Annotated in this window: 53 protein-coding genes, 1 pseudogene and 1 riboswitch; of the genes and pseudogenes, 23 read left to right on the plus strand and 31 right to left on the minus strand. The window is 31.7% G+C overall.

The window, feature by feature from the left end; genetic code table 11:
• Nucleotides 1–59: 59 nt before the first annotated feature.
• The 8 genes from Q0975_RS21815 (at nt 60) to Q0975_RS21850 (ending at nt 7224) form a co-directional block, all read left to right on the plus strand.
• Nucleotides 60–599: a GNAT family protein gene (locus Q0975_RS21815; RefSeq protein WP_299440596.1), complete on the plus strand. Its 540-nt coding sequence runs from the start codon at nt 60–62 to the stop codon at nt 597–599.
• A 380-nt stretch (nt 600–979) separates the two neighbouring features.
• Complete coding sequence (locus Q0975_RS21820) at nt 980–1378, plus strand: hypothetical protein (protein WP_299440599.1); 399 nt, start codon at nt 980–982, stop codon at nt 1376–1378.
• A gap of 106 nt (nt 1379–1484) precedes the next feature.
• Nucleotides 1485–1916, plus strand: coding sequence for a VOC family protein (locus tag Q0975_RS21825; protein WP_299440602.1), 432 nt, complete (start codon nt 1485–1487; stop codon nt 1914–1916).
• Between the two features lie 88 nt (nt 1917–2004).
• A complete protein-coding gene (locus Q0975_RS21830) occupies nt 2005–2733 on the plus strand; it encodes a DUF2071 domain-containing protein (RefSeq protein WP_299440605.1) in 729 nt (242 codons plus the stop codon).
• An 88-nt stretch (nt 2734–2821) separates the two neighbouring features.
• The gene (locus tag Q0975_RS21835; protein WP_299440608.1) at nt 2822–2992 is read left to right on the plus strand and encodes a hypothetical protein; all 171 of its coding nucleotides are present in this window, start codon (nt 2822–2824) and stop codon (nt 2990–2992) included.
• A gap of 166 nt (nt 2993–3158) precedes the next feature.
• Nucleotides 3159–4712, plus strand: a complete 1554-nt coding sequence (locus tag Q0975_RS21840; RefSeq protein ID WP_299440611.1) for an alkaline phosphatase family protein — start codon at nt 3159–3161, stop codon at nt 4710–4712.
• Between the two features lie 164 nt (nt 4713–4876).
• On the plus strand, nt 4877–6229 hold the full coding sequence (locus Q0975_RS21845; RefSeq protein ID WP_299440613.1) for a beta-1,3-glucanase family protein: 1353 nt from the start codon (nt 4877–4879) through the stop codon (nt 6227–6229).
• 59 nt (nt 6230–6288) lie between these two features.
• Nucleotides 6289–7224, plus strand: coding sequence for a hypothetical protein (locus tag Q0975_RS21850; protein WP_299440616.1), 936 nt, complete (start codon nt 6289–6291; stop codon nt 7222–7224).
• A gap of 127 nt (nt 7225–7351) precedes the next feature.
• On the opposite strand, the gene Q0975_RS21855 is transcribed toward Q0975_RS21850, so the two are convergent.
• The 5 genes from Q0975_RS21855 to Q0975_RS21875 are packed head-to-tail and all read right to left on the minus strand — an operon-like array spanning nt 7352 to nt 10785.
• Nucleotides 7352–7957 carry a peroxidase-related enzyme gene (locus Q0975_RS21855; protein ID WP_299440619.1) on the minus strand — a complete coding sequence of 202 codons (606 nt, stop codon included), beginning with the start codon at nt 7955–7957 and terminating at the stop codon, nt 7352–7354.
• A gap of 2 nt (nt 7958–7959) precedes the next feature.
• Nucleotides 7960–8478: a signal peptidase II gene (gene lspA / locus Q0975_RS21860; RefSeq protein WP_299440622.1), complete on the minus strand. Its 519-nt coding sequence runs from the start codon at nt 8476–8478 to the stop codon at nt 7960–7962.
• 50 nt (nt 8479–8528) lie between these two features.
• A complete protein-coding gene (locus Q0975_RS21865) occupies nt 8529–9068 on the minus strand; it encodes a hypothetical protein (RefSeq protein ID WP_299440625.1) in 540 nt (179 codons plus the stop codon).
• 13 nt (nt 9069–9081) lie between these two features.
• Nucleotides 9082–10239, minus strand: coding sequence for a serine hydrolase domain-containing protein (locus tag Q0975_RS21870; RefSeq protein WP_299440628.1), 1158 nt, complete (start codon nt 10237–10239; stop codon nt 9082–9084).
• 12 nt (nt 10240–10251) lie between these two features.
• Complete coding sequence (locus Q0975_RS21875) at nt 10252–10785, minus strand: GNAT family N-acetyltransferase (protein WP_299440631.1); 534 nt, start codon at nt 10783–10785, stop codon at nt 10252–10254.
• Nucleotides 10786–11158: 373 nt separating this feature from the next.
• Here Q0975_RS21875 and Q0975_RS21880 point away from each other — a divergent pair.
• From Q0975_RS21880 to Q0975_RS21890, 3 genes and pseudogenes are all read left to right on the plus strand, one after another.
• Nucleotides 11159–13198, plus strand: a pseudogene (locus Q0975_RS21880) (serine hydrolase).
• A 53-nt stretch (nt 13199–13251) separates the two neighbouring features.
• Nucleotides 13252–14133 (plus strand): type II CAAX endopeptidase family protein, encoded by an 882-nt coding sequence (locus Q0975_RS21885; RefSeq protein ID WP_299440634.1) that lies wholly within the window; start codon nt 13252–13254, stop codon nt 14131–14133.
• Between the two features lie 49 nt (nt 14134–14182).
• The gene (locus Q0975_RS21890; RefSeq protein WP_299440637.1) at nt 14183–15100 is read left to right on the plus strand and encodes a hypothetical protein; all 918 of its coding nucleotides are present in this window, start codon (nt 14183–14185) and stop codon (nt 15098–15100) included.
• A gap of 13 nt (nt 15101–15113) precedes the next feature.
• Here the strand turns inward: Q0975_RS21890 and Q0975_RS21895 are convergent, their stop codons facing one another.
• Together Q0975_RS21895 and Q0975_RS21900 are read right to left on the minus strand one after the other, a co-directional pair.
• Nucleotides 15114–15416 carry a hypothetical protein gene (locus Q0975_RS21895; RefSeq protein ID WP_299440640.1) on the minus strand — a complete coding sequence of 101 codons (303 nt, stop codon included), beginning with the start codon at nt 15414–15416 and terminating at the stop codon, nt 15114–15116.
• A gap of 28 nt (nt 15417–15444) precedes the next feature.
• Complete coding sequence (locus Q0975_RS21900) at nt 15445–17010, minus strand: hypothetical protein (RefSeq protein ID WP_299440643.1); 1566 nt, start codon at nt 17008–17010, stop codon at nt 15445–15447.
• Between the two features lie 248 nt (nt 17011–17258).
• On the opposite strand from Q0975_RS21900, the gene lpdA reads away from it, so the two are divergent.
• Nucleotides 17259–18665: a dihydrolipoyl dehydrogenase gene (gene lpdA / locus Q0975_RS21905; RefSeq protein ID WP_299440646.1), complete on the plus strand. Its 1407-nt coding sequence runs from the start codon at nt 17259–17261 to the stop codon at nt 18663–18665.
• A 58-nt stretch (nt 18666–18723) separates the two neighbouring features.
• Here lpdA and Q0975_RS21910 read toward each other — a convergent pair whose 3' ends face one another.
• The 3 genes from Q0975_RS21910 to Q0975_RS21920 form a co-directional block, all read right to left on the minus strand.
• Nucleotides 18724–19197, minus strand: a complete 474-nt coding sequence (locus Q0975_RS21910) for a hypothetical protein (RefSeq protein ID WP_299440649.1) — start codon at nt 19195–19197, stop codon at nt 18724–18726.
• 147 nt (nt 19198–19344) lie between these two features.
• Nucleotides 19345–20055 (minus strand): LytTR family DNA-binding domain-containing protein, encoded by a 711-nt coding sequence (locus Q0975_RS21915; protein ID WP_299440651.1) that lies wholly within the window; start codon nt 20053–20055, stop codon nt 19345–19347.
• The gene (locus Q0975_RS21920; RefSeq protein ID WP_299440653.1) at nt 20045–21133 is read right to left on the minus strand and encodes a histidine kinase; all 1089 of its coding nucleotides are present in this window, start codon (nt 21131–21133) and stop codon (nt 20045–20047) included. Before Q0975_RS21920 ends, Q0975_RS21915 begins: the two co-directional genes overlap by 11 nt.
• Before the next feature lie 202 nt (nt 21134–21335).
• On the opposite strand from Q0975_RS21920, the gene Q0975_RS21925 reads away from it, so the two are divergent.
• Both Q0975_RS21925 and Q0975_RS21930 read left to right on the plus strand, forming a co-directional pair.
• A complete protein-coding gene (locus Q0975_RS21925) occupies nt 21336–21755 on the plus strand; it encodes a MotA/TolQ/ExbB proton channel family protein (protein WP_299440656.1) in 420 nt (139 codons plus the stop codon).
• Between the two features lie 245 nt (nt 21756–22000).
• On the plus strand, nt 22001–23323 hold the full coding sequence (locus tag Q0975_RS21930; protein ID WP_299440658.1) for a serine hydrolase domain-containing protein: 1323 nt from the start codon (nt 22001–22003) through the stop codon (nt 23321–23323).
• A 173-nt stretch (nt 23324–23496) separates the two neighbouring features.
• Here Q0975_RS21930 and Q0975_RS21935 read toward each other — a convergent pair whose 3' ends face one another.
• Nucleotides 23497–23736 carry a CDGSH iron-sulfur domain-containing protein gene (locus Q0975_RS21935; protein ID WP_299440661.1) on the minus strand — a complete coding sequence of 80 codons (240 nt, stop codon included), beginning with the start codon at nt 23734–23736 and terminating at the stop codon, nt 23497–23499.
• A gap of 155 nt (nt 23737–23891) precedes the next feature.
• A riboswitch (cobalamin riboswitch) is annotated at nt 23892–24079 on the plus strand.
• A 177-nt stretch (nt 24080–24256) separates the two neighbouring features.
• On the opposite strand from Q0975_RS21935, the gene metE reads away from it, so the two are divergent.
• The gene (metE, locus tag Q0975_RS21940) at nt 24257–26575 is read left to right on the plus strand and encodes a 5-methyltetrahydropteroyltriglutamate--homocysteine S-methyltransferase (RefSeq protein ID WP_299440664.1); all 2319 of its coding nucleotides are present in this window, start codon (nt 24257–24259) and stop codon (nt 26573–26575) included.
• A gap of 73 nt (nt 26576–26648) precedes the next feature.
• Here the strand turns inward: metE and Q0975_RS21945 are convergent, their stop codons facing one another.
• The 6 genes from Q0975_RS21945 to Q0975_RS21970 all read right to left on the minus strand — a co-directional run bounded on the left by Q0975_RS21945 (nt 26649) and on the right by Q0975_RS21970 (nt 34257).
• The gene (locus Q0975_RS21945) at nt 26649–27998 is read right to left on the minus strand and encodes a DUF3179 domain-containing protein (RefSeq protein WP_299440666.1); all 1350 of its coding nucleotides are present in this window, start codon (nt 27996–27998) and stop codon (nt 26649–26651) included.
• A 416-nt stretch (nt 27999–28414) separates the two neighbouring features.
• On the minus strand, nt 28415–30190 hold the full coding sequence (locus Q0975_RS21950) for an ABC transporter ATP-binding protein (RefSeq protein WP_299440669.1): 1776 nt from the start codon (nt 30188–30190) through the stop codon (nt 28415–28417).
• A 3-nt stretch (nt 30191–30193) separates the two neighbouring features.
• On the minus strand, nt 30194–30979 hold the full coding sequence (gene bla / locus Q0975_RS21955) for a subclass B1 metallo-beta-lactamase (RefSeq protein ID WP_299440672.1): 786 nt from the start codon (nt 30977–30979) through the stop codon (nt 30194–30196).
• Nucleotides 30936–31493, minus strand: coding sequence for a metal-dependent hydrolase (locus tag Q0975_RS21960; RefSeq protein ID WP_299440675.1), 558 nt, complete (start codon nt 31491–31493; stop codon nt 30936–30938). The genes bla and Q0975_RS21960 overlap by 44 nt, the downstream gene beginning before the upstream one ends.
• Nucleotides 31493–32824: a hypothetical protein gene (locus Q0975_RS21965; protein WP_299440678.1), complete on the minus strand. Its 1332-nt coding sequence runs from the start codon at nt 32822–32824 to the stop codon at nt 31493–31495. Before Q0975_RS21965 ends, Q0975_RS21960 begins: the two co-directional genes overlap by 1 nt.
• A 74-nt stretch (nt 32825–32898) precedes the next feature.
• Entirely contained in the window at nt 32899–34257 is a 1359-nt protein-coding gene (locus tag Q0975_RS21970; protein WP_299440681.1) for a DEAD/DEAH box helicase, read from the minus strand.
• Between the two features lie 205 nt (nt 34258–34462).
• On the opposite strand from Q0975_RS21970, the gene Q0975_RS21975 reads away from it, so the two are divergent.
• Nucleotides 34463–35083: an L-threonylcarbamoyladenylate synthase gene (locus Q0975_RS21975; protein WP_299440684.1), complete on the plus strand. Its 621-nt coding sequence runs from the start codon at nt 34463–34465 to the stop codon at nt 35081–35083.
• Here Q0975_RS21975 and Q0975_RS21980 read toward each other — a convergent pair.
• The gene (locus tag Q0975_RS21980; RefSeq protein ID WP_299440687.1) at nt 35080–35955 is read right to left on the minus strand and encodes an AraC family transcriptional regulator; all 876 of its coding nucleotides are present in this window, start codon (nt 35953–35955) and stop codon (nt 35080–35082) included. The two genes, Q0975_RS21975 and Q0975_RS21980, sit on opposite strands and share 4 nt — an antisense overlap.
• A 227-nt stretch (nt 35956–36182) precedes the next feature.
• Here Q0975_RS21980 and Q0975_RS21985 point away from each other — a divergent pair, with 227 nt between their 5' ends.
• Complete coding sequence (locus Q0975_RS21985; protein WP_299440690.1) at nt 36183–36767, plus strand: hypothetical protein; 585 nt, start codon at nt 36183–36185, stop codon at nt 36765–36767.
• A gap of 176 nt (nt 36768–36943) precedes the next feature.
• Nucleotides 36944–37075, plus strand: a complete 132-nt coding sequence (locus tag Q0975_RS21990) for a hypothetical protein (protein WP_299440693.1) — start codon at nt 36944–36946, stop codon at nt 37073–37075.
• 22 nt (nt 37076–37097) lie between these two features.
• Here Q0975_RS21990 and Q0975_RS21995 read toward each other — a convergent pair whose 3' ends face one another.
• Entirely contained in the window at nt 37098–37829 is a 732-nt protein-coding gene (locus tag Q0975_RS21995) for a LytTR family DNA-binding domain-containing protein (RefSeq protein WP_299440696.1), read from the minus strand.
• A complete protein-coding gene (locus Q0975_RS22000; protein ID WP_299440700.1) occupies nt 37826–38815 on the minus strand; it encodes a histidine kinase in 990 nt (329 codons plus the stop codon). Before Q0975_RS22000 ends, Q0975_RS21995 begins: the two co-directional genes overlap by 4 nt.
• Nucleotides 38816–39135: 320 nt before the next feature.
• Between Q0975_RS22000 and Q0975_RS22005 the strand changes: the two genes are divergently transcribed.
• Entirely contained in the window at nt 39136–40986 is a 1851-nt protein-coding gene (locus tag Q0975_RS22005) for a glycoside hydrolase family 13 protein (protein WP_299440703.1), read from the plus strand.
• 347 nt (nt 40987–41333) lie between these two features.
• Here Q0975_RS22005 and Q0975_RS22010 read toward each other — a convergent pair whose 3' ends face one another.
• The 3 genes from Q0975_RS22010 to Q0975_RS22020 form a co-directional block, all read right to left on the minus strand.
• On the minus strand, nt 41334–42200 hold the full coding sequence (locus Q0975_RS22010) for a flagellar motor protein MotB (RefSeq protein WP_299440706.1): 867 nt from the start codon (nt 42198–42200) through the stop codon (nt 41334–41336).
• A gap of 100 nt (nt 42201–42300) precedes the next feature.
• Nucleotides 42301–43293 carry a glycosyltransferase family 2 protein gene (locus Q0975_RS22015; protein ID WP_299440709.1) on the minus strand — a complete coding sequence of 331 codons (993 nt, stop codon included), beginning with the start codon at nt 43291–43293 and terminating at the stop codon, nt 42301–42303.
• Between the two features lie 241 nt (nt 43294–43534).
• Nucleotides 43535–43978, minus strand: a complete 444-nt coding sequence (locus Q0975_RS22020) for a type I restriction enzyme HsdR N-terminal domain-containing protein (RefSeq protein WP_299440712.1) — start codon at nt 43976–43978, stop codon at nt 43535–43537.
• A 26-nt stretch (nt 43979–44004) separates the two neighbouring features.
• Here Q0975_RS22020 and holA point away from each other — a divergent pair, with 26 nt between their 5' ends.
• The gene (holA, locus tag Q0975_RS22025; RefSeq protein WP_299440715.1) at nt 44005–45009 is read left to right on the plus strand and encodes a DNA polymerase III subunit delta; all 1005 of its coding nucleotides are present in this window, start codon (nt 44005–44007) and stop codon (nt 45007–45009) included.
• Between the two features lie 60 nt (nt 45010–45069).
• On the plus strand, nt 45070–46416 hold the full coding sequence (locus tag Q0975_RS22030) for an MFS transporter (RefSeq protein ID WP_299440718.1): 1347 nt from the start codon (nt 45070–45072) through the stop codon (nt 46414–46416).
• A 42-nt stretch (nt 46417–46458) separates the two neighbouring features.
• On the opposite strand, the gene Q0975_RS22035 is transcribed toward Q0975_RS22030, so the two are convergent.
• Entirely contained in the window at nt 46459–46914 is a 456-nt protein-coding gene (locus Q0975_RS22035; RefSeq protein ID WP_299440721.1) for an Lrp/AsnC family transcriptional regulator, read from the minus strand.
• Nucleotides 46915–47091: 177 nt separating this feature from the next.
• Here Q0975_RS22035 and Q0975_RS22040 point away from each other — a divergent pair, with 177 nt between their 5' ends.
• Nucleotides 47092–48375, plus strand: a complete 1284-nt coding sequence (locus Q0975_RS22040; protein ID WP_299440724.1) for a cystathionine gamma-synthase family protein — start codon at nt 47092–47094, stop codon at nt 48373–48375.
• A 104-nt stretch (nt 48376–48479) separates the two neighbouring features.
• Here the strand turns inward: Q0975_RS22040 and Q0975_RS22045 are convergent, their stop codons facing one another.
• The 7 genes from Q0975_RS22045 to fumC form a co-directional block, all read right to left on the minus strand.
• Nucleotides 48480–49694, minus strand: coding sequence for a DUF418 domain-containing protein (locus Q0975_RS22045; protein WP_299440727.1), 1215 nt, complete (start codon nt 49692–49694; stop codon nt 48480–48482).
• Nucleotides 49695–49733: 39 nt separating this feature from the next.
• A complete protein-coding gene (locus Q0975_RS22050; RefSeq protein WP_299440730.1) occupies nt 49734–50963 on the minus strand; it encodes a glycosyl hydrolase family 18 protein in 1230 nt (409 codons plus the stop codon).
• 514 nt (nt 50964–51477) lie between these two features.
• A complete protein-coding gene (locus Q0975_RS22055) occupies nt 51478–52098 on the minus strand; it encodes a hypothetical protein (protein WP_299440733.1) in 621 nt (206 codons plus the stop codon).
• Between the two features lie 46 nt (nt 52099–52144).
• Entirely contained in the window at nt 52145–52777 is a 633-nt protein-coding gene (locus tag Q0975_RS22060; RefSeq protein WP_299440736.1) for a LysE family translocator, read from the minus strand.
• Between the two features lie 29 nt (nt 52778–52806).
• Nucleotides 52807–53370, minus strand: a complete 564-nt coding sequence (locus tag Q0975_RS22065; RefSeq protein WP_299440739.1) for a hypothetical protein — start codon at nt 53368–53370, stop codon at nt 52807–52809.
• Between the two features lie 779 nt (nt 53371–54149).
• Nucleotides 54150–55325 (minus strand): T9SS type A sorting domain-containing protein, encoded by a 1176-nt coding sequence (locus tag Q0975_RS22070; RefSeq protein ID WP_299440742.1) that lies wholly within the window; start codon nt 55323–55325, stop codon nt 54150–54152.
• Nucleotides 55326–55534: 209 nt separating this feature from the next.
• Nucleotides 55535–56932 carry a class II fumarate hydratase gene (gene fumC, locus Q0975_RS22075; RefSeq protein WP_299440744.1) on the minus strand — a complete coding sequence of 466 codons (1398 nt, stop codon included), beginning with the start codon at nt 56930–56932 and terminating at the stop codon, nt 55535–55537.
• A gap of 184 nt (nt 56933–57116) precedes the next feature.
• On the opposite strand from fumC, the gene Q0975_RS22080 reads away from it, so the two are divergent.
• The gene (locus Q0975_RS22080; protein WP_162897257.1) at nt 57117–57293 is read left to right on the plus strand and encodes a hypothetical protein; all 177 of its coding nucleotides are present in this window, start codon (nt 57117–57119) and stop codon (nt 57291–57293) included.
• Nucleotides 57294–57671: the final 378 nt, after the last annotated feature.

Consider the following 57671-nt stretch of genomic DNA (forward strand, 5'->3'; position numbering starts at 1 on the left):
CATATGCCGCCTACGGCAGGCAAACGCAATATATAAGAAACGTTAGCAATAATTGAAAAATGAAGTTTGAAGAAATATATACCGGAAGATTAATTTTAAGAAAACTTACTCAAGAATGTTTCGATTATATACATTCTGAAATGACCCAAGCTGAGCAATTGGAAATCCTTGGTCTAAAATCTAATGAAGAGTTATTGAAAGAAAAAGAAAAATATAAAAATGGTCTTTCTTCACATAACAAAAAATTTCTGTACTATCAATTAATTGACAAAAAAACAAAGGAGATTATTGGTTGGTGTGGTTTTCATACTTGGTATACTGATCATAATCGAGCCGAAATTGGATATGAATTGTTTGATGACAACTATAAAGGTCAAGGTATAATGTCTGAAGTGATAGCATTAACTGTTAATTATGGTTTTAGAAATATGGATTTAGAAAGAATAGAAGCGTTTGTTGGCCCAAATAACACACCTTCCATAAAATTATTAAAAAGGATGAACTTTAAAAAAGAAGGACTTTTAAAATACCACTATTTCCATAATAATAGAATGGAAGATTCAATAGTTTTTGCTTTATTGAAATCTGAATATAAATAATTATTGCTAACAAAGCCTCACAGAACTGAACGAAATAAGAGTAGAAAAAGAGAGAGGATTATCATTACTGTCGAAGTCTAAAGCTTCACCGTGTATACAAACCTTAATTCTCTCTTTTGTTCTTTCTGACTTAACACTTAAATCTATTGAAAATCAAACTTAAGACGTGAATAAAAAATAGTTAATATTGGTTAACCGAGAGGTTTGTGAATATTTGCTAAGACCGCCAAATTCTTAATTTGGCTTTTTAGATTGATAAGTTAAAACAAAACATAAAAATTCGACTCTGTGTTAACCCGAAAAGTTAGCGTCTTTTTATACGCTACATTTCATACACAGACCATAATACTTTATTAGATAAAACCACTAAAATTATTAACATGGCAGTATTAGAAACACTTAAAGGGCTAGACGTATTCTTAAATATTTTGAAAAAAATTATAGGAATAAATAAAGAGTTAGATCAACACCAAAAAGACCTAATAATAACCTTGGGTAAAGCCGCTCGAAATACGCAAGATGCGATTGACAAACTTAGAAAAGGTACAAATACAATTTCAGAATTGGAAACAACAATTGCTAATCAATGGGTTGAAGCCGCTGCATTACTAAAAAACGATGATAAAGAATTAGCCCTCAAATTGTATAAAAAAGGACAAGCATGGACAGGCGCAAAGGATTGGACTTCTGAAGACTTTAAAATAGCAAAAGCAAATATTGAACTTGTAGATGCGTATGTAGAGAAGATAATCTTGAAGAATGAAGATCTAATTGTATAAAAACAGCAAAAGCATACAATGTATAAAAATGCATTAAAATACATTTTATACAAGACCATTGTGCTTCATTAATAATAAGAATAATTAATTTTTGAAAAAATAAAATATGGCTACAATCAATACGTATTTAAGCTTTATGGGTAACACGGAAGAAGCATTTAATTTTTACAAATCAGTATTTGGTGTTGAATTCGTTGGTGGAATCAGACGCTTTGGAGATATGCCTGATAATGAATTAATGTCGGAAGCAGACAAACAAAAAGTAATGCATGTCGGTTTACCAATAGGCCCTGGGAATTTCCTTATGGGGACGGATGCACTTGAATCCATGGGACAATCGCTAACATTTGGAAATAATTATTACATATCTATTAGTCCAGAGAGTAGAGAAGAAGCTGTTAAACTATTTAATGGACTTTCATCAGGAGGAACGATAACATCGCCACTAGAGGATACATTTTGGGGTGCGTACTTTGGGACATTTATAGATAAATTTGGAGTGCAATGGATGGTGAATTATCTTCAAGCAACAAATTAAAAAACGAAGCACAACACCTTGTATAGTTTATTGCAGTTTTGTATCACACCAAAATCATAGCCAATACATTAGTATTAATTAGTGAAAAATGAGAATACCAAAAATAAAAGGAATAATTGATAGGCGAATTCTTATTAATTATCAAGTTGATAAAGAAGTTTTGGGAAATTATTTACCAGAACCATTTAAACCTAAGTTGGTTAATAGAAAAGGTATTGCAGGAATATGTTTAATTAGACTAAAAGAGATCAGACCAAAAGGACTACCTAAACAAATCGGAATTTCCTCTGAAAATGGTGCTCACAGGATTGCTGTTGAATGGAACGAAAAAGGAAAATTAAAAGAAGGTGTTTATATTCCTAGAAGAGATACTTCTTCAAAACTAAACTCTTTAGCTGGAGGAACTATTTTTCCTGGAGTTCATCATCTTGCTGATTTTGAGGTTAATGAATCTAATGGAAATTATAATGTGGCTTTTATTAGTGATGACGGAACCTCTTTATCAATTGAAGCAAGTGAAACTGGCAATTGGAATGAGGAAAGTATATTTGAAAACCTACATTGTGTTTCAGATTTTTTCGAGAATGGCTCAATTGGATATTCTCCTCACAAAAATGACTTTGATGGATTAGAACTCAAAGCATACAACTGGAAAGTGTCTCTTTTAGATGTTAATAAAGTTCAATCTAGTTTTTTTGAGAATACGGATATTTTCCCAAAGGGTTCTGTGCAATTTGACAACGCTCTTTTGATGAAAGATATTGAACACGAATGGATTGGATTAGAAAAAATAAAAACGACCGCTAACACCATATAGTAAGTCTCTTAATGAACAGTAACATTTGACCAAAATGAAACTTCGAGTTTTAATCACATTACTTTTAATAAGTATCAGTTGTAAAAACATGACTGAAAAAGAAAATGAACAATTACAGATTATAGCGGATTCAACTGAATTGAAAGTTAAAACTACCGAAGAATCAGGCAAAAAAAATATTGCTAAATATGTGTTTATTCAACCGAACGTAGTACACAATTTACCTATTGGAAATAGTAAAATTTTCTATATGAAATAAAACCGAATGTTCCCCATTAAAAAAATCACGTATATATACCCATAGTTTCTCTTAAGCCTTGTTACTACATTGTATATCGAAAATGATGTATAAATTCTCTAGCTTCATTAAAAAGAGTTTTTAGGTTGTTTTTAAGTTCTAAACAAAAATTAATCTATACGTTTTTATGGTTGAATCTACTAAAATTAAACATGTTGTTGTTATGATGTTTGAAAATCGTTCATTCGACAGTATGTTAGGGTATTTATACAAAGACAATAACAATAAATCTCCCTTAGGACATCCTTTTGAAGGATTAACAGGTTCAGAAAGCAATCCCGATAGTTTAGGTAACGAAATCAAGGTGTTTCCTATTAAGAAAGATGATCCGTACGCTTATTTTATGCCGAAAAAAGATCCAGGAGAAGGTTTTGCTAATACTAATTTTCAACTTTTTGGCGCTGGACAACCTCCATTTCCAGAAGGAATAGAGGATAATCATGGATTCGTACGGGATTTTCAGAGTAGCATTAACAATGAAAAACTTGAGGAGAAAGAAGAAATAGATGATCCATTATTGATCCATAAAAAGAAAAAAGACTCCAATAATAGTTACGACAACTATGATAAGTATCACAGTGATGATTATAAAAAATGGTACAAATCACCACCTCCATCGGAGCACACTTCCGAAGTTCCAGATTTAATGACTGTTCAACCAAAAGATATCATGGGAATATACACTCCTGAGATGCTTCCTGTCCTTTCTGGTCTTGCCAAAGGGTATGCTGTGTGTGATCATTGGTATTGTTCTGCGCCCACTGAAACGCTTCCGAATAGAGCATTTACACACATGGGAACTTCACAAGGGTATTTATATGATGAAGTAAAATCATACAGTGCAAAAAGCATCTTTAAACACTTGACCGATCATAACCTATCTTGGGGGATTTTTGGAAATAATGGTAATCCATATACACTTTCTTTTTGTCAAGATATCCAAAAACCATATCCAGCAGGTTGCATGACAGGAAGTTTTGAGACGTTTCAATCTTCGTTAATCGAAAAAACACTTCCTACATATACCTTTCTTGAACCGGTTTGGGGATCAAAAGGAAACAGTCAACACCCAAATTATAATGTAGCCGAAGGAGATGCTTATCTACTTCAAATATATAAAGCACTGAAGTCTTCTGAATATTGGGAAGAGACATTGCTTATCATCACATACGACGAACATGGAGGCTGTTATGATCATGTAACTCCGCCTACAAATGCAACTTCTCCTCCAGCAAAATCAATAGCTTTTGATTTTGACTTCACTCGATTTGGAGTTCGTGTACCAACGGTTTTAATTTCTCCGTGGATTGAGGCCGGAACTGTATATCGTACAAAAAGTGATACACCTCTTGATCATACTTCAATTCTGGCAACGCTCGAAAAGTGTTTTGATCTACCGCCATTAACAGAGCGGGATAAAGCGGCTCCAGATATCACAGATGTACAAAAACTTGCTGTACCAAGAATCGACGATCCACTAGAAGGGGTTATTGCTCCAACTGCTAATTTATCCATTAAAATAGAACCACACGCCTCTCAAATTCAGAAAATGCATGCAGGAGCACTAGCAGAAAAGGCTTCGCGTGAAACAGGTAAAACAGTGATACCTCCAAGTTTTAATACAGGAGATGAAGCCTCCCAATACATTAATGAAATGCATAAACGGTATTATGGGGATTAACAAACACTAACTATAGCACCTATACATTATGTCGAAGTAATGTCAATAGGTAGCGTTAAGAAATAGTGAATAAGAGTTCGTGAAAAGTGATGTAATCATTATGCTATCCAATAGAAATTACCAATTTATAAATCTAATAATTAAGCCTAAAATAAATTCAAAAAATGAGTATACTTAATACAATTACCGTAAAAAATAGTTCCAATCTTGATCCAAAAAAATATACCGTTTGGGTAGCAGGTTTTATTGAACAAATGAGCAATGCAAATCCAGTGTATTGGTCTTTGCAATCAGATGGTACATTTGCGCTGTCTACAGATGGGAATTCACCATTTATTGAGATAAATGATGGAATTAAAGTGAGCGTACCAGATGTTCCAAATTATGGTAACAATCGATTAGTTTTTACAGTTACGAAAATTGATTCCAAAGCTCCTGGTGCACTTTCATCTGTCACAGGATATACGGCATATCCATTTCCTGGTGTACCTGGAGTATCTCCTTCAGGGCCATACGACATTTTTGAATTTGGTCCGAATGCACAGTATGATGTTTCTGCCGTAGACTCTTTTGGAATAAACCTTTCATTCACAGTAAAAAATGATCCGTTGACTTATGGACCTGTTACTTCATTTACAAGAGCACAAATTGGTACTGCTTTTAAGTCTTTTATGGAAAACGATCCATTAGGTAGTAACGGGTTTGGACAACTACTGTATACAAACCCAACGAGTAAAGGATATCCTGATGTAATTGAAGAACAATTTTCAGCAATTGTTTCACCAAAAGACTGGTTGGCAATATATCCATCCGCAACAGGGTTGCATGGATATTGGGATGCAACAATCAAATCGTTCTTTAAGAAAGGTAATCAACTTAATCTCTATTTGAACGCTGCAAACGTTGGTAGGTATTCTGGAACTTCTGATGGTACTAAATATACACTTACTGGTCCGGCATCGGCTAAAGAGGCAGATAAATTTACCATTATAATTCCTGCTTCGGATTTTTCTGGCAATCAAGGATTTATCCAAGCAGTTCGGGATATTAAATCTGGCGAAACAGAAATGGAGTATAAAACTTTTAATCAAATCGAAGCTGCAATTTTTGAGGCTACATCTCGCGGTGTTCTTCTGGATGGTGTGGTTGCAAAAGGGACAAAGATCACCGACGATTACAGTTCTGATGCATGGACAAAAGTCTCTAACTGGTATACTACGCACAAGAATGCCTATAACAAAGAGGATAGTGTTTATGACGCCTATGCTAAATTTATGCACAACGGAACGATTACACCCGATAAGAAATCTCCGCAAAACATCTTTGGGGTGAATGGCGCAGGAAGTTTTGGGATGGCTTATGGTTTCAGTCTGGATGAGAGTCCAAATGTTAGCAAAAACTGGACAACCGCCAACAATGTTTCATCTAAACCCACATATACTATTGGAAGCGGACAAGATGTGACTCTTGTTATCGGACCTTGGATACCGGCCAAAAAGAAATCACCTAAAAGCTAAAGAATAAAAATACAACTATAACTATAACAATATTGATTATAACGTACAAACTTGATCTTATGAAGTATACAATCCTAATTAGTAGTGTTTTACTACTATTTTGTTCAGCGATATTTGGCCAAAACACGCTTCCTTCGAAAACCACAGGCTATGTGAATTTTAATGTGGGAGCTTCAGAAATTATACCTCAAAAAGAATATGAACGGCAAGGTGTAACTTTATTTGGCTGTAATACCATTGTATCGAATGAGGGACTTGAATATTGGAGTGAAGCACCAAATGGTTTGGAGTGGAATACAAGGGATCAAGTATTTGCAAATCTGCCTTATGGCTATCAAATAGACGAAAAAACTAACGCACCATATTATGTTTCTAAATATTACATTGCTTCACCACCAGTTTTTCATAGAGATAAAGATGGTCAAACCACAGCTAATACCCTATATGATATTGGTATTGTAACACCACATGAATTTGTTTTTGAAGGAGAGAAACCTGTGCAACACGTATATCTGGATTATGATATTTTAAAACCTGTAAAAATCAAGTACATTCCTGTTGTTTTTGATGCTTCTTTTGATTTATGGAAGGTAGATGTAGTTCCTTTTACAGTAGAATCTAAAGACTTTCCTTGGTTAGATAAAAATCTTTATAGTGACGCTAGAAATGCCTCTGGTATTGGATCTTTAAATAGAAAAATTCCTCCATTAACAAGATTATTTTTACCGTATTATGAAGATGAGTCTGCTACTAATCAAGATAAACACTTTTTAGATTTCGAAGTAACTATCTTAAATGATATTCTTTTTCATCATGAAATATATTTTAAAATTGATGGAGAAAAAAGATATTCGATCAATCTAAAAGAGTTTTATAACAAACACAAAAATGATAAAAAAATGGAAATCACCTTGTACTGTGATTATCGAGATGAATTACCTTGTGGTTGCAAGGATCCGGAATCAGAAGGATTAAATAAAAAAGATGATAAATAACATAATCCAGATTCTTAGAATATAATGAGATAGAAATATTTATAGTTGTTTATATGAGCTTATCGAAGTTTTAGCCTTTTAATTTCTAAAATATCTTCAACAAGCTCATATAGACAATTTCATTTTTTTAAGAATGCCCCCAACTATCAGGGTCATTACTATTATTAGGTGATAAACCAATAATATCTCCATGTGTATTTACACCAAGTCCTACTACTGTTCTGTTTACATAATTAAAATAGCTGACTACCTGATTGATTTCAAGTACTTCACCATCAGTTAGATTATGTTTCTTAAGGTTCTTAATATCAGATTTTGTAATTGTATTATGAGATAATGTCAATTTTTTAGCATATCCCATTCCCTCCAGATATTGATCGCTGAAAACAGTATCTAGTTTATCATTCTGTATGCATGTTACGATCTGATCAAATTTAGTATCATCAGCTAACAACCGTTTTAATCCAGCAGCGTGATGTTCTACACAATAATCACATTGGTTTAGATGACTTACATAAACTCCAAGTGTTTCCAGGTACCATTTTGGTAAGGTGTTATTGGAATTATGCAATACATTTTTATACAATCCCATATGTCCAACTAAAGTGTGAGGGCGCAAACTATGAATGGATAATACATTGTCTATGTTGTTGTTAGGTCCTTTTACTCTATCATATATTCGTTTTAGTTGTCCAGTAGCATTTTCGAATGATATTTCGTTTATCCAACTCATAATTATGTATTTGCTTCTTTAAAGAACGATCCTTTTTTATTAAATAAAGCGGTAACCAATATGATAAAAGATCCGATCATAATAGAAACATCCGCCATGTTAAATATTTCAGTTTTTATGATGCCCAAATCCATAATCATAAAATCAGTTACAGATCCATGAACAATACGATCATAAAGATTACCAATTCCACCACCAATAATAAAAGTGAAACCAAGGACTGTCTCTTTAGAATAGTTCGTTTTAATAAGGATAAGTCTTAATAGGAATAATAAAACAATGATTGGTAATATTTGTAAAAGAAGTATTTTTAATATTGGAGCTAAGTCGGATCCCAAACTGTAAGCAGCACCACGGTTTTCTACTTTAGTAAGTACAAAGTTATCTTTGAATACTTCTATTCTTGCATCTTTTTCAATTGTGTTCCTAACAACATTTTTAGAAATCTGATCGCATCCAATGTTTAACATTACTAAAGATAGTACAAGCAATATTCTTATTCTTCCAGTTATTTTCTTCATTTTTAACTTAATTAACGATATAATTTTTTAAATGTAATAGGAAAAGACTATTAATCCCTATGTTTCCAGTACTTTTTATAGTCAGAAAGAGAGAAGGCCTCATCATAGGATTTTTTATTTATGGTGTTTTTCTCGTTAGAATCATAATCTATACGTATTTTCCAAGAGCCATTTTCCATTTGAAGTAATACGTGAAATTGTCCATAAGAATACTTCGTTTCGTCTTTATCATTTTTATAGGTAACTCTATAAATACCACGATCTGATACTAATGAGTCCGAGGTTACTCTTTCGAATAATCTAAAGTCTATGGGTGACGCTTTCCTTTTAGGATCACTCCAGCGTTTTTTGTAACCTTCCAGATATTTTTTTACATTTTTAATTTCCCCACCATTACCGCCAGATATTCTGATCATTTCTTTACTATGTATGGATGCAAATAAAGGATAATCTAATTTTTCAAAAGCTTCAGAGAAATTGCCATACATATCTTGATTGATCTTTTTATGTAAAGACTCTTCTTGGGCAAAAGAGGAAGCACCAAAGAACAAAAGAAAGAAAGGAATAAACGCGTATCTTATTTTTGACATAATTTTACTTTTTCTATTCTATTAAACCGTATTCGTGAAATAATTTAAAACTCTGATGTATAATTTTATTAAAATTATCTACAGGACGATTAGCTAACATAACATAAGTAATTTCTTTTTCTGGAAACGAAATAAAGAAAGCTCTAAAACCTCCTTGTGAACCTGTATGTGAAACTATTTTTGTAGTAATCGTGGTATCGATATTTGATCGTAAAATCCCTTCGGTTCCTATAAACCAGCTGTAACCAACATTAGGAAGAACTGCATCATTCCAGTTCTTTGGATTAAAGACTGTTCTTGATTTATTTATTGTTCTCTCAGATAAGAAAGTATTGTTTCTTAAGGAGATTTCATAGTTAGCTAATTCATTTACAGAACTCCAAATTCCTCCATTTCCTGAAGCTGCAAAAGTGGGTACTTCGCCATAATCAGATTCTTGAAAAGTTCCAGTATGGTCTTTATAATATGCGTGAGCAACATTGTTTTTTGGATGATCTCCATCGGTTATTTTGCTAGTGTTCATTTCAGAAGGGACAAAAATATTATCGATAATAAATTGCTGCCATTTTTGTTTTGCTACTTGCTCGATAATTAATGCTAGTCCATTATAAGCGGGATTAGAATACATAAACTTTTTACCAGGTTCAAAAAGTAAAGAATCAGCACGTTTTATGGGTTCAAAATTTGCAGTGTCTTTAGCAGTGATAAAAAAATCCATGTTTTCACGAACATTCCTCAAATCAGGTAAACCGGAGGTATGAGAAAGTAAATGTTCTATTTTTATCTTTTTTGCAATTTCTGGGTTGTCAAAATCTGGAAAATATTTATAAATACTATCTTCAACAGATAAAAGCCCTTTTTCCTGAAGTATTAATATCCCATTAGAAACAAAGGTTTTAGAAATGGAACCCGTATTAAATACGGTGTTAGGAGTTATCTTTTCTTTTGTTTCAATATTGGCAATACCATACCCTTTTTGGAATAATTTAATATCTCCTTTTATTAGAAGTACCGCTGCTCCAGGCTCATCTATTGTGAATTCTTTAGAAAAAATAGCATCTAGTTCCTTAGCAATAGTTTTTTTGACAGCTAATTTTCGTTGGCCATATGATTGAAAAATAACGCTTAGAAGAACAATAATAAAGAGTGATGATTTGCTTTTGAAATGCATTAGTGTTAATTTTTACTTTGTTTTTCTATATAATACACAAGATACTAAATCTGGGTAATCAGTTAACTTAGGATGGTCAAAAATCTTGACTTTGGTCATTCCTGCTTTTTTCATAATCAACTCAGACTTTAAATTAATTTCTGAAGCAACCGAATAAATACTATCCAAACCCTTTTGATTAAACCCAAAGTCCAAACAAGCTTTAGCACCTTCGGTAGCATACCCTTGATTCCAAACGCTTTTTTTTAACCGCCAACCAATATCTACAAATGTATCTTGATCTTCTAAGTAATTCTGTTCACAGAGCCCGATGAACCCTATAAATTCTTTAGAGTCAAGAATATCCACTGCAAAATAACAGAAACCATTTTTGGTGAACTGTTTCTGCATTCTAAGTATTAACTCTTTTGTGTTTTTTCGGGAAGGTTTAAAAGGAAAAAATTCCATGACATCATCATCATTATTCATCGCTGCGAGCATATCTAAATCATCTAGTGTCCAGTTACGGAAGCCCAATCTTTCAGATTCAAAAATATATGGATTCATATCAAACTAATAATTAAAGTAATTTCAAGATAAATATAAATTGATAATTGGAAAGAAATGGAATATTAATTTAAAAAGATATATAAAACTACCTATTTCGGGTGGGAAGGGTATCATTTTTGTTGGTTACTTTTATACGTTGGTTCCTTATCGAATTTGATGATTAAAAACGAATTTAATTTAAGTTTCTGAAAAACCTAAAACATTATCTGGAGATAAGGTCGTTTTTGTTTGTAATTCAAGCGATTACCCAGGATGATAAGGTTTTAGAAAAGATAAAACCAAAAGGAAACAATCTAGTTTTAATATAGTAGATGTAAATTCCATCTATCAATTAGAACTCAGCAAAAGAATAGATATCTAATTAAAATTCATGAATAACATTAAAAATTTATTTTTAGTCTGCTTATTATCTTTTGGGTTTTTTACATCCGTTTTTGGACAGTTAACGATAAAGGGGAAAGTATTAGAGCAAGAAAGCAATACGCCGATTCCCTATGCTAACATTGGGATAATCAATACAAATAATGGGACAATTTCCAATAGCGATGGAAGCTTTTCTTTAAAAATTTCAGAGCTAAATTCAACTAAAGAAGTTTTGTTTTCTGCTATTGGTTTTGAACTACAATCGATTCCAATAGCTAGGTTAATTGATGGTGAAGAAACTATAATACGTCTCAAAGAAAAAATCACAGCCTTGGATGAAGTAATGATTTCAAGTAGCTCAAAAAAATATAAAGACGAATGGTTAGGCAATCGAAAAAGGCATTTGATGGTGCAAGGTTTAATGCAAGCCGATTCAGCTTCAGCAGGAGGAGCAATGGCACTGTTAATAGATAAAAAGAAAGATTTTAATTATGTACAAAAAGCAGCCTTGTTTATAACTCGGAATACAAGACCTGAATTTAAAGTACGTTTACGTTTTTTAAATGTGGATAAGGCAAATAATAATATGCCAGGAGAAGATTTGTTTGATGAGAGCATTGTCATACAATCAAGTATACAAAGAGGTTGGCTTGATTTTGACTTAACTCAATATAGCTATCGCATCCCACAAGATTCCTTTTTCTTGATGCTCGAATGGATTATAGAAGATAAAGACCGCATTGAGATGTATATGACTACAAAAAAATATGAAGAGGAAAATCCCGACAGAATAAAAAAAGATAGTATTTCTATTGACGGAGAATCGATAGCAATCAAAGAATTTTCGAGCTATGCACCCATTCCAATTATCGCTTTTGGTACTACAAAAACCAAGTCTGATTTGAGAAAATATAAATGCTATTCACGTAGTAGTAGTTTTGCCGAATGGAAAAGGACAGCTAGTATCATTTCAGCTAAAGTATTGATGAGTACTACTAACGATGTGATTATGACAGAGAATCAAGAAGAAACCCTCGAATCTAAAATCGAAAAATGGGGCGAAGCCTTTATAGAAAATTATAACATTCCTGGGATGCAACTATCTGTAAGCTTAAAAAGTAATACACTGTTTTCAAAAGGCTTTGGGTATTCGGATGTTGAAAAAGAAGAGAAAGTAGACTCACAGACACGCTTTAGAATCGCAAGTGTAACAAAACCGATGACAGCAGCTGCCGTAATGAAACTAGCTTCTGAAAATAAATTAGATTTAGATACTGATGTGAGAGCTTATGTCCCTTCTTTTCCAGAAAAGAAACATACACTTACTACTCGTCAATTAGCAGGGCATTTAGGTGGAATCCGTGATTATTATGAAATCAGCATTGATGAAGTGATTAAAAATCCACATTTCGAGAATGCAATCGAAGCGATTAGCATATTCAAAAATGATACGTTAATGTCTAAACCGGGGAATCAATATTTATACTCTTCTTTTGGGTATAATTTAATCGGAGCTGCGATCGAAGGCGCATCGGGACAAACGTATTTGGAGTATATGCAAGATAATATCTGGAAACCGCTTTTAATGTTTAATACGTATGGAGATATTGCAGATAGTACGATGATACATAAAAGTAAGTTTTATTACCCGAACGAAGAAGAAGCAAAACCTTATGATTTAAGTTATGCTCACGCATCAGGAGGTATAATTTCTACAACAGATGATTTATTGAGATTTGGAAATGAAATGTTATATGGTGGACTATTTAAATACAGCTTTTAAAAAAAATTATTCAAAACACAATATACTGCAGATAAAAAACCAACAAACTATGGATTAGGTTGGTATATAGGAAAAGATATAAATGACCAGAAAATTTGGTATCACGTTGGACAAGGGCCTTCTTCAGGAGCTGTTTTAATACTATATCCTAATGACGATATTGTTATTTCTCTTCTTACAAATATGCCGATTTTAGTCAATTCTGATGATGGAATGCCTCTGGAAGTACAAAGGCTTGCGGAGTTGATTTATCAGAAAGAATAAATGTTTCTATGTCATAAAAACAGATTAAAAAAGAATAACAAAAATTTATATAAATGATAAAATTAGAAAAAAGCGTTTGGGTATATATTATTGTATTATTTATACTTACCTATATTTTTCAGATAATTGCGATCTTAAGCGGTGGAGAAGAATCTGTTTTGTTTCCAATATTTGTAGGTCTTTCCATGTTCTTTCCTGGTATCGGAGCAATCATTTATTTGATAAAGAAAAAAGAAGGATTAAAATATATCAATTGGAGAATTGGTAAACCGATACATATTCTGTGTAGCTTATTATTACCAGCTATAATAACGATTTTAGGTATTTTGTTTTTTGAAGAAATTGGTTGGGGAACGAACTATGCATATACCTTAACTGACAATAAAATTGATGCTATTGATATACCCTTACTTTTTGGTAGTGAAGCGCAAAGTTTTCCGTTTTTTATTTTGAATTTTGTAGTAACCGGAATAGGCTTTTCTCTCATAACAAGCTTATTAACTATAGGAGAAGAAATAGGATGGAGAGGCTTTCTTCAGAAGAAGCTACTAGAAAGAAACAGTCTATTAAAATCCTTAGTGTTTCTTGGATTAGTTTGGGGTTTTTGGCATTTCCCTCTAATTATTAGTGGATTCAATTATCCAGAATATCCCGTTTGGGGAGCGTTCTTGTTGTTTCCTATAATAACTGTTTTTATATCTTTTTTTATGGGATGGTTGACATTAAATTCTAAGAGCGTATGGCCTGCTGTTTTTGCGCATGGAGGTATCAATTCCGTTATGATATTTTTATTCGAAATGGATTTTGGTGAACACAAATTCGAGGCTAATTTTGCAATTCTGGGAATATGGAGTGTTGTAGGATTTTTGTCATATCTTTTAATAGCTAATAAACGTAAAATAAGCAGTAACCTTGTTGTTAAAAATGAATCATAGATAAGAATCATTTACAATACATATCGTTTTATAATTTTAAAATATATTCATGAGGAAGTTTATGCTAATTATTTTGTTTCTAATTTCTCTGCATCCAGCTTATACGCAAAATAAAGAGTATTCATCCGTTAATGTAGCAATTAAAAACCCTGAAAAAGTAACTTCGTTTAATCTTAACTGCGAAGAGTTGGAACGTTTTTCCAGCAACATAGAAAAATTACCAAATATAAAATCCCTTTATGTAGTGGATTGTAATTTAAAAGAAATTCCAGAAGGGATAGCAAAGTTAACAAAGCTTACGCTTCTTAATGTAGAAGGTAACAATTTGATTTCCTTGCCAAAAGAACTCATCAAATTAGATAAACTATCGGTTATTAATCTAAGAGAAAACCAGTTTGTAGCGTTACCCAAAGTATTGATGAGTTTACCTAATCTTAGAGAGATAGATTTGGCAGAAAACCCGAAACTTAATTTCCCAAAAGCTTGTCAGGTATTATCTGAAATTAAAAATTTAGATTTCCTATATTTTAGCAGTAATAATCTAAAAGAAATCCCTGATAATTTCACTAACCTAAAGAAGCTTCAAGAGTTACATCTGAAAGATAATCCTGAACTTAATTTGGTTCAGACATTTGATGTTTTATCCAAAATTGAATCTCTCAGGATTTTGGCGCTATCTGATAATGATTTCTACGTATTGCCGAAAAACGTAGGTTCATTAAAAAACCTTGAAGGTTTGATGTTAGATAATAATCCTAATCTTTTAATAACAAAATTGGTATCAGAACTAGAGCGTTTGCCAAACTTAAAGGTGTTATTATTAAGAAATAATAACTTAAAAGAATTACCGAGAAACCTAAAAGGGTTTTTAACTCTTAAAGTTTTAGAGTTGAGTGAAAATAATTTCTCAGAAAAAGAAAAGCATCGAATTCAAGAGCAATTACCAGATACTAAAGTGATTTTTTAATGGTGTTTATGTTTTATTTTAAAAATCCAATAAGTAAAATCCCTATAGTAAACGTCATTCCAATCGCAGTACCTATTAAAATACTTAAAATAATCCTTCTGGTTTGACTGATATTTTTTAGCACTACTTTGGATAGTAGTAATTGACCTAAAAAGATTGGTACTGCATATATTAAGAAAATTACCCAAACAAAAGGTTCTGCTGTCCAATTAAAATCATAATTACCTTCATCGATAAAGAAGAGAAATAATGTAATAAGGATCGAGCTGATTCCTAAAATATATAGTTCTTTGTTTTTGGAAGTGATTGATTTCATTTTAGTTTATTTTTTTAATAAATACTTTTTAATTCCCATCAGTTTCAAAAGTTACACTTTCGTAAGCTCCAATATCTGGTGCTGCACTATTTCTAGGTGTTCCAAGAATATCGTTTCCTGAAGTAGGAGTGGAGGCCTGCCCATTTGCTGCAGAGTCTTCTCCAATATTCAGCATATTATCAAAGGGATCTTTAAAGTCTGGTTCTTCATTGAAAATTGTATTCTCGTATAAATTCGTATTTGTAAAATCATACAATGGATTATCCACAAACTGTCCATTAAAATCATTAAAACGAATTAAACTGTTCTGGAAGTTATAATTAAAAACGGTACCTTCAGCTCTATTGATTCCCAATTCCAGGTTCTCATTTCCATAGATAATACAATTCGTAAAGTTAGCTTCTAAAAGGTCTGTAGCTAGAATTTCTGTAATGTTACCACCTTCATCTCTTACTACAAATAGATTATCAACGGTAACCGATGGAGTATCTCTAAAGCTTGTATCCCAAAAATTGGCAAACGTACAGTGGTTAAAATTATAAGTTCCTCCGAAAGAAGCATATAATGATGATATACCAGCATTGTTAATAACCAGGTTTTCTCCTGATATATTGGCGGTACGAGCTAATATACCATAAGCGGAAGAGTTATAAATTTGTGAATTAGTAATAGTAAGTGTAGGATCGACTCCTCCATCATTAGAATCCATTAATACACCTACTGTAGCATTTTTTATTGTAGCATGATTGATCATATGACCAGTACTACCAGCGGTAAGCCAAATCAATCCCCATTGACCTGGGATATCGCTAAATCCAGGCTCTAACCGATCACTTTCGAAAATCACTTCGTTTTCTAGTGCTTCAGGATCTGTACTGATTTCACCATTAACTAATAAAGTAGCATTATTAGCAGCAATTATGCCTGATCCATCATGAAAATGAATTCTGGCACCAGCATCGATAGTTAATGTCTCGCCAGATGGAATGGCTGCGAAGCCATAAATGACATAGGGTTTCTCGTTAGTGAAATTCAATTCATCGCCTTCTAGAAAAAATCCTTCAATTCGGATTTCTTCCATATTATCATCTTCTCCTAATAGTAATGTTTCTACGACTCCGTTTTCATCTCTCGAAGGAAATAAAAATACAGCGTCTTTAACCAGAGTTACTAAATCCACATCTTGTTGATTTCCATTAGGATCAAAAAGAATTCGATCCGTATATAAAAATTCAAAGTCTCCTGTTTGTTGCGTAATATCCGTAGTCGTTTCTACAAAAACAAAAATACTGTCTTTGGCAAGTACTTGTATATTTTCGAAAGATTTTCCCGGAATACCATCTACATTTAATCGATAGCTAGATGTTTCTCCTTGTTCTAAAGCAATGTTTGGAATTGTAAAATCATCACTTGTTCTATTGTATACTTTAAAGCTATAGGTACTAGATCCAATATTGGTAAATATTGTGTCTAAAAACAAAGTATCGGTGGAGAATTGTAGGTTTCCTGTACTTGGATCAGATTCAAAATCTTTGCGACAAGAACTCCATAAAATGATAATGGCAAGTAAGAGCAGAGTAGATAAATAACGCATTATTTAATTTCTATTTTTGTTAAAATTTGTTAGATAAACTTGATCAAAAAAACATGAATTTTTTGAAAGTATATCAAAGGACTAAATGTATAACTTTTTAATCAGTACTAATATTGCTTTTTTAATAAAAATTTGACAAGATCATCCCTTCTGTAAGAAGTAAAACATTTGTACATTTGTTCATCTTATTTTCAGAATAAGAACTATTTAAACATTTATATTTTAATACGTCAACATAATAATCTCTTATGAGTACATATGATGTAGCCGTAATTGGCTCAGGACCTGGTGGATATGTTGCAGCTATCCGTTGCGCACAACTAGGTATGAAAACTGCAATAATCGAAAAATATTCTACACTTGGAGGAACTTGTCTTAACGTAGGATGTATTCCTAGTAAAGCATTATTAGATTCTTCTCACCATTATGAGCACGCTGTAAAGCATTTTGCAGATCACGGAATTGAGATTCCAGGAGATGTAAAGATCAATCTTGAAAAAATGATTGCACGTAAGCAAGCAGTGGTGGACCAGACAACTGGTGGTATTGATTTTTTAATGAAAAAGAATAAGATAGAGCGATATGAAGGTGTTGGTTCTTTTAAAGATTCCACACACGTGAATATTGCCAAGTCAGATAGTTCAGTAGAAACTATTGAAGCTAAGAATATCATTATTGCCACAGGATCTAAACCTTCTTCATTACCTTTTATCACTATAGATAAGAAAAGAGTCATTACTTCTACAGAAGCATTAAAGCTGAAAGAAATACCTAAACATATGGTTATTATAGGTGGTGGTGTTATCGGATTAGAATTAGGACAAGTATATCGTCGTCTGGGCGCTGAGGTTTCTGTAGTAGAGTATATGGATAGAATTATTCCAGGAATGGATAAAGCTTTATCCAGAGAACTACAAAAGGTGATGAAAAAACAAGGTGTTAAGTTTTATACATCTCATAAAGTGACTGGAGTAAAAGCTACTGCTAAGGAAGTAACAGTTACTGCTGATGATAAAAAAGGAAACCCTGTAGAGTTTAAAGGAGATTACTGCTTGGTTTCTGTAGGACGTCGTCCATTTACGGACGGATTAAACATAGAAGCATCGGGAGTAAAGCTTACAGATAGAGGACAGGTAGAGGTAAATGATCATTTACAAACCTCTGTTAGTAATATTTACGCTATTGGTGATGTAATAAAAGGAGCGATGTTAGCTCATAAAGCGGAAGAAGAAGGTGTTTTTGTAGCAGAAACATTAGCAGGACAAAAACCACATATCGATTATAACTTGATTCCTGGTGTAGTGTACACTTGGCCAGAAGTCGCTGCAGTGGGTAAAACCGAAGAAGAATTGAAAGAAGCTGGAGTTAAGTATAAATCAGGACAGTTTCCTTTTAGAGCATTAGGTAGATCGAGAGCAAGTGCAGACTTAGATGGTTTTGTGAAAATTCTTGCAGACGAAACAACGGATGAAGTTTTAGGAGTTCATATGATTGGAGCCCGTTGTGCAGATTTAATCGCTGAAGCAGTTACTGCTATGGAGTTTAGAGCATCTGCTGAAGATATTAGTAGAATGTCTCATGCACATCCTACCTTTACTGAAGCTATAAAAGAAGCGGCATTAGCAGCTACGGACAATAGACCGTTACACGTATAATCATACAAATAGTAGTTATAAAAAAAGCGAGCATATAGCTCGCTTTTTTTTGTGTTCTTTATTGCGCATTACTACCTATATTACCTTCAGCAACTACAATAGATTCATCATCATTATTAAAAATTTTAATATGGCCATCGAAAACAATTAATTCTTGATAGTTTAAAACTTCATCTTCAATAATTATTTGATTTGATGAGTGATAATGAGTTGAACTTACCATTAAATTAGAATTTTCTAAATTATAAAAGTTGTCAAGTGAAAATGCGATATCACCGCCATTTGATAGTGAACTATTATAGATATTGGCTGTGTAAGATCCTTCTAACTCAGCACCAGTAAGTTGCACACTAATTAGAAAGATATCATCTGATAATGAAGATGAAGATCTTGTAAAAAAAATAGAACCACTAATTCCTGAGTTATTTGCTTCTTCAATTGTAAACTCTTCTATCGGAATACTTTCATCATCGTTATTACAAGATGAACAAAAGACAGCAACAGTAAATAAAAGTAAAATTAGATTTTTCATGTATATAGGTTTTAAGATTTCCCTAAAGACTAATGCCTTTAAAATGTGTTGCACAAAAAATCTAGTTGTGTTTTTCTAAACCGATTATATCCATTTTGAATCGGATAAAATTAAAGAAGACATGAAAAGAAAATTAGTACTTGAGAATTATATGCTTTCTAGTCTAGCCAATACTTCACTCTTATAATTTCTACTAATAGGAATGGATTTATTATGTAATACGAGCTCTTCATTAGAAAACGAATCTATTCTTTTTATAGAAATAATAAAGGAACGATGCGTTCTCATAAACTGCTGAACGGGTAACTTCGCTTCAATATTACTGATGGTTTCTCTTGTTACAATTGTAGCATTATCACAATGAATCTTGAGATAATCATTATAACTCTCCACATAAATTATTTCTGAAAAATCTACTTTTTTCATTCTTCGATCTGATCTTACAAAAATAAAATCATTCAGTGTTGCTTCCTTAGTTTTTGCAGGTGAAACTTTATGATGTATTTCAAAGTAATTATTTACTGCGTTCAGAAGACGTTCAAAAGAAATAGGTTTTAATAAATAATCTACTGCGTGTAGGTCAAACCCATCAATTGCATATTCTCTATATGCTGTGGTGAATATGATTTTGATCTCCTTATTAATGGATTTCGCAAAAGAAATTCCAGATATTTCTGGCATATTGATATCCAGAAATATAAGATCTATTTTTTGGGAATTAATGTGGTTAAAAGCCTCTAATGCATTATTACAAGTAGCTACAATTTCGATACGATCGATTTTTGCTAAATGATCTGCAATAATATCTCTTGCAGTAGGTTCATCATCTACTATGATACATGATATTTTAAAACTCATTAGTAGTAATTTTTAGGTTCTTTAGTATTAACTCTACAGTATACCAGTTTTGATCTTTCGAAATTTTAAGTTCGTGATCATCCTTATATACTAATGACAATCGTTTTTTTATATTACTTAACCCAATTCCGTTTTTATCTTTTTCTGTAAAGGTGTGAACAGAGTTTTTTATAGAAAAATGAATTTCATTATCGATACATTTTAAGTACATGTGTATCGATAATTTTTGATTGATAATTTGTCCGTGTTTAAAACTATTTTCTACAAAAGGAATTAATAGCATAGGCGCTACTTGAGTTGTGTTAGTTATGTTTTCAAAATCTAAAGAGATATCAAGAACATCACTAAAACGCATTTTTTCTAATGCCACATAGTCTTCAATATGATTTATTTCTTCTTGTAAAGAGACTAATGGCTTATCTGATTGATACAAGAGGTAATCTAATAGATTAGATAGTTTCAATATCATTTCTGGAGTATCTTCTGATTTCTTTAAAGCAAAACCATATAAAGTGTTTAAAGTATTAAATAAAAAGTGTGGATGTATTTGCATCTTTAGGTAATTTAACTCCTGTTCTTTGAGCTTTAATTGGGCTTCTAAAATTCTGTTTTTAAGTTCTTGGTTATCGGAAGTAGATTTGTAATTATGTTGCGCTAGACTCAAAGCACTGGCAATAAAAACAACGAAATAAACTGCAATAAAAGGGAATAAGGGACTTCTAGTCATTGGGGCCATTCCTTCATACTTAAGAGATGATAAAAAGATCAATCCATAAAAGAACGAAATGACAATAAAGAAAGCAGAAATGATAATCGTATACAAACAGTATAGTATGAATAGAAGATATTTTTCTTTGATTAAGTATTTTGGAATTATGACTTCGGTAACTGTATAAGTAGTGCCAATAGTCACTGGCATTAGAAATAGAGAGAAAGAAAAAACATAGTTGATGTTTTCTGTATTATGACCAAAAAAATAACTATAACATAATAACACAGCTACCCAAAAGATGATGTGCAATAGTAGTTTGGCAATTTTTTTAAGGATAAAATCTCTAGAAATCATATTAGCGTACAATATCCGTAATTTTTGTTTTTCAAACCTTATTTTTGGATGAATAACGGAATTAGGACTCTTTTTAGCAATGTCTACAGAATATTTCCGTAAGCGGTATAGATTAAGTTATAAGTTCCTTGAATCCTGTCAATGAGCGAAAAAAAAATATTCTGAGAACTTTAGATAGTAGTTTTGAATACGTTTAATTCGCAAAATATATACTATGATATCACTAATTATTAATCAATCAGAAGAAAGTCATTCATTTATCGCTCATACAGTTCATTTGTTACATGACGGAGGATTGTTTTTTATGTTACCTATATTGGCAACGCTGTTTTTGGTGTTTTTCTTAATTATCAGGAATGTTTTAATTTTGAAAAAAGGAAAAAACCTTCCAATTAAATATATTAAAATAATTAATTCTATTGGTCTAATGATACTGGTATGGGGAGTTCTAGGTCAACTACTTGGTTTGGTACAAGCATTGGATACTATTGAGTTTTTAGGAGAAATTTCTACAGCACGATTAGCAGGTGGACTTAAGGTTTCTGCGTTACCCACTATGTTTGGTTGTCTTGTTTTTGTAATATCAAGAGTTGCAACAATTATTTTCACTTGGATCGGTAAAGAAACCGAATAATTCACAGATTCTAATACTAACGGTGTGTCTATATCTGTATTAATATAAAGAAATAAGTTATTTCATATTACAATTACTTTTTTTTAAAGACCATAAAAAAGCAAGGTCATTCATCAATTAGTACTAATCAATCAATCGGTATTGTTTCTTTCTTATCCTAAAAATGGATAATGGAAATTCAATAGGTGTATTCACATCTCAGACTGCAAGCTATGCTTTAGTTTGATTGCATAAAAATCAAGAACATGATAAAAAATATAACATGTATAGCTTTTTTAATTAGCTATACTATTACCGCACAAACATTTAATAAAACAAAGATAGATAGTTTGTTTACTTTGTTAGAAGCTAATAATCAAGGGATGGGAAGCATTTCTATTTATAAAGAAGGGAAACAAGTTTATAAAAATTCTATCGGCTATCTAGATCTAGAAAATACCATTAAGGCAAATGAAAAGACTAAGTATAGAATAGGTTCTATTACCAAAACTTTTACTGCGACTATGATTATGCAATTAGTAGATGAAAAGAAATTAAGCTTAGAGACTTTGTTAAGTGACTATTTTCCGGAAGTATCTAATGCTAATAAGATTACTATAGAGCATATGCTACGTCATCGCAGTGGTTTGTTTAATCTAACCGAAGATGAAAATTTTATGAAATGGATGTTGGTTCCGAATACTCGAAAACAAATGATGGATAGAATAGTAAAAAGAAAAGTTGATTTTCAACCTGATGAGAAAACGACATATTCTAATACTAACTATTTACTACTTTCTTATATAGCCGAAGAAATTGAAGGTAAAACTTATGCTGAAATTTTAGAATCAAGAATTATAAAACCTTTAGGTTTAAAAAGAACAGGGTATGGTAAAAAAATAAATACAAAAGATAACGAAGCATTATCATATGTTAGAGAAAACTCGAAATGGAAACTAGTAGAAAATCAAACGGATATGAGTGTTCCTATCGGTGCAGGATCGATAGTTTCTACTCCAACAGAATTAAATAGCTTCTATACTAGTTTATTTTCTGGAAAATTAGTGTCTAAAGCTTCTTTAGAAAAAATGATGGATACTTCTACAGGAATGGGAATTGGGTTAGGAGGTGAAACCTTTTTTGATAAACAGGCTTATGGCCATAATGGAGGTATAGATGGATTTCAATCACTTACATTGTATGTCCCAGAGGATAAAATTACTATTTCGTATATGGGAAACGGAGTTGTAATGTCTCCAAATAATTGTATCGTTAATGTACTAAAGAGTTATTATGATAAAGAGTATAAACTTCCAAAGTTTGATGGACCGATAGAATTAAAAACTGAAGCATTAGACCTTTATTTAGGAATTTACACGAGCGAGTCATTTCCTTTTCAGATTACTATTACAAAAAAAGATACAGTACTAATTGCTGATGCAAAAGATGGTCCTACATTCCCGTTGGTTGGATATACAAAAGATGGATTTAAATCTGATCGAGCAGGAGCTTTGTTAAATTTTCATCCCACTGAAAACAAAATGATTTTAGAGTTAAATGGGAATAAAGCAACGTTTATTAGAAAATAAAATATTGAATAAAAAGGCTGTCTAAAAAGTAGATTTCTTTGTCATTTCGAGCCCTTCGACTTTGCTATGGACAAGCTAGAGTCGAGAAATAACTACCTTTGGTTTTTAGTACATTTCGACTCTGTTCAATGTGACAGTATTGTAAATATTGTGCTTTTCGGACAGCTTCTTTATTAATTCTTATGAGAACCATCGCAATATGGCGGATTACTTGTTTGCTTGCATGTACATAAATAAGCTTCTTTAGCTTCTTCGGTACTAAAAATTAAAGGATTCGTTCCTCCTTCTTTTTTATGAGTACCATTACAAAAAGGTTGATCAGCACTATGGCCGCAAGTGCACCAGGCATAATTTTTATCTGTTTCTAACTGACAAGCTATTGGAGCGTCACCGCCTCTAATATTATTCTCCATGATTTTTAGATATTTATCTTCTAAAATTATTAAATCCTGAGTTAAGACTGGTTTTAAATTAAGAATGATTAATAATGTTCTTTTAGCATCCTTTTAAGGTGACTATCTAATTATTTGAAGTACTTTTATACTAGAAAAAGTTCTTTACATAAAATTCTAGATCAATCAATATAGGTTTTGCTTAATTGTGAATTAATAGGGAATCGTGTGAGAATCACGAACTGTCGCGCAACTGTAAGTAACCATATAGTTTTTATCAATAATATCCACTGTCATTTATTAAACGGGAAGGATGATGAAAATGTTATAAGTCAGGAGACCTGCCTACTATTGAATTGTCTATGCTTTCGCGAATTGAAGCTTAGGTTAAGTTTGATGCACATTGATATAGTTGTTTAACTATTTTAGTGAATACTTCTATATATACATCTTTCTACTACTAATCCTTCGTTCTTTTTAGCATACTGATTTATCAAAAGAACTTTAAAAATTAATATTAATTTTTAAAAGTTTTAAAGTTATGCTTACACACAATCTAGGCTACCCGCGTATTGGTAGTAAAAGAGAGTTGAAAAAAGTTTCAGAACAGTATTGGTCTGGAAAAACATCTTACAAAAACCTACTTCAAGTAGGTAAAAACATTAGGCAAGAAAATTGGTTATTGCAGAAAAATGCTGGTATAGATTTAATACCATCTAATGATTTTTCGTTTTATGACCAAGTCTTGGATATGTCATTGACGGTTGGAGCAATCCCCAAAAGATATCAAAGTTTGTTAGCGAAAAATCTTAATCGGATGGAGCTATATTTTGCAATGGCTAGAGGATATCAAAAAGACGAACACGATATTACTGCAATGGAAATGACTAAATGGTTTGATACCAACTACCATTATATTGTTCCAGAGTTTTATAAAGATCAAGAGTTTCAGTTGTTTTCTACAAAAGTAATCGATGAGTTTTATGAAGCAAGGGAGCTGGGAATACAGACAAAACCGGTTTTAATAGGTCCTATATCTTATCTGTTATTAGGAAAGGAAAAAGAGGAAGGTTTTAACAAGATAGAATTAATAGATAAGTTATTAGCTGTTTATATAGAACTCACTAAAAAATTAGTTGATTTAGGAGCACAATGGATTCAGTTTGATGAACCATTTTTGGCGTTAGATCTTACTGCACAAGAAAAAGAAGTGTATAAAGAAACTTATCTTAAATTAAAAAGTACTTTTCCTGATTTAAAAATACTAGTAGCTACCTATTTTGAAGGTATCCAAGATAATTTGGAATTGATAACTGATGAATTACTTATTGATGCAATTCATATAGATGTAGTGAGATGCCCAGAACAGTTAGATACTGTACTGGAAAGTATTCCTAAACGAATACAACTATCTTTAGGAGTCGTAGATGGAAGGAATATATGGAAGAATAATTATCAAAAATCCTTAGAGTATATTTATAAGGCAATAGCAAAAAGAAAAGAGAATACTATAATGATAGCGCCTTCATGCTCTCTTCTTCATGCTCCTTGTGACTTAGAGATGGAAGAACAGAATGCAAACCTTCCATCTGAAATTATTGACTGGTTATCTTTTGCAAAACAAAAATTAGATGAAGTTGTAGCGTTAAAACGGCTTGTTGTTTTGGATAAAGAAGGTATGGTATTAGATACGTTAGAAAAAAATATAGCCTCTCATTTTAATAGGAGTAATTCAAAACGTATTCATAATCCAGAAGTAAAAGAAAGAGTAGCTGTTATTTCAGAAAAAGATATAGTAAGAGAGAATTCGTTTAAGCTCCGTAAAGAAGTACAACGTGAAGATTTAGGGTTACCTCTTTTTCCTACGACTACCATAGGATCTTTTCCTCAAACAAAAACAGTTAGAAATTGGAGGTATAGATATAAAAAAGGCGATGTTTCTAAAGAGGAGTATGATCAATTTTTAAAACAAGAAATCGAAAAGACGATTCTATGGCAGGAGGAAATAGGATTGGATGTTTTAGTTCATGGAGAGTTTGAGCGTAATGACATGGTTGAATATTTTGGAGAAAGACTAGATGGTTTTGCTTTTACCAAATTTGGTTGGGTTCAGAGTTACGGATCCAGATGTGTAAAACCACCAATTATATATGGCAGTATAAAAAGACCTGGTCCAATGACGATTGATTGGACAGTATTTGCACAGTCATTAACCTCCAAATTGGTGAAAGGAATGCTTACTGGACCGGTCACTATTTTACAATGGTCTTTTGTAAGAGATGATCAACCTAGATCTATTACTTGCAAAGAAATTGCGTTGGCCATTAGAGATGAGGTAAAGGACTTAGAGGATAATGGTATTAAAATTATTCAAATTGATGAACCTGCATTAAGGGAAGGGTTACCATTAAAACATAAAGATTGGAACAATTATTTGGAATGGGCAATAGAATCCTTCAGAATATCTTCAAGTGTAGTAGCTAATCAAACACAAATACATACACATATGTGTTATTCTGAATTTAATGATATTATTAGTCATATTGCCGATATGGATGCAGATGTTATTACGATTGAATGTTCTAGGTCACAAATGGAGCTATTAGATGCTTTTGCAGATTTCAAATACCCTAACGAAATAGGACCAGGAGTTTATGACATTCATGCTCCCAGAATTCCTACCAAAGAAGAAATAGTTGCATTGATTGATAAGGCACAAAAGTATATTAACGAAGAACAGTTATGGATAAATCCCGATTGTGGATTAAAAACCCGTAAATGGGAAGAAACTAAAAAAGCCCTTGAAACCATGGTTATGGCAGCAAGACAATTAAGAAAAGAACTATTACAAGTAGTTTAATTATTTAGCCAACTTAATTATATATACTTAAACTGAAGATGACCTCTGTAATACGAGGTCATCTTATTTATTGCTATTTAATCAATTTCGTGTCAGGGAAAGCGGCTTTGTATCCAAACCAAAAAGCATTATGTGTTGGCAGGCGTCGTAGGACTTCTTTGGTTGTGTTATTTTCTAAACGGTTTTCGTAGAGTGTCCATATATTCCCATTCTGATCAGTAGCAGTAGATTGTTTATCATAGGAGATGAATTGAGTTGTCAAGGTGAAATAAGTTCTATGAGCCCCACTTTTGTCAGTAAACACTGTGAAGTTTTTATTGTTAATTTCACCTGTGTAAATGCTGTTTTTTTTAAGGAATTTAGAAGAAATGGCAATGTTTTCATCAGTTTCAGATGGTAGTCTAATAGCTAATATTTCCTGTTTATTCTTTAATCGTTTATCTTTTTTAGGTATAGAAAACATTAATTTATCTGTAGCAAAATAGTCTTGATAGGCAATACCTTCTCCGTAATCTCTGTCATGACCTGTTTGTAATGATAGAACAGTAGTGTTAGGATGTAATTTTTTCCAAGCTCCCCAAGTTGTAGTAACAACACTTAAATATTCTAGCTCTATTCCTTTTCCTATCAATGGACCGATTACAGGTTTTCCCCAAAGGGTATTCCAGAGAGACTGTGTTTTTTGATCATACATTAATTTGTTTGATCGATATAGAAATCCACTAGTTCCTAATTGATATTTGATACCATCTTTTTCGGTTTTGTATAAAATAACAGTTCCGCAAAGTGTACAATATACGCCAGCAACAGGAATACCTCCAACTGTATCTGTGAACATTTCATGCCAAGCCAGAATTCGTTTTGGATATGCTCTAATATCTCCATTAATCGAAATCCCGAAAACGATATCATTGTCGTCAAGATAGTTGGCATTATTTGCGCTAATCATTTTAGGGTTTCTAAGTGGTGGAATCCCATCTTGTATAACACCTCCCCATCGGACTTCATCTAATCGGATGGTAGATAAGTTTTTACGATTGAGGAAATATGTGTGAAACCGACTATCTATAGATTTATGTAATGCAGCTTTGAATTCGTAATAATCATCAGTGTATGCGGGCTTTTTATTCCACACATATTGATACCATTTATTAAAATCATATCCATACTGTTTACCACTTTTTTTACTTAAAATATTGAATAGCTTCAAAGTACTTAATGGTTGGTTTAGAAAATAAAGAGATTCTATTGCTAAAATTTCAAAGCTTTCTGACCAGTTGGTTTCAATATGTTTTAAAGCACTTTCATGAACTTCAAGATTTGTTGAATTAAATAAATCTAAAAAGTATTCATGATCTTGTTTTTGCCCGTGTATTGAGCCAATAAAGAATATGATGAATATGTTGATTAAAAATCTATACAAGGATTTTGGTTTTTTAAATAGGTCGTCATAAATCGAAAATCCCGACAAAATTGATAGTGTAAAATTGTAGGATTATGATTTTTCTAAAATAGAATTCATAAAAAAAGCACGCTAGAAATTATTTTCCAACGTGCTTTAGGTTGACAATTATGTTCTAAAAAATTTAGATAATAACTGCTCTGAAATAATGTATATACAGTTTGATGTTCGATTGCTACCTTATGTGTAAACGGTAATTCTCATTGTATAAAGTGTTTTTTTGTAGAAATTATAATACTCGATTAAGATAATTTAAGCCTTTGAAAATATTTGACTTACTTTTAATTGGTTTCTATTAGTTCTGTTATTGCTTTACAAAACGTTTCTGAATTTTACCAGTATCAGAATCAAGAATTAGATTATATACTCCTAATGTTTTATATCCTTGCTTGATAGGTGTACAGATCAAAATATCTGCCTTCTGAAGCGATCAGTTCCTCATGGGTTCCTCTTTCCGCAATATTACCTGATTCAATGACTAAAATCTGATCAGCTTTTTTGATAGTACTTAATCTATGTGCTATGACAAAAGTAGTACGTCCTTTCATTAATTCACCTAAACTTTTTTGAATTAAAGCTTCACTTTCTGTATCAAGATTCGATGTGGCTTCATCCAGAATGATAATTTTTGGATCAGCAAGAATAGCTCTTGCAATGGCAATACGCTGCCTTTGTCCTCCTGATAGTTTTACACCACGTTCTCCGATCAAGGTATCCAATCCATCATCAAAACGATCCGTAAATTCATTCACATATGCAGCTTTTACTGCCCGCTGCAATTGTTCTTCTGTAGCATTAGGTCTAGGGAATAGGATATTTGCTTTGATAGTACCTTCAAATAAGAATTCATCTTGTAGAACTACTCCCAGATTACGGCGATAACTGCCTAGATTTACTTTTGATATATCGTGGCTATCAATAGTGATTAGACCAGATTTAGGATTGAGAAATGTAGCAGATAATCCGGCAATCGTAGATTTACCAGAACCAGAACTTCCTACTAAAGCGGTAACAGTTCCAGAAGCTGCTCTAAAACTTATGTTATGTAACACTTCTTTTCCTTCTTCATATGCAAAAGATACATCATCGAAGATGATATCTCCTTTAATGTTTTCTAATTGTATGGTTCGATTCTCAGGATCTTCCTCAGGATCCATATTCATTAATTCTTCGGTTCGGTCAAGTCCAGCTAAAGCTTCAGTAAGTTGACTACCAATATTACTCATTTGTACGATTGGTGCAATCATAAATGCTAAATACATGGTGAAGGACAAAAATTGACCAGCCGTCATAGTTCCTTCCATCATATAATATCCACCAATCCCCATAATTCCTGTTGTGGCAATACCCGCTAATAAAAAGGTAGAGGAACTAGTCATTAAAGCTGTAGCGGTTAAACTCTTTTTTACATTCTGAAACAAACGATCTACACCTTCTTCAAAAACTTTACTTTCTTGTTCTTCTGCACCAAATCCTTTAATCACTCTAACTCCAGCGAGTGTTTCCGTTAATCTCCCTTTTACTTCAGCATTAATTTCTCCTCTTACTCTAAAAATTGGACGGATATATTTGAATGCTTTTAGTGCTACAATACCAAATAAAGTTATAGGAATAAGAACAAAAAGTGTCATCCATCCATTGATCTCCACTAATAAAACCACGGATACAATAGCAGTAAATATGCCACCTACTAGTTGAACCAATCCAGTTCCTATCAAATTACGAACACCTTCTACATCACTCATGATTCTGGAAACCAAGCTTCCTGATTTTGTGTTATCAAAAAAACTGATGGGTAATGTCAACACTTTTTTCTGTACTTGTGCTCTAAGTTCAGAAATTAAAAATTGCGCTTGTACACTTAAGACTCGGGTTAATAAAAATGACGTAGTTGCCTGGATTAATATTGCAGACCCTACAATGATTAGTAGTTCATACAATTGTCCCATATCTTTACTTGGTACTACATCATCTAATAAAGTTTTACTTTTCCAAGGTAAAACCAGACCGGCAACTCTATTAAAAAAAATTAAGATAAGTCCAATAAAAACCAAACCACGCCTTGGCCAAATAATAGTTTTAAAAGCTTGCAGAATTGTTACTTTCGATTTCTTATTATTTTTGGATGTATTATTATGTTGAAATTCTCTCATAGTTTAATCTTCAGCTTTAAAAAGATTGATAGTATACTCTAATAGATTCTGATCTCCCAGATCACCGTGTCCGGGAATTACAATTTCTACATCAGAATATGCTTTTTTAATTTTAGAAACAGTATTGGACCATTCTGATATATTGGCGTCAGCAAGGTTGCCTTTTTTAGCATTTAGACTCTTAATCATACATCCTCCAAACAGAATTTTATCTTGAGGAAAATAGGATGTGATATTGTCGTTGCTATGTGCTTCTCCAAAGAACGAGTTAATAATTGTTTTTTCACCTAGTTTTAATTCTAAATAATTATCAAAAGTTTGATCTGGTACGTATGATCCTTCTTGGATCATACGTTTTTCGGTAAGATTACTGGCTATGGATGGAATTCCGTTTTCTTTAAAAATTTCAATTCCTTTGATACAATCGTCATGAAAATGATTAAAAACAACACCTTTTATATTGATTTTTTGCTCACCTTGGAACCAATCAATTAATTCGACAGTAGCCTTGTCATTTGCAGGACTATCAAAAATATATCCTTCATTATTGTTTATATATACAAATCCATTACAAGGAAATTTAGCTCCATTTTTCAGTGTAATGTATGAAACATGAATATAGCTATGAGTATTTAGTTTGACTAGTTGTAGATTTTCAGAAATATGAATATTTTCCTGGCTAGATTTATTTTTACAGGAACTAAGAAATAATACGCAGACTATAATCAGTACTAGTTTAGCTGGATTATTCTTTTTCTTTGATGGATTGGTTATTACGCTTTTTGACATAACGAGTTGCTAAGATATAAATACTACTTGGAATTCCGATCCAGATCAATTCACTTAACAATACTTTAATGCCCCAAATACTAAAGAATTTACTAGCACCAATTGGCGAAACCTGAATCGGTCTCCATGGAAAGAAATATCTTGTATTATCAAAAGGGGAGAAGAAGGCAATCCCTAGTCCTCCAGAGGTCATTGCATCCAATATACCATGAGAAGCAGTACAAAGGGTGAAATATAAGATAAGAAGTACTCCGGTTTTAGAGATTAGTTTTTTATTGTAAAATAACATTGTAATAAAAATACCAAGCAATAAAGCAAATACTAAAGAGTGTGAAAACCCACGATGTCCCCAAAAACTTTCGTAAGGAATACCAAATGCAAAACTAATAACATCTGCATCCGGAAGTATAGCGCATGTAATGCCTAAAATCCAGAATTTAGAAGAGGTAATCTCTTTGCTGAAACTTTTTCCTAAAGCGTAAGCGGTTAATGCATGTCCAAATAACGAGGCCATTAGTTATTTGTTATGTATTGGAAAGGGATATTCCATTCTGAGTTTTGCTCTTTATCAGCGTAGTTTTTTTTAATCTTGATCATATGCTCACCTTCTTTAATTTCGGATAATTTTATATAAGTTAAAATACCAAATTGATTTGTTCGAGGGTGGTAATATTTTCGATACTTTGGAGTAAGTTTTGTATTGTCTAAAAAGATTTCATTATAGACGTGATAACAATCTAGGTAACTGATTTTACTATTTAAATTATTTTCTTCTTTGGATGCTGAATCATTATTTTCAAAAGGAGTACAAATATTTTTTCTTAGTATTCTTTCATGTTCAAATATTGGAATAAACAATTTAATTATTTTCTTTTCTATGATATCAGATTTAATTTCTGGATTTAATAAAAAATCAATATTATCATTTTCTGTTTCATAATAACCTGCGAAGGTTTTTGTACTATCGAAATAATGGTTTGTTTTAGCCAGATACAAAATATTTGTATTAGATATTTGATATGAGGCGACAAAAACTCCAGATAACAGGAACAAGATCACGTATCGTATTAATGCTTTGTTTTGTTTAAAATTAGAAGCAAAACTCATCGTTATCTGTAATAAATACTTATAGAGAGGGCCTAATACTACTATGGAAGTCAGTTTTACAATTTTGAAAAGCCATATTTGCATTTTTTCATTTTGTTTATATTTTTTGAGACTGGCAACCATTACAAAAATGGATTGAAAAAATGCTAAAAAAATTGCAACTAAGGCTGGAAGTAAAGCAATACTGGAAGGTATAAATTTTACTAAAAAGTTATATAGAAACAAATATAAAGTAGCGAGTATCGCTAAATATGAATAGATGAGTAGTATCGCAAAAGCAGCAGAAAATGTTACACTACATAAATCATCAATCTTTTGTATTGAATCTTTTAACTTCGGTAAAATAGCCAATATTCTTTTGGTATAAATTTCAGAATACACACTATCTTTTAGACTGTAATCAGGAAATACAGAGTTTAAACCCACCAAACCGATCCAATAAGCTCTTAGTAAAAAATGAATAACAAACATGGATACTAGGATGCTTACTGCTAAAAGTCCCATAAAAGAGATGAAATAACCAACTAAATATTGTTCTGGAGCTAACCAATCAATAAACATATTCGTAACCCAATTAATCACTTTAAATAATTGAAACGTTCCGAATATAGCAATTGCAGAGACTAATAATTCTGCTTCCCAACTTTCATCTTTAAGTCGTTGTAACCAATTATTTGATTTAGTTTTAATCAGAGGTTGGTTGTTACTTTCACCATTGTTGTTTTGTATATTGGTCATATAGTTTGAACGATTTACTATAATGCAATTTTGCTTATCTAATGATTTATAAATTGTATCATTATAAAAACAGACTATTTCTTCTTTTTCTTATTCTTTAGATTATAGGTTTTGTCACCCTTAGTCTTTGGTTTTTTATATTTCTTTTTTATCTCACGTTGATATTTTCCTCCTAGGTTTACTTTACTGTTTTTTGCTGATTTTTCATGAAAGGCGGGACCAACTTCGTCATCATTAGGTCGTTTATGAGGATTATATATTTCTTTAACTTTTGGTTGTTCTTCCGGGGTTAGTTTTTCCGATATTTCGACATTATCCGGCAGATCCAATTGTTCTATCGTCATTTCCATTAAGCCTTCGATGGCCTCTAGATATTCTTGCTCTTTTTCTGTAGTAAGAACAAAAGAAACACCTTCTTTCTCAGCTCGACCGGTTCTACCGATTCTGTGCATGTAGTTTTCCGGGTATTCTGGAGTGTCTAGATTTATTACTTGACTTACATTTTCTATATCCAATCCTCTTGCCATTACATCGGTTGCAATTAGGATTCTATTTTCTCCTTTTCTAAACTGCTCAATACTTCTTAATCGGTAATTTTGAGTTTTATTAGAATGTATGATGCAAATTTCTTCTTTATAGTTTGCCTCTAAAGCTTCAAATAGGCGGTCTGCAATTTTTTTATATCCAACAAATATGAGGGTTTTGTGATAGGTTTCTTTATCAGAAAGTAAATGCTCTAATAGATTCACCTTGGTATAGAAATTAGGCACTTTATAACCAAATTGTTGAATATTATCCAAAGGTGTACCACTTTTTGCGACAGATATTCTCGTTGGATTTCTAAATATTTCTGAGATCATCAGGTCAACTTCATCTGTCATGGTAGCAGAGAACATGATATTTTGACGTTGTTGGGGAAGTATATCAAAAATATTCATCAATTGATGTCTAAACCCAAGATCCAGCATTACATCTACTTCATCAATCACTATTTTTTGAATTGATTTAAGTTGTAAGGCTCTACTAACTGCTAAATCATATAAACGTCCAGGCGTAGCTACTACGATATCAATCCCTTCAGAAACTGCTTGCTTTTGTGTATTGATATTAGTTCCACCGTATACTCCTGTTACTCGAAGGTTAATGTAAGTAGATAATTTTTCAATCTCATCTACTACCTGAACTACCAATTCCCGAGTAGGAACTAACACTAAAATTCTCGGATTTTGTTGCACAGAATATTTTAACATTCGCAGTATAGGCAACATATATGCATATGTTTTACCAGTTCCTGTTTGCGCTATACCAACAACATCTTTTCCAGACATTACTGTGGAGAAAGCTTGTTCCTGTATTGGTGTTGGTATTTCGAACCCCAGATCATCTAATGCATTGAGGAGTTGTGTACTTAAATTTAGATCTCTAAAAGTCACTTTAAAAGTATTTTATATGCGAAAGTAATTTATTTGATCCCAAAAATTGCGAATACATCGATAATATAATATTTTAAATCTAAAAAAATAGACTAAGATGTTAGTATTCAATTTTAAATAGAGATAGTCTAATACATGATAAATACAAATGTTTTAAGATAAGGATTTAGTATAAAACCGTATATTTATCACACTTAAAAACAGTATGGCTGAACTGGTAAAACTATATAATGAAAATCCTAATCCTCGCGAAATACAGCAAGTAGTAGATTGTTTGCGTAATGGGGGATTGGTAATTTATCCTACTGATACAGTTTATGGTTTAGGTTGTGATATTACTAATAATAGGGCTCTAGAGCGTGTTGCACATATTAAAGGAGTGAAGCTTGCTAAGGCGAATTTCTCATTTATATGCAGTGATCTTAGTAATTTATCTGATTATGTTAAGCAAATAGATAATAGCACATTTAAACTATTAAAAAGAACGTTGCCCGGTCCTTATACCTTTATATTACCTGGGAGTAATAATTTACCAACGGTATTTAAGAAGAAGAAAACAGTTGGAATTAGAGTTCCTGATAATAATATTTGTAAAGCAATTGTAGAAAATTTAGGAAACCCTATTGTATCCACATCGATTTATGATGAAGATGAGGTTATAGAATATACAACGGATCCAGAATTAATCCTCGAAAAATGGGATAAGTTAGTGGATATTGTTATTGATGGTGGTTATGGAGATAATATGGCTTCTACTGTAATTGACCTTACAAGCGGAGAACCAGTTCTCATTCGAGAAGGAAAAGGAGCAATAGATATTATCTAAGAAACTATATATTTCAATTCATTTCTGTACGTACTTGGTGTTTTTCCTGAAAATTGTTTGAAGAGTTTATTAAAATGTGAAAAATTACTAAAACCACTTTCATAACAGATATCGGTAATACTTGTTTGTTTCTCGTGTAATAATTTTGCTGCGTGTACTAATCTATATTCATTTACAAATTGAATAAAGGTTTTTCCGGTGTTTTTTTTGAAGTATCTACAGAATCCTGGAACGCTCATACTTACTTTATCTGCAATCTCTTCTAGTGGAATTTGTCTGGTGAATTCTTCTTGAACAAAATTAAAAATAAGATTGATACGATTATTGTCTTGTAATGATGTTTCTATTATGAAACCTTCTGCATTAAGAAGCGAATAATCGTTAGTTTGTTGCATTTCTTTAAAAACTTGTAATATACCTAGTAATCTATCAAAAGGATCTAGCATAGCCAGAGCTTCTATCCGAGCTCCAATTCTACGTTTAGTATTTCCATGAAATACAATGCCTTTTTTAGCCTGTTCTAATAGTTGATTGATTCCACTCATTTCAGGGATATTAAAAAAAGAATTACCTAGAAATTCTGGTAGCATTTGTATAATGGTTTCACTTTTGTTTAGTGTTAAACTATCTGTAAAACCGCGATGAGGTAAATTAGAACCGATAAGGATTAAGGCTCCATTTCTGTAATAAGACATATGACTACCTATTTGTCTCTTTCCAGTACCTCCATTAACATATACAATTTCGATTTCGGGATGGTAGTGCCAAATAGGGGCTTTGTTCATTTTCTCTTGAGAGAAATTCTCGTAATAAAATGAACTACCGAATTCTGGAACTATTTTTTCTAAAGATGGTTTAATGCTTTTCTTCATTTTAGGGGAATTTTCTCCATACGCTAATTTTGTAAATATAATACATATCCAACGTTAATTAAATGTGAAATATTTTAAATTGTATGTTAAATTAACTTTACTGTGGTTTTAAAGTATATTTCAGGGTTAAAATAGAACATATATATGCAAATATAGTTGTATTTCTGGATATGATACCTACGCTATATTTGCAGAGTAAAATATTAACAACAACAAAAACCTAAGTTATGAGAAGAGTAATTAACCTATGCCTGATTACACTAGTAATTATCACAAGTAATATTGCTAATGCTGCAGGAAGAGTTTCAGTTGAAATCACTAATTCATCAATGGTTAATGTATCATTGACAGAAGTTGTAAAAGGAGAAAAATTATTCCTTAAGGATTATTACGGCGAAATATTATTTAATGTAACATTAGAGGCGACACCAACTTATCAGAAGTATTTTAACCTTAATAATGTTCCGGAAGGTGTGTATTTTGTAGAAACAGAATCTGAGTATGAAATAAAAGTAACCCCTTTATTAAAGAATGACAAGGGAGTTTCTTTAATAGATACTTCATCGGTAACAGTATTTAAACCTTTGGTTCAAGCAGAAAACAATATTATTAAAGTACTATTTAATAATATGGAAAAGTCACCCCTTAATCTAACTATTTATGATAGTGAGTTTAGATTATTGGAGGAAATAATAGGTAATGAGGAAACAGTGTTAAAAAGAACATATGATTTTTCTAAAATGCCTAAAGGAGAGTATAAGTTATATTTCTCATTAAAAGATAGAACGTTTATAAAGAAAGTTAGTATTTAATTGTTTCATTATTAACTCAACCACTTGAAAAGCAGCACTAACCATGCTGCTTTTTTTATTTTTACAAATATTTTTTTGAGTTAAAATAGGATAGATATCGATCAATATAGCTGTTTTTATTGAACTGCTTTTAAAGTATTTTTATAGTATCAAGTGAATCAATAAAAGTTTTAATTATGAATAGAATAACAGAAATTTATCTAGTAGTAGTGGCAGTTTTTATAGTTTCTTTTTCAAACTCAACGGAAGAGTTTTCTTTAGAAATAGAAGAGTTTTCTTTGGAAACAGACGAATTTTTAAACGGATAGGAGCAAAGTATTTCTTCTTGTTTTAAAAGTAGCCAAGTATTTCTTTGACTGATGTTTTGTAGTTTCGACCTATAGGAATTTTTATTCCTTTTATTTCAATTTCTGTAGTAGAAAACACATCGATATAATCTATTCCAATAATAAAGGATCTATGCACTCTTAAAAATCGTGCGCTAGGAAGAATATTTTCGATACTACTGATGCTTTTATAAGCAATTATTTCTCGATCCGCAGTTTTTACTTTTATATAATTTTTTAAACTTTCTATATAAAGAATATCTTTTAAAAATATCTTTTGCATTTTTTTCTCAACCTTTAGATATATAAATACATCGCGATAATCAGTGTCGTTACTATTACTAATCGGTGATATTATTTTATTAGATGTAGTTTTTAAAAGATGTAAAGTTTTGTTAATTGATTTCAAGAACCTTGAAAACTCTATAGGTTTTAATAAATAATCAATAGCTTCTAGATTAAAAGCATCTACTGCATAATCGCTATACGCTGTTGTGAAAATAACTTTAGGAGCAGGAGTAAGGTCTTTTAAAAAATCAATTCCGGTTAACTCAGGCATTTGAATATCCAGAAAAATTAAATCTATATTGTTATCTGCTATAATATTAAAGGCTTCCAAAGCATTCGCACAAGATGCTATAAGTTCTAGGTGATTGATCCTGGAAATATAATTTTCAATGATTTCTCTGGCTAACGGCTCATCATCAACAATTAAACATTTAATTGTACTATTCATGTGGATATTTTAGTTAGGTTTAATTTCAAAATAACTTCATATGATAGTTCATTATCTTCTATATGTAGCGAATGTTTATCAGGATACAGAAGATGTAATCTTTTTTTTACATTATTAAAACCAATACCGCCAATTAATTCCTGTTGTTGCTTGCTATCAGTTAACTTGGCATTTTCTACCTGCATTACTAGATTATTTTCTTTGGCAAATATATTAACAACGATCCAGGATTTTTTTGATAAAGAAGTACCATGTTTAAATGCATTTTCTACAAATGGAATAAGTAAAAAAGGAGATATTTGATAATCCTTATCTAATTCTGAATTGAAACTAATATCTACCGTAGTATCAAATCTTAATTTTTCAAGATCCACATAATTTTTTAGATACTCTATTTCTTTCTTTAATGATACTTTAGGAACATTAGCTTCATATAGCATATAACGCATTAATTTAGAAAGTTTAAGAACAGCAATCTCTGCAGTACTAGACTTTTTTATAATTAAAGCATATAGATTATTTAGAGTATTAAACAAAAAATGAGGATGTACTTGATTACGTAGTTGTATAAGTTCGGCTTCAATTTTTTCTTTTTCAAGTTCTAAGGCTCTTTGTTGAGAATTGTAATAAAATTTAAAGAAACTATATCCCAAAGGGATGACTGCAGCTATGTTAACATCCAGAATAGTGTTCATTAATTCAGTAATTGTAAAATAGCCTTCACTATGCCAATTAGGAAAATAATTGGGTTCTACATAAAAGAATATGATTGGTCTTTGGATACAAATACTTGTAATTAGTAGTAATACTATATAAGAAATGATAAAAGCAATGAATTTTCGCTTGATTAAAAAAAATGGTAATAAAAGATAGATAGAAACATACACTAAGATCATTCTTGCGGGTAAACCAAAAGTTTGAATAGTAAATGAACGAACATAATCGTTATCATATGTACCCCAAGTAATTCCAAAAAATATAATCAATCCTATCCAGTAAAGAATGTGTTTAATTGCCCTGTTAGAAAAAAAACTTTTTAAAGGAGAGTGCTGCGTCATTATGATGGTTATAATCTAAAAAACTAAAATCTGAAAATTTTTGATAAAATAACAAAATTCAGGACGAACAACCGTCAATTTAGTACATACTACAGGAATTATATTTTTTTTATTCAGATAGCAACAAGCTTTTAGAATTTATCGGATTATTAGTTGTCTATCCCGAAATACTGCTATCCGTATAATGAAGTTGTAGTTGACCTATTGTGTATGGTTATTAGTGGTTGAAACAGTTAAAAATATTACTTATGAAATTTTATTCAAAAAAAGGATTATCGCTATTCGTAGTGTTATTGTCAATCTCTTTTTTTTGTCAAGCACAAAAAAAAGAAAGACTTACTCATGTAGAACCTCCGTTTTGGTGGACAGGTATGACAAATCCTGACCTACAGTTATTAGTACACGGAAAAAATATTAGTTTGTTTGATGTATCTCTTCAATATCCAGGATTACAATTAAAAAGTGTAAGCAAAGTAGAAAATGAGAACTATCTATTTCTAAACCTTAGTATTTCTAAAAATGCAAAGCCGGGATTTTTTTCGATTACGTTTACTAATGGAAAGGAAAAATTTAGTTACAGGTATCAATTAAAACCTAAAGCAGAAAGGGGACAAGTTGGTCAGGCAGTAACATCAGCAGATGTTGTTTATCTAATAACACCGGATCGTTTTGCGAATGGAGATATTACTAATGATTCAACGGATGATACATTGGAAAAATTAAATAGGAAAGATGAAAATGGCAGACATGGAGGAGATTTAAAAGGAATTTTGGATAATTTCGATTATTTTGAGGAATTAGGTGTTACCACATTATGGCTAAATCCTGTTTTGGAGAATGATCAGCCAGTATACTCTTATCATGGATATGCAATTTCGGATTTTTATAAAACGGATACTCGTTTTGGAAGTAATGATGATTATAAACGATTAGTGGGTCTATCACATGATAAAGGAATAAAAGTGATTATGGATCAGGTTTTTAATCATTGTGGTTCAGGTCATTGGTGGATCCAGGATTTACCTTCTAAGGATTGGTTAAATCAGTGGGATACTTTTACTAAAAGCAATTTCACCAATATTGCAGCTTCTGATCCTTATGTATCCTCCAGTGATTTTGATTTGCTAACCAAAGGATGGTTTGATGTTAACATGCCTGATCTAAATCTAGAAAATGATTTTCTCGCTACCTATATGATTCAGAATTCAATATGGTGGGTAGAGTATTCAGGCATAGATGGTATACGGTTAGATACTTATCCGTATCCAAATAAACACGCCATGTCCAGATGGATGAAAGCGCTTACTCAGGAATATCCAGATTTTTATATGGTTGCAGAAACCTGGGCAGAAAGGGCTTCTTATTTGTCCTATTGGAATAACGATAAAATGAATAGAGATGGGTATATTTCTAATGTTAAAAGTATAAGCGATTATGCATTGTATTATTCAATGATAAGAGCTTTCGAAAAAGGAGGAGATATTTCTGAACTTTATAAAACACTCGCAGAGGATTTTGTATATGGAAATCCGGAAAATAATAAGGTTTTTAATGGAAACCATGATGTTGATCGTTTATTAGCGTTATTAGATGGTGATGTTAAGAAACTAAAGCTCAGTATGGCCTTTACACTTACTACAAGAGGAATTCCTCAAATTTATTATGGAGATGAGATTTTGATGAAAAATAGGCGTCCTGATGGCAAGGTACGACAGGATTTTCCCGGTGGATGGAAAAATGATACTCGAAACGCTTTTACCAAAGAAGGAAGAACAGTTCAGGAAAATGAAATTTTTAATTACATAAAAACAATCCTTAACTGGAGAAAAAAAGCGAAGTCTATTCATAACGGAAAACTGACACACTATCAACCCATTGATAATGTTTATGTATATTTTAGATATACAGATACAGAAAATACCATGATCATTATCAATAATAGTGATAAAGACTACGCTAGTTTTAAATTGGAACGCTTTAAAAAATCTCTAGAGGGATATTCAAAAGGGAAAGATATCTTAAATGGAGTTGAATTAAATGATTTTCAAGATGTTACGCTTTCTGGAGATACAGCTTTGATTATAGATTTGGTAAGATAAAAGTTCTTCTATAGCTTCTTCTTTTTGTTCAAGTACACTTCATTGTTAACAATGAAATTAAATACTTGGATTCGATACAAGAAAAGGTATAGATAAAACCTAATTACTTGCAGTTATAGTTTTATGTTTCTTCTCCTTCTGGGAGGATTAAGGTGAGGTTTTTTATTGTAAAAATCCCTTATTCTAATTTCTAAGCATCATCTCGCCAATAGCAATAGTGCTGTTGTCCAAGAAGAAAGAACTCCTTTAGATTGTAAAAACATGCTATACTTTTATTATTTTAGTTTTGAGCATAAAAAAAGGGTTAATAATTAAATTAACCCTTTTTTTATAAATATTTTTATTTTCTAATTACCGCCTTCGCTAGCTTTTTTCATTCCGTCTTCGATCATATTATAGAACTGATCTAGTTTAGGAAGTACTACGATTCTTGTACGTCTGTTTTTAGAACGGTTAGAGGCAGAAGCATTATCTGCAACTGGCACATAATAACTACGTCCCGCAGCGGTCATACGTTTAGGATCTACTTTGAAATCATTTTGTAATACACGCACAACAGAGGTTGCTCTTTTTACACTTAAATCCCAGTTATCTAAAAGTACCTTATTTTTAATTGGCACATTATCTGTATGTCCTTCTACTAAGAATTCGATATCTGGTTTATCGTTCACCACTTTGGCAACTTTACCTAGTACTTCACGAGCTCTTGTGGAAACGTTGTAACTACCGCTTTTAAATAATAACTTATCAGAAATAGAAACATATACTACTCCTTTTTCTACATTTATCTCAATATCTTCATCTGCAAGGTTACCTAAAGCTCCTTTCAGACTTGTTACCAATGCCAAAGTCACAGAATCTTTTTTATTCAATGCATCATTCATTGTTTTGATCTGAAGATCTTTTTCTTTAATACTTTCTAAAGATCTCTCTAGGTTTTCTGCTTCTTTAGTTGATAATGTTGCAAGATTACCAACATTGTTTAATAGTGCAGAATTTTGGTTTTTAAGATTTGATACTTGATCTCTAAGAACTTTCAATTCAGAGCTTTCGCTTGCTTTTTCTTCAAGGCAGCTGTTTAGTTTAACAGTAGCTGTATTTAATAAATCTTGAGTTTCTTTTTGTTTTGCTTCTAGGTCCGTAAATTTCTTTTGTGATACACAAGAAGATAATAGGACAGCTATTGAAGCTCCGATAATCATTGCTTTTTTCATTAGAAAATTTGTTTTTAGTCTTATTCTGGTTATATAACTCAAAATTATTAAAATTGTGACGCAATATCGCCCTGTTAACAATAATTTAATGAATATAACCTTACAAATGGTTAAATAGTTTTTTGTTCAAAATATAATACTGCCATACAACGGAAGAAACAGTATAATATTTCCTTCTATCAGTTGATTTTTTTCGTTTTTTAACAAAAGTTGGCAAATTTTTGTAAAAGCTGAAATGGGCTTTAAGAATTGCTAAACAATGTGAAGGCTTTCCTTCTACTATATATTTTACTCCAGCAACTCCATCTAATATCATTCGAATAAAGATAATAAACCAAATAGATACTCCAAAAGAGTTTTTTACCATCATCAATAGATTGTTTCTGAAATTAAGAAAGGTTTTTCTTGGGTTGAGTGTGTTTAAAGTAGCTCCACCAAGGTGATATACTTCAGATGAACCTATATATTTAATATCATAGCCATGATTTCGTATACGCCAGCAGAGATCTATTTCTTCCTGATGTGCAAAGAAATCTTCATCTAATCTCCCAGTTTCTTCAAAAACTGATTTCCGAATAAACAAACATGCTCCGCTTGCCCAGAAAATATCCGTGGTATCATTGTACTGTCCTTTGTCTTCTTCTAACGTGTCAAAAATTCTTCCGCGACAGAAGGGATATCCTAATTTATCCATAAAACCTCCAGCAGCACCTGCATATTCGAAGTAGTTCTTTTTTTTATAATCAAGAATTTTGGGTTGTACTGCAGCAATGTTTTCAGAACTCTTAAAAGTTTCTATTACTGGAAGAAGCCAATTCTCAGTTACTTCCACATCACTGTTTAGTAAGCAGTATACATCTGCATCAATTTTTGCCAAGGCATCATTATATCCTTTGGCATATCCACCGTTTACTTCATTTTGGACAATTTTCACTTCAGGAAAAGAAGTTTTTACGAAATCTATAGAATCATCCGTAGAAGCATTATCAGCTAGATACACAGTTGCTTCTTTAGAATACTTCACAATGGACGGAAGAAACTGTTCTAATAATGAACGTCCATTCCAATTTAATATGACGACTGCTATATTCACGTTTGCAAATAAATAAAAAATAATATTAAGAAGTTACTATTTATAAAGTGTTGTGCATTTTGGTGTTTTTAAATCCCAAATTCGTCAATTCGATTGCTTCGACCTTAGGAAGAAGTATATCGAGAATAGGATTTTGGATCAAAAAAAGCTATTCTCTATACAATTTTTCTTCGTTTCACTATAAAAAATCACTCGAATTGACGTTTCCTTTATAGTATTAGTTTCAAAATGTACAACGATTCTATTTATAATCAGGAATATCTTTCAGAAAAGCATATCGTTTTTCTATATAATCCATTTGACAATAGTAATGATTCATTCCATTGGTGATCATAAGATATTCTGCATTCAATGCAAGATTGTAGCGAGCAATCTGGTCAAAAACTTCTTGTGTGATTTTTACAGTATGAGATTTACATTCTATAATAAGATAGATGCTACCATCTGGGTTGAAAATAATGATATCATAACGTTTATTAAGATCATTGACTTTGATAAGTTTTTCTACATTAATAAGACTCTCAGGGTATTTTTTTTCTTCGATTAAATAATTTACGGTATGTTGTCTAACCCATTCCTCTGGAGTAAGGATGATAAATTTTTTGCGAATTCTGTCAAAAATAGAAACTTTATTTTCGCTACTTTTGAACCTGAACTGGTATGCTGGGAAGTTAAGCTTTTGCATGACACAAATTTGATGATTTTTTCTGAATGGATGAAGTAAAACAGATTGTAAGCGATATTAAGAATGGAAATATCAAGCCTATTTATTTTTTGATGGGTGAAGAATCATATTATATTGATAGAATTTCAGAATATATTGACAAGAATGTACTAGCAGAAGAAGAGAAGGGATTTAATCAGATGGTATTGTATGGTCGTGATGTAACTATAGAAGATATCGTTTCTAATGCTAAACGGTATCCAATGATGGCAGAGCGCCAAGTGGTGATTGTAAAAGAAGCACAGGATTTATCCAGAACGATAGAAAAGTTAGCAGATTATGCAGAAAACCCTCAGCCTTCTACAGTTTTAGTTATTTGTTACAAGTATAAAAAGATAGATAAGCGAAAGAAACTATATAAAATAGTAGCTAAGAATGGGGTTATTTACGAAAGTAAAAAACTCTATGAAAATCAAGTTTCTGATTGGATCAGAAGGGTTTTAGCGGGTGCAAAATACAATATAGAACCGAAGGCTTCTCAGATGTTAGTAGAGTTTTTAGGAACAGATTTAAGTAAGATCAATAATGAATTAGAAAAATTAAAATTGATCATACCAAAAGGAGAACCCATTACCGCCGATAAAATTGAAGAAAATATCGGAATTAGTAAGGAGTTCAATAATTTCGAATTGCGTAAGGCAATAGGAATGAGAGATGTATTAAAAGCTCATCGTATAATCAACTACTTTGCTCAAAACCCAAAAGACAATCCTCTAGTAGTTACAATCTCTTTATTATACGGTTTCTTTTCTCAGGTATTACAATACCATGGGTTATCTGATAAATCACAGCGTAACGTAGCGAGTGCTTTAAAGATTAATCCATATTTCGTGAGTGATTACTCTGATGCTGCTCGAAATTATCCTATGAAGAAAGTGAGTCAGATCATTGCGTTATTACGAGAAGCTGATGTTAAGAGTAAAGGAGTAGGAGCAGCCAATCTTCCTCCAGGAGACATTCTGAAAGAACTTTTAGTGAAAATAATGGGGTAATAATCTATTATTAATAATTGTTTAACAGGCGCTTAGCAATAACAATCTTAATTTTAGGAAATGCAAATCTTTAATTTTTTTTCTAAAAGTATTTTCCCAATATTATTGGTCAATTTCATAGGGATTTTAGGGTATAGTATCGTAATTCCAATCCTGATTTTTATAGTTACTGATTTAGGAGGTAATGGTTTTATTTATGGAATTCTGGGTGCTATGTATCCATTTTTTCAATTTATAGGAGCTCCAATTCTTGGAAGACTTTCTGATCGGATAGGACGAAAGAAGGTATTGGTAATCAGTCAAGCAGGAACTTTTATCGCTTGGTTACTTTTTTTAATAGCCTTGATACTTCCGGAAATAACCTTGTGGTCATCAGATTCGGGGTTTAGTGGTAAGTATGTTATGACGCTACCATTAATATTAATATTTGTGGCTAGAATTTTTGATGGATTTACTGGAGGAAATGTTTCTGTTGCGAATGCATATCTTTCTGATATTTCTACGGATGAAGATCGCGATAAGAATTTTGGTATGATGGGAGCATCTACAAGCTTAGGTTTTGTTCTAGGACCTGCAATTGCTGGAGTTTTAGCTTCTACAATTATGGGAGAAACATTACCTATTCTTCTAGCTGCTATTATTTCGTTAATTGCCATTTTGGTTATATTTATTAGACTTCCAGAAAGTAATCCTTGTATGGTAGATACCGGAAACTTAAATTTCAAATCTTTTAGAAGGTTTTTTCAAGTGGAACATAAAGATTGTTTTGATGATGCTATAGGTGCGGATAAAAATCATAATACATTTAGAAATGTGCTTAGGCAAAGAGGCATCCCATTGTTATTTACTATTTATTTTTTGACATTTTTAGGGTTTAGTTTGTTCTATGCAGGATTACCGATATACGCTTCTACTATTTTAGAATGGACTGCTATTGATTTAGGTATATTTTTGGCGTATTCCAGTTTTATAATGATTTTGGTTCAAGGACCATTATTATCTTTTCTTTCAGGTAAAGTATCTAACATTCTATTGGTTACTGTCGGAACGGTACTATTATCTCTGAGTTTTTTTCTTCTTTCTAATTCTAGTATTATCATATTATATGTAGCCAACACTTTATTATCAATTGGTAATGGTTTAATGTGGCCTAGCTTCTTGTCTCTTTTATCAAAAACAGGAAATTCTTCGATGCAAGGAGCTATTCAGGGATATGGTAATAGTATGGGGAGTTTGGCTAGTATTGTTGGATTAGTTGTAGGAGGAATTATGTTCGAAAGTATAAACGTGACAATTTTTATTATTGGGGCAGGCGTGTTTTTATTGATATTTATTCTCCTATTAATAAATTATATACAGACCAAAAGAACTTCATTAAAGATTGATCAAAAACTAGAAACAGTCTAAATAGAATATCAGAAATCTTATTTTAAACTGAAGTATAATTCTCTAAGGAATTGGCAAAAACGAAAAATCTTTTACTTCGGTCATTACAAATGAACTCTGTACTTTAGAAATGTTTTCTAGTGACGCTAGTTTATTGGAAAGAAAGTTTTGATATGATTCCATATCTTCAGCATATATCTTAATCAAATAATCAAACATACCAGCCACGTGATAACATTCTACCACCTCCGGAAATTGCTGGATATCTTTTTCGAATTTTTTTAAATAATCTGTCTGGTGCAGGTTTAAGGTAACGTTACAAAACACCATAAGCTGTAATCCTGCTTTTTTTCTATCAAGAATGGCTTTGTAAGATTTTATATACCCTTCACGTTCCAGTTTCTTAACTCGTTCGAAAATTGGAGTAGTAGTAAGACTTAAACGTTCTGCAATTTCTTTGATAGTGATTTTACCATCTTTTTGTAATAAATTAAGGATAGATCGATCCGTTTTATCCATAATATTTTTCTCTTTAAATTACTTTAATAAACCAAAAATAGAATAAAATTCTTTTAAAGCTATCTATATGTATTATTATTTCTAAATAAATACCTAAAAATGGTTTTTAATTCTTTTTCATATAATTTTATATAACAACAAATACTAATTATTACTAACAATTTATATAGCTAACAAATGAAAGATCATAATTTTAATCCAGAGAGTTTAATGATGACTTATGGTTATAAGCCTGAGTTGTCTGAAGGAGCCATAAAATGTCCAATATTTCAGACTTCAACCTTTGTTTTTAAAACGGCTGAAGAAGGGAAAGCCTTTTTTGAGTTAGCATATGGTTTGCGTGAAAAATCGGAAAAAGAAGAGTTAGGATTGATTTATAGTAGAATTAATAATCCTAATCTCGAAATATTAGAAAACAGATTATGTCTTTGGGATAAAGCAGATGATTGTGCTGTATTCGAGAGTGGAATGTCTGCAATTAGCACGGTGTTATTAGAGTTTCTAAAACCTGGAGATTTATTAGTATATAGTAATCCTGTATATGGAGGAACGGATCATTTTATTCACCATTTTTTAGATAAAATAGGAGTTGATACTATTGGGGTAATGCCAAATCAGAGTATAGAAGAAGTGGAGGAGATGATTCAAGCTTCTGGTAAAGCCGATAAACTGGCAATGATTTATCTGGAAACTCCTGCTAACCCTACAAATGATATTGTAGATATCGAAAAGTTTAGTCAGATTGCTGCTAAGTATAGTACAGGAGAAAGGAAAGCGTTAGTAGCTGTAGATAATACCTATATGGGTCCATTATGGCAACATCCCTTACAGTGTGGTGCAGATCTTGTACTGTATTCTGCAACTAAGTATATTGGTGGACACAGTGATCTAATTGCAGGAGCTGTTTTGGGGAATGCAGAATTAATGATTCGCGTAAAGACTTTACGTACGTTCTTGGGTAATATGGTAAGTCCGCATACAGCTTGGTTATTGCTTAGAAGTTTAGAAACTTTAAAAGTGCGAATGGATCAACAAACAGAAAATGCACAGTTAGTAGCAGACTACTTAGATAAGCATCCTAAAATCGAGAAAGTGTATTATTTGGGATTGCTTCCAGAAGGAACTGAATCCTATAATATTTATAAGAAACAATGCTCTGCTCCTGGAGCAATGGTTTCTTTTGATATTGTGGGTGGAGAAAAAGAAGCATTTATGTTTCTTAATAATCTTAAACTGATGAAGCTAGCAGTTAGTTTAGGAGGTACAGAAAGTTTATCTGAGCATCCTAAAACAATGACTCATGCTGGAGTTGATGAAGCACAAAGACAACAAATGAATATTACCGATCAATTAGTGAGGTTATCAATTGGAGTAGAAAGTGCTAAAGATCTTATTTGGGATCTGGAACAAGCTTTGGAGAAAGTTGAAGTTGGTGTTGTTTTGGAAATAGAAACGGTTTAAAATTATAAATGGTATATTATAAAAGCCTGGTTAATAAGTTAGCCAGGCTTTTTGTTTTAAATGAAACCTTTAGTAAAATTAGATCTTTATCCTATTAAAATTCATTAATTATTAGCTAGCATAGTTTTCTTTATCGGGAGTAATTCTTTATAAGTTAGACACCTCCAAATCCATTCTAACGGGCCATATAGAAAATATGATAACCAAATTTTGCTGACAATTACTTGAAAAATAAAAACTAGTATTGCTGTCAATAATGCTCTTGATGGACTTAAAGTTTCATATAGTCTAAATCCAATTGAACTAAAAAGGATTAAAGCAATTAAGCTTTGCATTATATAATTGGTCAAAGCCATTCTACCTGCATATTTTAGTGGTGATAAAATAGACTTCAATTTTGTGTTGTACCAAAACCATCCTATAACCCAAAGATAAAACAAGCCCATTGCTATATCCGAGAGTACCATTAATTTTATGAATACGGAACGGAAACTATTATTAGAATAAATTTCTAAGTTGGGGAGTACAAATAAAAAAATGATTCTATATATGTTGGTTATAACTCCAACAATTAGTGCTGGCTTTTTTATTTTTTCAATAAATAAATCAAGAGATGCATAGATTTTATTTTTTCCGAGATAAAGTCCAAGTAGAAACATAGAAATCGCAACAGGAGCAAGGAACCCAAATAACATGGGTATATTAGAAAGGTATTCTAATAATCTCAATTCGATTCCGGCAACATAGGTCCCATCTTTTATAATTTGGTTGACAGTTTCTCCGGTATAATCGCTTAAAAAAGTATCCGGACGAAAATTTAGAACATTAAAAATATATTCAAGAAGTTGGTCATAAAAAGGAAAAATGAGAAAAATTACAGACAACCAAAGAATTAATTTGTTTGACTTTTTGATCATAAGAGTTGTAAAAAGACCAAGTAGCGCATATAGGTTTAGTACGTCTCCAGACCATAAAAATACAATATGAAATATTCCAAATAGGAATAGTATGAACATTCTTCTTGCAAAGAATGAAAATGAACGTTTATTTTTCTCTAACATTTTTAGTGCCTGCATTGAAATCCCTAAACCAAATAACAAAGAGAAAATCGGAAAGAATTTTGTGTAAAAAAATAATTGTAAAATTTTTTGGGATATCTGATCTATGTTAGAAGTCCATTGTTTTGCAAATTCATCCTGATTTAGAAAAGTAGAATTCATTATAGTAATATTGACGACAAAAATTCCGAGAATTGCAAAACCTCGAAAAACATCTAATAAATCAATTCTTTTTTTTGCTTTTACTGGTTGTTCGTTCAATTTTACCTTTTTTAGTGTTGAATAATGAAGTATACCTTTTTATTTTGAAAATTTCTCTGTTAATAAATCCCATAACTCAGAATAACCATCATCATATCCTAGCGCCCAAATTCCAACTCCTCCGATCTTGTTATTTTTTATCCAATCATATTTAATTGAAAGTGATTTTACATCTTCGAAGAAGATTTGTCTATATTCTTTGTTATTATCTTTAACAATGAGATAACTTGAAGAACTTTTGGGATCAAACTGTATTGGGATTTTTAATGAATCAATATATAATTCCCTTATTGATTGATAACGTGGGTGAGATTTAAATCTAGTAACAACGGCACCTATTTCGGGTTTTTTAGTATACCATTCCGCTCCATAATAAGGTAATCCAACGATTAGTTTATTAAAATGAACGCCTTTGTTCTTATAGTAATTAACTGATGTTTCCAGACCATTCCCGAATTTCTTGCTTTTTTTGAAAGGTGTAACAGGTCCAGTGGTTTTACTAAAACTTCCATAATAATCATATCCCATCAAAGTATAAAAATCTATATATGGATCAATGGCGTTTATATCAAAAATATCATTCCAGTCAATAGCATAAAGACACAGTGAAACCATATAGTTGGGGTTATCTTGTTTTAGACTTTTTGAAATCTCAATGATAAATTTGGTAAAGTATTCTTTGTCTTTTTTTGGAACTCCTTCAAAATCAATATTTATTCCGTCTGCGGATCTTAAGGCTAATAAACTGGATAGACTATCTATTAGTGTCTTCTGAGCTTTTTGATTTCTCAAGAAAGTAGTATTGTTTTTCCTTCCAAAATTAGAAACAGAAAAAAACACCTTACACCCCTTTGCTTTAGCACTATCTATCAAAGAAGTGGTTTTCCATTGATGAATACTTTTATAACTACCAGTTTCTGGTTGCAAAGCATATGAAAAATAGGAGAGTCCCCATAACATGGAGAAGTTATAATTTTTGTAAGAAGAACCGTTAGAATAGAGATGCCATCCAAACGTACGGATATCGGAATGTACTTTTCCTTTTTTATGAAGTACTTTTTTATGAGAAACAGTATTTAAACTATCCCATTGTTCTTCAGTTTTAAGATTGTAATCTTCTAATTTCTGATTTTGTAAATGACGTTGGCTAATAAAACGAATACTATCGTTTGGACTTAGTGGATTTTCATCATTCTCTTTAGATTTATTATTAACATTACAGCTAACCAATAGAGACAACGAAAAAATCAGAGTAAATAGCTTTTTCATATATTTTTGTATAACCTACAAATATAATTATTAAAGATAATGATATGCTCTTCATATGTATGTCAATAGTCATTAATTAAACGATTAATAACAATAAAGGTCTCTTTACTACTAGCTTTTTTGTTTCTAATATTCTGATTGTAAGTTTTTTATGTTTAAAAAAGGGGAATGTCACTGCTTAAAATAGGTGTTTTTCCCCATTGCGTTGTGTGGATTCCTGATATATATTTGTACCATAATTATTAATAAAAGATATACGAACCATTTTTACACTCACAGAATTATGAAATTATTAAGCATCGACTTCCGTTCTATTTTAGATTTTTTACAAGAATTACCTAAAGCTTGTAGCCACGCTATTCATAGATAAAGAGGTAATAAACTGTTTTTTTTTAATTGTATAGGATTAGAACGTTGTTGTAATCCATTATCAGGAATCTTAGGCACTATAATATTAAATCCTCTACAGGTTAATTCTTTTAGATTAAAGAAGTATGGTTTAGATTTAACCAGTTTACTCTAGGTAATAATTCCATTTGTCTTTTAAATATATGATGTAATCCGCCTGCTTTTTATAAGGATAAACATTAGATTTATATAATTCGAATTCGCTCTCCGATATTGATTTGGAATAGTCAGTAGTATATTTTCGTTTTATAATATCTGCTTCTGAGCGAATATTTTTTAGTAAGACATCTTTTGTGTATAGAAAAATAGTAACGTTTACGTAAGGAACGAAAGAAGGATGCATGGAGTGAAGTCCATCAAAAATTAAAATATCTGAAGGTTCCATTTCAGAAAAAATCAAACCACTTGTTCCTTTATTATGATTATAAGGTTTAAAATTAATTGATTCTCCATTCTTTAGAGCTATTAAGTCTTTTAGAACTTCTTTTTGATTATATGCTTCAATATCATAACCACTTAATTCTTTTTTTTTACGCATCTCTCGATCTAGGAGATAAGAATCCATAGTCAAGTGATTGGTTTTTATATTGCTTTCAGTTAATAATTCAGATATTTTTTTTGATATATATGATTTGCCTAAATCAGCTGCTCCACATATAGACACTACGGTTAATTCGTTTTCTTTTCTATTGGCTAGTATTTCTGCGAGAAGTTTGTGTACTATCAATTAATTATTATTTATCTACTGCATTATGCATTAACTTTCTTAGCAATCAATTTCGTTTTATTAATAACTGCACTCCTAAACCGATAAATACAAATCCGCTGACTTTTTTCATAATTTTTCCTATTCGGCCATTCTTTCTCAAAGTGTTAGTCATAAATGAAGCAGAATAAGCCAGAAATAAACACCAGATTGTACCAGTGGTAAGAAAAGTTAGGCCAAGGATTATAAAAGGAATTGAGTTATCAACGTATTCAGGTTTTATGAATTGAGGTAGTAATGACAAAAAGAAAATTGCCACTTTCGGATTCAGCAAATTAGTCCAAAACCCTTGTTTGTAAATTTTCCACAAATCCGTTTTTTCAAATTCAATTTGTTTATCAGAGAATAATTTAGATTTGTCCAAAAGCATTCTAATTCCTAAATAAATCAAATAAATTGCCCCAATCCATTTTATTACATTAAAAAGTAATATTGATTTTGTTAATAGTATAGAAAGTCCAAATCCAGCTAACATAATATGAATTATTGCCCCACTTCCAATTCCGAGGACAGAATATATACCGGCTTTTTTTCCTTGAGCAATACTGCGAGTGATTATGTAGATAGTATCTGCTCCAGGTGTTAGGTTCATAATAATCCCAGCTATTATAAATCCTAAATAATTCTCTATTCCACTCATTTTAATTTAATTCTAACTTACCCACAGTACTATTCATTCTTTTTTTTCCACTCTTCCCAATTTGGCGATTCTTTTTTCCATAATGGAAGAGGTTGTATATCAGATTTATAACTAGGATATAATACATACCACGTTGTAGCTGTGTATCTATCTGTTCCTCCACCTACAATCGTATCCTTAATGTAATTTGTCATAAAGCCAGTTGAATACCCATTAGTTCCTGCAAGTTTAGTCCAATGATTTTGTGTCCTAAATCTAATTTTCATAGAATCATTATCAATTCTTGGTGCTTGACCAACAATAGTATTAATCTGAGCAAAAACTTCCTTTCCTTGAAAAATTGTTAAGAAATCGGCATCCGCCACGTGTTCCACACGGTTACTTCCCCAACCAATTCTAATAGGGTAACCTAGTCGTACTGCATCAATTAGTTTTGATTTATCTCCGAAAGTGACATGTCCATCTGCATCGTTTCGAAAAACCATTTCCCAACCTCCATTTGATTCATCAGGACTTTTACAGGATCCAAATAAAAATAAAAATAAAAAGATACTAAAGATTTGTAACGACTTAATTATTGTCTTGTGTTTCATTTTTTATTCATCTATATAATAACACAAATATTTGAACAGGAACAAGATAAGTATATATTTCTCGCATTCATATAAAAGATAAGATGAAAATATTAGGGCTTAAAACTCCTTAATTTAAATTAAAATAGAGATTCAAGGTAAAATTCCATAAAAAAACCTCAATTTGTGTCAGCTTGTTTTTATCACAAATAGCTGATTGTTAGTTTATTAAGTAATAAAAGGGGATATCCCACTGGTCAATTTGGGTGTTTTCCCCCATTGTGTCATATGCATTCCTAAAGTATATTTGTACCAGAGATATTAATAAAAGATTTACAAACCATTTTTACACATACTTTATTATGAATTTACTAGGCATTAATTTCCGTTTTATTTTAGATTTTTTACAAGAACTTCCTAAAGCAAGTAGTCACGCTATTCATAGATAGTATTTGTTGACAATTAGTAAAGATGAAATACAGGTAGTTTTACTTGTTTCACAAGAACATAAAAGAAGTTATTTTTATACTTAATTAAAAATCAGAGTCTATACAACAATTTTACACAAGATATTATGAAATCATTTCGCTTTAATTTCAAATTTATAAGAGAATTTTTAAGAGAACTTCCGAAGGCTTGTAGCCATGCGATACACAGATAGGATGTAATTGTAAATTGGAAGATACAATATATTAGAATTCGTGGGGAAATTCTAATAGTTAGTTATATTAGTGGGGACAAAAAACCGGATGCGTAAGTATCCGGTTTTTTATTGGTGTTATTTTCTTATAATAAGAAAGCTATTTCTTTTGGATTTTGACTGTTGTATTTCCAATCTTTAGGAAATATATTGTGGATGATAAAAGGGGAGAGACATCAATTTTATTGTTTGTAGAAGACACTGTACCATTAGAAATCAGCTTCCCTTCTAGCGTAAAGATGTCATAATCTACATGCTTTGGGTTTTTTAAATTAACAGTAATAATTGAATTTGCAGGATTCGGATAAACACTAAAAATAGTATTATTTCCTTCGACTTCTTCCACGGATAAAGTGGTTATCAAACCATTAATATCATATTGTGAAAAAAAGTTCCAGATCTCTGCAGATGCGTCAATATCATAGTTGGTACCTGCTGAACTAAAAGCAGAACCAGGCCATTTGTGTCCACCATTATTTATTTTATAGTGTTCTACTCGAGCACCATTATCTCCATTTTTGAATACTTGGTATTCTACAGTGGAACCATCACTAGGCTCAGTATCCGAAATACTAGTAATTTCTGGAGAGCTATCGCAATTATTAAAATCAGCCCAAAAACTAACAACATCCGAAGTAGATTCTATCCAATTAGCACCTTCATAAGGTACCGTTGTATCTGCTGTACCGTGAATTTCCATTACTGGAATTTGGTGAGAAGGGGTACAAGTGTTGGGTTGATTTTTGTTCATTGTTCCTGTAACTGATGCTATTGCCGCAATACGTCCACTAAGCTCACAAGCTAATTTGTAACTCATAAACCCTCCATTAGACATCCCAGTGCTATAAACTCGATCTGAATTGATGGTGTAATTCGACGATATTTCATCAATCAAAGCTTCTGTAAAACCTACATCATCGACATTACTAGTTCCCCAACCTACATTAAAGTGTGTATTTCCCACATTATCAACAGTACCCATAGGATGTACGATTAGAAATCCTTCTGAATCCGCAATAGATCTAAAATCACCATAAAACATTTGATCATTAGCACTTGATGTGTATCCATGGAAATTAAATAGTAAAGGGACTGCTGTGCTTGGTGAATATGATGCAGGAATATATAAGATATATTCACGTGTTAAACCATCATGTTCAAGCGTAGCGTTAATGGTTTGTTGGGCGATTACTGTAATTGAAAAACCGAAAAGGAATATAGCTGGCAAAAGCAATCCTTTTAAGTAATTAGCTATTTTAAGTTTAAAGAAGGTCATAGTATTTGAGTTTGTGTGAATTTAACGCCGCAATTTAGATCATTTTGGAAACAGGAAATATTTTTAGAAGGTTAGCGTAATGTTAAAACCTCTTAATAAAATCAAAAAACACTGTATCAATAAAAATCTAATCACGTTTCACATCCAAGTATAAAAAAAGCCAGATGAATAAACATCTGGCTTTAATTATTTTTAATAGAAGTGCTATTTTATTTAAGAGCACCTACCATATCTTCCGGTTTTACCCATTGATCAAATTCTTCTTCGGTAACATAACCTAAAGCAACAGCTTCTTGTTTTAAAGTAGTTCCATTTTTGTGTGCGGTATTAGCAATTTCGGCAGCTTTATAATATCCGATTTTGGTATTTAATGCAGTTACCAGCATCAATGAATTATTTAATAATTCTGTTATTCTTGCTTGGTTAGGTTCTATACCTTTTGCACAATGTTCATCAAAAGAAACACAAGAATCACCAATTAATTGAGCACTTTGCAGTAGATTCGCTGCCATTACCGGTTTAAATACATTTAGTTCGAAATGTCCTTGCATTCCACCTACATTGATAGCTACATCATTACCTAATACTTGTGCACATACCATTGTCAATGCTTCACATTGAGTTGGGTTTACTTTTCCAGGCATAATTGAACTTCCAGGTTCATTAGCAGGAATAATTAGTTCGCCAATTCCACTTCTAGGACCAGATGCTAGCATTCTTATATCGTTTCCTATTTTGTTTAAGGATACCGCAATTTGTTTTAAAGCACCGTGCGTTTCTACAAATGCATCATGAGCCGCTAAAGCTTCAAATTTGTTCTCTGCAGTTATAAATGGTAATCCTGTAAACTGAGCAATAAATTCAGATACTCTTTTGGCATATCCTTTTGGGGTATTTAAACCTGTTCCTACTGCGGTTCCCCCTAAAGCGATTTCAGCCAAATGTGGCAATGTATTTTCTAGAGCTTTCAATCCGTGATCTAACTGAGAAACATATCCAGATAATTCTTGCCCAATAGTAAGTGGTGTAGCATCCATAAAGTGAGTACGACCAATCTTTACAACATTTTTAAAAGTTTCAGATTTTTTCTTAAGAGTATCTCTTAACTGCATAATACCAGGAATCGTAACCTCTAAGATCTTTTTATAAGCGGCGATATGCATGCCTGTTGGGAAGGTGTCATTAGAAGATTGTGATTTGTTCACATCATCATTAGGTTGAATGGTCTTTTCTCCTTCACCTATAGTTTTCCCAGCTAATTGATGTGCGCGATTTGCTACAACTTCATTTACATTCATGTTACTTTGTGTACCAGAACCCGTTTGCCAGATTACCAGCGGGAATTGATCATCATGTTTCCCTGCTAGAATTTCATCACAAACTTGTGCAATAAGATCTCTCTTTTCGATAGGCAGGACACCAAGTTCACAGTTGGTGAAAGCTGCAGCTTTTTTAAGATAAGCAAAACCGTATACTATTTCTAAAGGCATGGAACCAGGTGCACCAATTTTAAAGTTATTTCTGGAACGTTCTGTCTGTGCTCCCCAAAGTTTATCAGCGGGCACTTTTACTTCGCCCATTGTATCTTTTTCTATTCTGTATTCCATAGCAGTGATGATTTGTTTTTTGAAGCGCAAATTTAAGAATTTGTATAGCTATTTCTGAATAAAGAATGTACTTTTTAAAAAGGAATGATATTTAAGTTTCAGTTTTGAAAATAAATCTTATTTATGCTATGAGATAAAAGGAAGAGTTATTATCTTTGGCAAAAATTGAAATTAGATTACTATTATGTTCGAATTTGATCAATACCTTGGTTTTTTAGCATTCTTAACAATCCTTACAATAGGATTTTGGTTGATGATATTTTTATTAACCTTTGTAGTTCCTTACTGGATTTTTGGTGCTACTATAGAAAACTTTAAGTTAAAGCAAGAAGCTAAACGTAAGGCTAGAGAAGAAGCTTAAATAATACGATTAGTTATAGTTATATATTAAAAAAGGGAGTCAGTTGACTCCCTTTTTTGTTGATTAAAAAGTAGTTAAAGCTATTTGCTTCACTTTACTCTAACTTCTGTAAGCTGTATTTAACGTATCAGTTATTTATCTATAGAATGACTTAGCGGAAGCTTTTAATAAAAATAAATTTTCAACAATTCATCTTCCCAGAGAAATAGAAATAGTCCAAACCTCTAAAAACATCTGCCCAATAAATCTTTCCATTTGTCCACAAAATTGAAACGAACATCCTCATACTAAAGTGAACAAGCTTTATAATTGTTTGATTTGCATTATGACGCATAAAGCAGGTTAAAATAAACAGACATCAGAATTTACACTGTAGAT

The sequence above is a fragment of the uncultured Aquimarina sp. genome (genome assembly GCF_947500065.1).
Taxonomy (GTDB): Bacteria; Bacteroidota; Bacteroidia; order Flavobacteriales; family Flavobacteriaceae; genus Aquimarina.

Coding starts and splice junctions, on each gene's coding strand:
- Q0975_RS21985 (WP_299440690.1), top strand. CDS start 36,183: ATGAGAAGAGTAATTAACCTATGCCTGATTACACTAGTAATTATCACA.
- Q0975_RS22020 (WP_299440712.1), bottom strand. CDS start 43,978: ATGCAAAAGCTTAACTTCCCAGCATACCAGTTCAGGTTCAAAAGTAGC.
- Q0975_RS21855 (WP_299440619.1), bottom strand. CDS start 7,957: ATGAGTTGGATAAACGAAATATCATTCGAAAATGCTACTGGACAACTA.
- Q0975_RS21915 (WP_299440651.1), bottom strand. CDS start 20,055: ATGAGTTTTAAAATATCATGTATCATAGTAGATGATGAACCTACTGCA.
- metE (WP_299440664.1), top strand. CDS start 24,257: ATGCTTACACACAATCTAGGCTACCCGCGTATTGGTAGTAAAAGAGAG.
- Q0975_RS22030 (WP_299440718.1), top strand. CDS start 45,070: ATGCAAATCTTTAATTTTTTTTCTAAAAGTATTTTCCCAATATTATTG.
- Q0975_RS22035 (WP_299440721.1), bottom strand. CDS start 46,914: ATGGATAAAACGGATCGATCTATCCTTAATTTATTACAAAAAGATGGT.
- Q0975_RS21980 (WP_299440687.1), bottom strand. CDS start 35,955: ATGAAGAAAAGCATTAAACCATCTTTAGAAAAAATAGTTCCAGAATTC.
- Q0975_RS21845 (WP_299440613.1), top strand. CDS start 4,877: ATGAGTATACTTAATACAATTACCGTAAAAAATAGTTCCAATCTTGAT.
- Q0975_RS21935 (WP_299440661.1), bottom strand. CDS start 23,736: ATGGAGAATAATATTAGAGGCGGTGACGCTCCAATAGCTTGTCAGTTA.
- lpdA (WP_299440646.1), top strand. CDS start 17,259: ATGAGTACATATGATGTAGCCGTAATTGGCTCAGGACCTGGTGGATAT.
- Q0975_RS21850 (WP_299440616.1), top strand. CDS start 6,289: ATGAAGTATACAATCCTAATTAGTAGTGTTTTACTACTATTTTGTTCA.
- Q0975_RS21895 (WP_299440640.1), bottom strand. CDS start 15,416: ATGAAATCAATCACTTCCAAAAACAAAGAACTATATATTTTAGGAATC.
- Q0975_RS21890 (WP_299440637.1), top strand. CDS start 14,183: ATGAGGAAGTTTATGCTAATTATTTTGTTTCTAATTTCTCTGCATCCA.
- Q0975_RS21870 (WP_299440628.1), bottom strand. CDS start 10,239: ATGCATTTCAAAAGCAAATCATCACTCTTTATTATTGTTCTTCTAAGC.
- fumC (WP_299440744.1), bottom strand. CDS start 56,932: ATGGAATACAGAATAGAAAAAGATACAATGGGCGAAGTAAAAGTGCCC.
- Q0975_RS21910 (WP_299440649.1), bottom strand. CDS start 19,197: ATGAAAAATCTAATTTTACTTTTATTTACTGTTGCTGTCTTTTGTTCA.
- Q0975_RS21885 (WP_299440634.1), top strand. CDS start 13,252: ATGATAAAATTAGAAAAAAGCGTTTGGGTATATATTATTGTATTATTT.
- Q0975_RS22070 (WP_299440742.1), bottom strand. CDS start 55,325: ATGACCTTCTTTAAACTTAAAATAGCTAATTACTTAAAAGGATTGCTT.
- Q0975_RS21925 (WP_299440656.1), top strand. CDS start 21,336: ATGATATCACTAATTATTAATCAATCAGAAGAAAGTCATTCATTTATC.
- Q0975_RS21815 (WP_299440596.1), top strand. CDS start 60: ATGAAGTTTGAAGAAATATATACCGGAAGATTAATTTTAAGAAAACTT.
- Q0975_RS21840 (WP_299440611.1), top strand. CDS start 3,159: ATGGTTGAATCTACTAAAATTAAACATGTTGTTGTTATGATGTTTGAA.
- Q0975_RS21950 (WP_299440669.1), bottom strand. CDS start 30,190: ATGAGAGAATTTCAACATAATAATACATCCAAAAATAATAAGAAATCG.
- Q0975_RS21975 (WP_299440684.1), top strand. CDS start 34,463: ATGGCTGAACTGGTAAAACTATATAATGAAAATCCTAATCCTCGCGAA.
- Q0975_RS22010 (WP_299440706.1), bottom strand. CDS start 42,200: ATGAAAAAAGCAATGATTATCGGAGCTTCAATAGCTGTCCTATTATCT.
- Q0975_RS21865 (WP_299440625.1), bottom strand. CDS start 9,068: ATGTCAAAAATAAGATACGCGTTTATTCCTTTCTTTCTTTTGTTCTTT.
- Q0975_RS21835 (WP_299440608.1), top strand. CDS start 2,822: ATGACTGAAAAAGAAAATGAACAATTACAGATTATAGCGGATTCAACT.
- Q0975_RS21830 (WP_299440605.1), top strand. CDS start 2,005: ATGAGAATACCAAAAATAAAAGGAATAATTGATAGGCGAATTCTTATT.
- lspA (WP_299440622.1), bottom strand. CDS start 8,478: ATGAAGAAAATAACTGGAAGAATAAGAATATTGCTTGTACTATCTTTA.
- Q0975_RS22060 (WP_299440736.1), bottom strand. CDS start 52,777: ATGAGTGGAATAGAGAATTATTTAGGATTTATAATAGCTGGGATTATT.
- Q0975_RS21820 (WP_299440599.1), top strand. CDS start 980: ATGGCAGTATTAGAAACACTTAAAGGGCTAGACGTATTCTTAAATATT.
- Q0975_RS21930 (WP_299440658.1), top strand. CDS start 22,001: ATGATAAAAAATATAACATGTATAGCTTTTTTAATTAGCTATACTATT.
- Q0975_RS22005 (WP_299440703.1), top strand. CDS start 39,136: ATGAAATTTTATTCAAAAAAAGGATTATCGCTATTCGTAGTGTTATTG.
- holA (WP_299440715.1), top strand. CDS start 44,005: ATGGATGAAGTAAAACAGATTGTAAGCGATATTAAGAATGGAAATATC.
- Q0975_RS22080 (WP_162897257.1), top strand. CDS start 57,117: ATGTTCGAATTTGATCAATACCTTGGTTTTTTAGCATTCTTAACAATC.
- bla (WP_299440672.1), bottom strand. CDS start 30,979: ATGTCAAAAAGCGTAATAACCAATCCATCAAAGAAAAAGAATAATCCA.
- Q0975_RS21875 (WP_299440631.1), bottom strand. CDS start 10,785: ATGAATCCATATATTTTTGAATCTGAAAGATTGGGCTTCCGTAACTGG.
- Q0975_RS22050 (WP_299440730.1), bottom strand. CDS start 50,963: ATGAAAAAGCTATTTACTCTGATTTTTTCGTTGTCTCTATTGGTTAGC.
- Q0975_RS21990 (WP_299440693.1), top strand. CDS start 36,944: ATGAATAGAATAACAGAAATTTATCTAGTAGTAGTGGCAGTTTTTATA.
- Q0975_RS21900 (WP_299440643.1), bottom strand. CDS start 17,010: ATGCGTTATTTATCTACTCTGCTCTTACTTGCCATTATCATTTTATGG.
- Q0975_RS21960 (WP_299440675.1), bottom strand. CDS start 31,493: ATGGCCTCGTTATTTGGACATGCATTAACCGCTTACGCTTTAGGAAAA.
- Q0975_RS22065 (WP_299440739.1), bottom strand. CDS start 53,370: ATGAAACACAAGACAATAATTAAGTCGTTACAAATCTTTAGTATCTTT.
- Q0975_RS21825 (WP_299440602.1), top strand. CDS start 1,485: ATGGCTACAATCAATACGTATTTAAGCTTTATGGGTAACACGGAAGAA.
- Q0975_RS22040 (WP_299440724.1), top strand. CDS start 47,092: ATGAAAGATCATAATTTTAATCCAGAGAGTTTAATGATGACTTATGGT.
- Q0975_RS21995 (WP_299440696.1), bottom strand. CDS start 37,829: ATGAATAGTACAATTAAATGTTTAATTGTTGATGATGAGCCGTTAGCC.
- Q0975_RS21965 (WP_299440678.1), bottom strand. CDS start 32,824: ATGACCAATATACAAAACAACAATGGTGAAAGTAACAACCAACCTCTG.